General features: G+C 70.6%; 53 protein-coding genes (2 of these 53 running past the window's edge). 30 read left to right on the top strand and 23 right to left on the bottom strand.

The features are described 5' to 3' along the window. The 7 genes from CQ044_RS10980 to CQ044_RS10950 all read left to right on the top strand — a co-directional run. A protein-coding gene (locus CQ044_RS10980) for an ABC transporter permease (protein ID WP_105688507.1) crosses the window boundary here: on the top strand, window positions 1–313 show its 3' end. 509 nt of this gene lie to the left of the window's left edge; 313 of the gene's 822 nt are visible here — the last part of the coding sequence; its start codon lies off the left edge, out of view; its stop codon occupies window positions 311–313. Between the two features lie 243 nt (window positions 314–556). Continuing rightward, window positions 557–4,234 carry an efflux RND transporter permease subunit gene (locus CQ044_RS10975; RefSeq protein WP_181158281.1) on the top strand — a complete coding sequence of 1,226 codons (3,678 nt, stop codon included), beginning with the start codon at window positions 557–559 and terminating at the stop codon, window positions 4,232–4,234. Beyond that, window positions 4,231–5,598, top strand: coding sequence for a sensor histidine kinase (locus tag CQ044_RS10970; protein WP_105688505.1), 1,368 nt, complete (start codon window positions 4,231–4,233; stop codon window positions 5,596–5,598). The genes CQ044_RS10975 and CQ044_RS10970 overlap by 4 nt, the downstream gene beginning before the upstream one ends. Further along, complete coding sequence (locus CQ044_RS10965) at window positions 5,595–6,290, top strand: response regulator transcription factor (protein WP_105688504.1); 696 nt, start codon at window positions 5,595–5,597, stop codon at window positions 6,288–6,290. Before CQ044_RS10970 ends, CQ044_RS10965 begins: the two co-directional genes overlap by 4 nt. 22 nt (window positions 6,291–6,312) lie before the next feature. Further along, window positions 6,313–6,918, top strand: a complete 606-nt coding sequence (gene dcd, locus CQ044_RS10960; protein WP_045270915.1) for a dCTP deaminase — start codon at window positions 6,313–6,315, stop codon at window positions 6,916–6,918. Between the two features lies 1 nt (window position 6,919). Beyond that, entirely contained in the window at window positions 6,920–7,534 is a 615-nt protein-coding gene (locus CQ044_RS10955; protein ID WP_105688503.1) for a hypothetical protein, read from the top strand. A 100-nt stretch (window positions 7,535–7,634) separates the two neighbouring features. Beyond that, on the top strand, window positions 7,635–8,849 hold the full coding sequence (locus CQ044_RS10950; RefSeq protein WP_105688502.1) for an MFS transporter: 1,215 nt from the start codon (window positions 7,635–7,637) through the stop codon (window positions 8,847–8,849). A gap of 128 nt (window positions 8,850–8,977) precedes the next feature. Here CQ044_RS10950 and CQ044_RS10945 read toward each other — a convergent pair whose 3' ends face one another. Beyond that, window positions 8,978–9,895 (bottom strand): helix-turn-helix transcriptional regulator, encoded by a 918-nt coding sequence (locus tag CQ044_RS10945; protein WP_258133262.1) that lies wholly within the window; start codon window positions 9,893–9,895, stop codon window positions 8,978–8,980. Window positions 9,896–10,026: 131 nt separating this feature from the next. Continuing rightward, window positions 10,027–10,887: a MarR family winged helix-turn-helix transcriptional regulator gene (locus tag CQ044_RS10940; protein ID WP_105688501.1), complete on the bottom strand. Its 861-nt coding sequence runs from the start codon at window positions 10,885–10,887 to the stop codon at window positions 10,027–10,029. A 148-nt stretch (window positions 10,888–11,035) separates the two neighbouring features. Between CQ044_RS10940 and CQ044_RS10935 the strand changes: the two genes are divergently transcribed. Further along, a complete protein-coding gene (locus CQ044_RS10935) occupies window positions 11,036–11,611 on the top strand; it encodes a MarR family winged helix-turn-helix transcriptional regulator (RefSeq protein ID WP_105688500.1) in 576 nt (191 codons plus the stop codon). 16 nt (window positions 11,612–11,627) lie between these two features. Here CQ044_RS10935 and CQ044_RS10930 read toward each other — a convergent pair whose 3' ends face one another. Continuing rightward, window positions 11,628–12,521 (bottom strand): alpha/beta fold hydrolase, encoded by an 894-nt coding sequence (locus CQ044_RS10930; protein WP_105688499.1) that lies wholly within the window; start codon window positions 12,519–12,521, stop codon window positions 11,628–11,630. 73 nt (window positions 12,522–12,594) lie between these two features. Between CQ044_RS10930 and CQ044_RS10925 the strand changes: the two genes are divergently transcribed. Next, window positions 12,595–13,284: a TetR/AcrR family transcriptional regulator gene (locus CQ044_RS10925; RefSeq protein WP_105688498.1), complete on the top strand. Its 690-nt coding sequence runs from the start codon at window positions 12,595–12,597 to the stop codon at window positions 13,282–13,284. Window positions 13,285–13,332: 48 nt separating this feature from the next. Here CQ044_RS10925 and CQ044_RS10920 read toward each other — a convergent pair whose 3' ends face one another. Next, window positions 13,333–14,748, bottom strand: coding sequence for an MFS transporter (locus CQ044_RS10920; RefSeq protein WP_105688497.1), 1,416 nt, complete (start codon window positions 14,746–14,748; stop codon window positions 13,333–13,335). Window positions 14,749–14,851: 103 nt separating this feature from the next. On the opposite strand from CQ044_RS10920, the gene CQ044_RS10915 reads away from it, so the two are divergent. Continuing rightward, window positions 14,852–15,406, top strand: a complete 555-nt coding sequence (locus CQ044_RS10915) for a hypothetical protein (RefSeq protein WP_105688496.1) — start codon at window positions 14,852–14,854, stop codon at window positions 15,404–15,406. Window positions 15,407–15,422: 16 nt separating this feature from the next. On the opposite strand, the gene CQ044_RS10910 is transcribed toward CQ044_RS10915, so the two are convergent. Both CQ044_RS10910 and CQ044_RS10905 read right to left on the bottom strand, forming a co-directional pair. Beyond that, the gene (locus CQ044_RS10910; protein ID WP_105688495.1) at window positions 15,423–16,304 is read right to left on the bottom strand and encodes a hypothetical protein; all 882 of its coding nucleotides are present in this window, start codon (window positions 16,302–16,304) and stop codon (window positions 15,423–15,425) included. A 234-nt stretch (window positions 16,305–16,538) separates the two neighbouring features. After that, window positions 16,539–17,186, bottom strand: coding sequence for a hypothetical protein (locus tag CQ044_RS10905; protein ID WP_105688494.1), 648 nt, complete (start codon window positions 17,184–17,186; stop codon window positions 16,539–16,541). 347 nt (window positions 17,187–17,533) lie between these two features. Between CQ044_RS10905 and CQ044_RS10900 the strand changes: the two genes are divergently transcribed. After that, entirely contained in the window at window positions 17,534–18,418 is an 885-nt protein-coding gene (locus CQ044_RS10900) for an AraC family transcriptional regulator (protein ID WP_258133270.1), read from the top strand. Window positions 18,419–18,429: 11 nt separating this feature from the next. Here CQ044_RS10900 and CQ044_RS10895 read toward each other — a convergent pair whose 3' ends face one another. Further along, entirely contained in the window at window positions 18,430–19,215 is a 786-nt protein-coding gene (locus CQ044_RS10895; RefSeq protein WP_146116780.1) for a helix-turn-helix transcriptional regulator, read from the bottom strand. A gap of 465 nt (window positions 19,216–19,680) precedes the next feature. On the opposite strand from CQ044_RS10895, the gene CQ044_RS10890 reads away from it, so the two are divergent. After that, complete coding sequence (locus tag CQ044_RS10890) at window positions 19,681–19,944, top strand: type II toxin-antitoxin system Phd/YefM family antitoxin (protein ID WP_105688491.1); 264 nt, start codon at window positions 19,681–19,683, stop codon at window positions 19,942–19,944. Beyond that, window positions 19,941–20,324 (top strand): type II toxin-antitoxin system VapC family toxin, encoded by a 384-nt coding sequence (locus CQ044_RS10885; protein ID WP_105688490.1) that lies wholly within the window; start codon window positions 19,941–19,943, stop codon window positions 20,322–20,324. Before CQ044_RS10890 ends, CQ044_RS10885 begins: the two co-directional genes overlap by 4 nt. A 148-nt stretch (window positions 20,325–20,472) precedes the next feature. Here the strand turns inward: CQ044_RS10885 and CQ044_RS10880 are convergent, their stop codons facing one another. The 13 genes from CQ044_RS10880 to CQ044_RS10820 form a co-directional block, all read right to left on the bottom strand. Beyond that, complete coding sequence (locus CQ044_RS10880; protein ID WP_105688489.1) at window positions 20,473–21,399, bottom strand: NAD(P)/FAD-dependent oxidoreductase; 927 nt, start codon at window positions 21,397–21,399, stop codon at window positions 20,473–20,475. Beyond that, window positions 21,392–21,721, bottom strand: coding sequence for a ferredoxin (fdxA, locus tag CQ044_RS10875; RefSeq protein ID WP_105688488.1), 330 nt, complete (start codon window positions 21,719–21,721; stop codon window positions 21,392–21,394). The genes CQ044_RS10880 and fdxA overlap by 8 nt, the downstream gene beginning before the upstream one ends. Continuing rightward, the gene (locus CQ044_RS10870; RefSeq protein WP_105688487.1) at window positions 21,718–23,217 is read right to left on the bottom strand and encodes an FAD-dependent oxidoreductase; all 1,500 of its coding nucleotides are present in this window, start codon (window positions 23,215–23,217) and stop codon (window positions 21,718–21,720) included. The genes fdxA and CQ044_RS10870 overlap by 4 nt, the downstream gene beginning before the upstream one ends. Continuing rightward, window positions 23,214–24,065 (bottom strand): uroporphyrinogen-III C-methyltransferase, encoded by an 852-nt coding sequence (gene cobA / locus CQ044_RS10865; RefSeq protein ID WP_308736926.1) that lies wholly within the window; start codon window positions 24,063–24,065, stop codon window positions 23,214–23,216. The genes CQ044_RS10870 and cobA overlap by 4 nt, the downstream gene beginning before the upstream one ends. Continuing rightward, complete coding sequence (locus CQ044_RS10860) at window positions 24,065–25,048, bottom strand: ABC transporter permease (protein WP_105688485.1); 984 nt, start codon at window positions 25,046–25,048, stop codon at window positions 24,065–24,067. Before CQ044_RS10860 ends, cobA begins: the two co-directional genes overlap by 1 nt. Continuing rightward, on the bottom strand, window positions 25,038–25,838 hold the full coding sequence (locus CQ044_RS10855; protein WP_105688484.1) for an ABC transporter ATP-binding protein: 801 nt from the start codon (window positions 25,836–25,838) through the stop codon (window positions 25,038–25,040). The genes CQ044_RS10860 and CQ044_RS10855 overlap by 11 nt, the downstream gene beginning before the upstream one ends. Continuing rightward, entirely contained in the window at window positions 25,835–26,905 is a 1,071-nt protein-coding gene (locus CQ044_RS10850) for an ABC transporter substrate-binding protein (protein ID WP_258133259.1), read from the bottom strand. Before CQ044_RS10850 ends, CQ044_RS10855 begins: the two co-directional genes overlap by 4 nt. Window positions 26,906–27,072: 167 nt before the next feature. Next, window positions 27,073–28,530 (bottom strand): sulfate adenylyltransferase subunit 1, encoded by a 1,458-nt coding sequence (locus CQ044_RS10845; RefSeq protein ID WP_105688483.1) that lies wholly within the window; start codon window positions 28,528–28,530, stop codon window positions 27,073–27,075. Further along, entirely contained in the window at window positions 28,530–29,543 is a 1,014-nt protein-coding gene (cysD, locus tag CQ044_RS10840) for a sulfate adenylyltransferase subunit CysD (protein WP_105688482.1), read from the bottom strand. Before cysD ends, CQ044_RS10845 begins: the two co-directional genes overlap by 1 nt. Then, window positions 29,540–30,241: a phosphoadenylyl-sulfate reductase gene (locus tag CQ044_RS10835; protein WP_258133269.1), complete on the bottom strand. Its 702-nt coding sequence runs from the start codon at window positions 30,239–30,241 to the stop codon at window positions 29,540–29,542. Before CQ044_RS10835 ends, cysD begins: the two co-directional genes overlap by 4 nt. A 92-nt stretch (window positions 30,242–30,333) precedes the next feature. Then, window positions 30,334–32,061, bottom strand: a complete 1,728-nt coding sequence (locus tag CQ044_RS10830; protein WP_105688480.1) for a nitrite/sulfite reductase — start codon at window positions 32,059–32,061, stop codon at window positions 30,334–30,336. A 197-nt stretch (window positions 32,062–32,258) separates the two neighbouring features. After that, the gene (locus tag CQ044_RS10825; protein WP_105688479.1) at window positions 32,259–32,981 is read right to left on the bottom strand and encodes a sirohydrochlorin chelatase; all 723 of its coding nucleotides are present in this window, start codon (window positions 32,979–32,981) and stop codon (window positions 32,259–32,261) included. 180 nt (window positions 32,982–33,161) lie between these two features. After that, the gene (locus CQ044_RS10820) at window positions 33,162–34,040 is read right to left on the bottom strand and encodes a serine protein kinase RIO (RefSeq protein WP_258133258.1); all 879 of its coding nucleotides are present in this window, start codon (window positions 34,038–34,040) and stop codon (window positions 33,162–33,164) included. A 273-nt stretch (window positions 34,041–34,313) separates the two neighbouring features. Here CQ044_RS10820 and CQ044_RS10815 point away from each other — a divergent pair, with 273 nt between their 5' ends. The 12 genes from CQ044_RS10815 (at window position 34,314) to CQ044_RS10760 (ending at window position 47,786) form a co-directional block, all read left to right on the top strand. Continuing rightward, window positions 34,314–34,778 carry a DUF3817 domain-containing protein gene (locus CQ044_RS10815; protein WP_045270934.1) on the top strand — a complete coding sequence of 155 codons (465 nt, stop codon included), beginning with the start codon at window positions 34,314–34,316 and terminating at the stop codon, window positions 34,776–34,778. A gap of 93 nt (window positions 34,779–34,871) precedes the next feature. Then, entirely contained in the window at window positions 34,872–35,198 is a 327-nt protein-coding gene (locus CQ044_RS10810) for an NIPSNAP family protein (protein WP_045270935.1), read from the top strand. Between the two features lie 183 nt (window positions 35,199–35,381). Continuing rightward, a complete protein-coding gene (dnaK, locus tag CQ044_RS10805) occupies window positions 35,382–37,244 on the top strand; it encodes a molecular chaperone DnaK (RefSeq protein WP_045270936.1) in 1,863 nt (620 codons plus the stop codon). After that, a complete protein-coding gene (locus CQ044_RS10800; RefSeq protein ID WP_105688478.1) occupies window positions 37,244–37,885 on the top strand; it encodes a nucleotide exchange factor GrpE in 642 nt (213 codons plus the stop codon). Before dnaK ends, CQ044_RS10800 begins: the two co-directional genes overlap by 1 nt. A gap of 3 nt (window positions 37,886–37,888) precedes the next feature. Then, entirely contained in the window at window positions 37,889–38,875 is a 987-nt protein-coding gene (locus CQ044_RS10795; protein WP_045270938.1) for a DnaJ C-terminal domain-containing protein, read from the top strand. A 120-nt stretch (window positions 38,876–38,995) separates the two neighbouring features. Continuing rightward, window positions 38,996–39,460: a heat shock protein transcriptional repressor HspR gene (locus tag CQ044_RS10790; RefSeq protein ID WP_181158278.1), complete on the top strand. Its 465-nt coding sequence runs from the start codon at window positions 38,996–38,998 to the stop codon at window positions 39,458–39,460. Window positions 39,461–39,715: 255 nt separating this feature from the next. Continuing rightward, on the top strand, window positions 39,716–41,086 hold the full coding sequence (locus CQ044_RS10785) for an ABC transporter substrate-binding protein (protein WP_105688476.1): 1,371 nt from the start codon (window positions 39,716–39,718) through the stop codon (window positions 41,084–41,086). An 83-nt stretch (window positions 41,087–41,169) separates the two neighbouring features. Then, complete coding sequence (locus tag CQ044_RS10780) at window positions 41,170–42,096, top strand: carbohydrate ABC transporter permease (protein ID WP_105688475.1); 927 nt, start codon at window positions 41,170–41,172, stop codon at window positions 42,094–42,096. Then, window positions 42,096–43,007, top strand: a complete 912-nt coding sequence (locus CQ044_RS10775; protein WP_219844957.1) for a carbohydrate ABC transporter permease — start codon at window positions 42,096–42,098, stop codon at window positions 43,005–43,007. The genes CQ044_RS10780 and CQ044_RS10775 overlap by 1 nt, the downstream gene beginning before the upstream one ends. Before the next feature lie 29 nt (window positions 43,008–43,036). Further along, window positions 43,037–44,140 (top strand): DUF4185 domain-containing protein, encoded by a 1,104-nt coding sequence (locus CQ044_RS10770; protein ID WP_105688474.1) that lies wholly within the window; start codon window positions 43,037–43,039, stop codon window positions 44,138–44,140. A gap of 149 nt (window positions 44,141–44,289) precedes the next feature. Continuing rightward, window positions 44,290–46,029, top strand: coding sequence for an ABC transporter ATP-binding protein (locus CQ044_RS10765; RefSeq protein ID WP_105688473.1), 1,740 nt, complete (start codon window positions 44,290–44,292; stop codon window positions 46,027–46,029). Further along, window positions 46,026–47,786, top strand: coding sequence for an ABC transporter ATP-binding protein (locus CQ044_RS10760; protein WP_105688472.1), 1,761 nt, complete (start codon window positions 46,026–46,028; stop codon window positions 47,784–47,786). The genes CQ044_RS10765 and CQ044_RS10760 overlap by 4 nt, the downstream gene beginning before the upstream one ends. 52 nt (window positions 47,787–47,838) lie before the next feature. Here the strand turns inward: CQ044_RS10760 and CQ044_RS10755 are convergent, their stop codons facing one another. Beyond that, window positions 47,839–48,498, bottom strand: coding sequence for a fasciclin domain-containing protein (locus CQ044_RS10755; RefSeq protein ID WP_045270942.1), 660 nt, complete (start codon window positions 48,496–48,498; stop codon window positions 47,839–47,841). Window positions 48,499–48,661: 163 nt separating this feature from the next. On the opposite strand from CQ044_RS10755, the gene CQ044_RS10750 reads away from it, so the two are divergent. The 4 genes from CQ044_RS10750 to CQ044_RS10735 all read left to right on the top strand — a co-directional run bounded on the left by CQ044_RS10750 (window position 48,662) and on the right by CQ044_RS10735 (window position 52,400). Continuing rightward, the gene (locus tag CQ044_RS10750; protein WP_105688471.1) at window positions 48,662–50,380 is read left to right on the top strand and encodes a cytochrome c biogenesis protein DipZ; all 1,719 of its coding nucleotides are present in this window, start codon (window positions 48,662–48,664) and stop codon (window positions 50,378–50,380) included. A gap of 57 nt (window positions 50,381–50,437) precedes the next feature. Next, window positions 50,438–51,037, top strand: coding sequence for an ECF RNA polymerase sigma factor SigK (gene sigK, locus CQ044_RS10745; RefSeq protein ID WP_105688470.1), 600 nt, complete (start codon window positions 50,438–50,440; stop codon window positions 51,035–51,037). After that, window positions 51,034–51,822, top strand: coding sequence for an anti-sigma factor domain-containing protein (locus CQ044_RS10740; protein ID WP_105688469.1), 789 nt, complete (start codon window positions 51,034–51,036; stop codon window positions 51,820–51,822). The genes sigK and CQ044_RS10740 overlap by 4 nt, the downstream gene beginning before the upstream one ends. 146 nt (window positions 51,823–51,968) lie before the next feature. After that, window positions 51,969–52,400 carry a DoxX family protein gene (locus tag CQ044_RS10735; protein ID WP_045270945.1) on the top strand — a complete coding sequence of 144 codons (432 nt, stop codon included), beginning with the start codon at window positions 51,969–51,971 and terminating at the stop codon, window positions 52,398–52,400. Window positions 52,401–52,516: 116 nt separating this feature from the next. Here CQ044_RS10735 and CQ044_RS10730 read toward each other — a convergent pair whose 3' ends face one another. Together CQ044_RS10730 and CQ044_RS10725 are read right to left on the bottom strand one after the other, a co-directional pair. Then, window positions 52,517–54,052, bottom strand: a complete 1,536-nt coding sequence (locus CQ044_RS10730) for a DUF4185 domain-containing protein (protein WP_105688468.1) — start codon at window positions 54,050–54,052, stop codon at window positions 52,517–52,519. A gap of 49 nt (window positions 54,053–54,101) precedes the next feature. Further along, on the bottom strand, window positions 54,102–55,229 hold the full coding sequence (locus CQ044_RS10725) for a glycoside hydrolase family 172 protein (protein WP_105688467.1): 1,128 nt from the start codon (window positions 55,227–55,229) through the stop codon (window positions 54,102–54,104). Window positions 55,230–55,371: 142 nt separating this feature from the next. Between CQ044_RS10725 and CQ044_RS10720 the strand changes: the two genes are divergently transcribed. Next, window positions 55,372–55,776 carry the 5' portion of a LacI family DNA-binding transcriptional regulator gene (locus CQ044_RS10720; RefSeq protein ID WP_105688466.1) on the top strand. 576 nt of this gene lie beyond the right edge of the window, so 405 of the gene's 981 nt are visible here — the first part of the coding sequence; the start codon lies at window positions 55,372–55,374; its stop codon lies beyond the right edge, outside the window.

The raw sequence follows: 55,776 nt of genomic DNA, 5'->3' as shown, positions 1-55,776 counted from the left end.
GACGATGGCGGTGTGCGCGCTGATCGGCGTCTCGTTCGGCTTCATGCTGCGCTCCGGCGCCGGTGCGATCGCCGCCACGGTCGGGCTGCTGTTCGTGCTGCCGATCATGTCGAACTTCTTTGCCTTCGCGGGCGAGTCCTGGAAGTGGGTGCTGGACGCGGCGAACTACCTGCCGCTGTCGGCCGCGCAGAACGCGATCCTGCCCAGCGACACGGCGCCGATGTCCGCGGGTGTGGCGTTCCTCACGCTCGGCGCCTGGGTGGCCGCGGGGCTGCTCGGATCCTGGGTGGTGCTGCGCTCGCGCGACGCCTGATCGCCGCGCGTCTCCGTCGCCCCGTCGCCCCCTCCGGCCGTCCGTGCCGGAGGGGGCGACGTCGTCTGCTCGCGCGGCCGAAGCACCCGGATGTGGTACTTGAGGACGACCCCCGGACGGGTGGGATCCTCCCCGAAGCGGATGTGCCGACCCGGTCGCGACCGGTTTCCTGAAGATACGGCTCGTCGCAGGTGGCGACAGCCGGGGCGCCCTGCGCCCGCTCGTGATCGCCCTGGAGGATCCGTGACCCTGCTGACCCGACTCAGCCTCGCCAACCGCGCCGTCGTCGCCCTGTTCACCGTCCTCATCGTCGGGGCGGGGCTCTGGGCCACCGGCAGCATGAAGCAGGAGCTGCTGCCGTCGATGTCGCAGCCCGCGGCGGTCGTCCTCGTGACCAAGCCCGGCGCCTCGGCCGAGACCCTCGACCACGACGTGGTGAAGCCGCTGTCCGACGCGCTGGGCTCCGTGACCGGGGTGGACGAGGTGCGCACGAGCACCTCGAGCGGCAGTGGCCAGCTGACCGTGTCCTGGGCGTTCGGCCGCGACGACACCAAGATCCTCGCCGACCTCAAGGCCGCCGCGACGGCCGCCGGATCCGCCGCCGACGGCATCCGCACCGAGGTGTATGCGGGCAGCTCCGCCGACATCCCGGTGCAGAGCCTCGCGATCACCGGAGACGGCGACGTCGAGGCCCTGGCCGACCGGGTGGACAAGACCCTCGTCCCCGCGATCGAGCACGTGCCAGGTGTGCGCGCCGTGCAGGTGTCGGGACGCGTCTCCGAGCGCGTGCTGGTGACCCTGGATCCGGCCAAGCTCTCGGCGAGATCGGTCGATGCGGCCGCGGTGTCGGGGATCCTGCGCACCGCCGGCGTCGTGGTGCCGGCCGGAACCAGCAGCGACGGCACCAGGGCGATGGCGATCGAGGTGGGCCAGGAGGGCACATCGATCGAGCGACTCTCCGCGATGCCGATCCCGACGATGCAGGGGCCCGTGCCGCTGTCCGAGGTCGCGACGGTCGAGCTCGCTCCCGTCCCGCAGAGCTCGATCTCGCGCTCGGACGGCCGTCCCGCGCTGAGCCTGACGATCACCAAGACCCCCGAGGCGAACGCCGTGCAGGTGTCGCATGCGGTGACCGCCGCGGTCGCGAAGACCCTGCCCTCTCTCGGTGCGAACGCCGCGAGCTCCGTGCTGTTCGACCAGTCCACGATGATCGAGAAGTCGACCCACGACCTGGCCGTCGAGGGCGGCCTGGGCCTCGTGTTCGCGGTGCTCATCATCCTGGTCTTCCTGCTCTCTCCGAAGGCGACGGTGATCACGGCCGTCTCGATCCCGTTGTCGCTGCTCATCGCGGTGATCGGGCTGCGCGTCGGCGGCTTCTCCTTCAACGTGTTCACGCTCGCCGCGCTGACGGTCGCGGTGGGTCGGGTGGTCGACGACTCGATCGTGGTCATCGAGAACATCGCGCGACGACGCGGATCCGCACCGCTCACGCCCGCGGACGTGCTCGCCGCGGTGCGCCAGGTGGCCGGAGCCGTGACGGCGTCGACGCTGACGACGGTCGCGGTGTTCCTGCCGGTCGCCCTCGTCGGCGGCATGGCCGGGGAGCTGTTCCGGCCGTTCGCGCTGACGGTGACGATCGCGCTGCTGGCCTCGCTGCTGGTGTCGCTGACGATCGTGCCCGTGCTCGCGTACTGGTTCCTGCGTCGTCCGGCGAAGGCTGCGGTGGCGGACGCCGCCGCGGACGCCGAGCACGGGGCGGCGACCCTGGTGGAGCACGCGGACGCGTCGGGCCCGGCTGTCGCGGACTCGCATCAGACCGGCACGGCAGCAGCGACTGCCTCTGCCTCGGATCCGGCGGCGCAGGATCCCGCCGAGCGCGTCACGCGCATGCAGCGCGCGTATCTGCCCTCGCTGCTGTTCGCGCTGCGGCGCCCCGTCACCGTCGTGCTGATCTCGGTCGTGGTGTTCGCCGGCACGATCGTGTCCGCCGGGTTCCTGAAGACCGACATGCTCGGCAGCTTCGCCGACGAGCGCGCGGTGACCGTCACCCAGACGATGCCGCTGGACACCACGCTCGCCGTCTCGGACAAGGCGGCCACCGCCCTGGAGAAGAAGGTCCGCGATCTCGACGGCGTCGCCTCGTACCGCACCACCGCGGGTGAGCAGGGTGCTCCCGTCACGCTCGACATCGTGATCGCCGCGGATGCGGACCCCAAGGCCGTGCTGCCGCGGATCCGCACCGCGGTGGGCCAGCTCCCTGACGCCGACCGCATCACCGTGTCGACGCAGGCGACGCAGACCACCTCCTCCTCGATCGACGTGATCGTGAAGAGCCCCGACGAGAAGGCGCTCGCAACCGCGTCCGAGAAGCTCACCGCCGCCCTCGGCAAGGTCGACGGTATCGGCACGGTGAAGAGCGATCTCGCCTCGGATCTTCCGGTGCTGAAGGTCTCGGTCGACCCGGCGCGCGCCGCGACGCAGGGCTTCACCACCGCCGAGGTGGGTGCGGCGATCTCCGCCGCCGTGCAGGGCGAGCGGCTCGGCTCCGTCGGCATCGACGGCACCGCCACGGATCTGGTGGTCCGCGCGCAGTCGACGGCGACGGATCCGGAAGCGGTCAAGGCGCTCACCCTGCCGATCTCGGCGCTGCAGGCGCAGAAGACGCAGAAGGACGCCGCGGATGCGCTGCAGCGCGAGCAGGAGGCGATGTCCTCCCAAGCACGCACGGAGGCCGAGAACAAGGCCGACGAGCAGCTCTCCGAGCTGTACGACGCCCGCTCCTCGGGGGCGCAGGATCTGGTCGCGCTGCGCGAGCAGCTCGCACAGCTGCTCGCCTCGCCGCCGCCCGCCGACGCGAACCCCGCGACGCAGGGCCAGCTCAGCGCGCTCGAGTACCAGAAGCTCGTCCAGCAGCTCACCCAGGCCGTGGCCGGGGCGGAGAGCGGGCTCAGCAACCTGGACGAGCAGATCTCCGGGGCGCGCACCGCGATCGCCGACGGCTCGCGCCAGCAGGCCGAGACCGACCGGCTCACCCAGGCGCAGCGCGACCTCGAGCACCTGCGCGCGACGCCGATCCGGGTCGGCGACATCGCCGCGGTGGAGGTCGTCTCGGCCCCCGCCACGATCACCCGGATCGACGGCGCCCGCGCGGTCACGATCTCGGCCACGCCCGCCGAGGGGGCGGACCTCTCCACAGCGTCGTACGGCGTGCAGACGGCCGTGGACGGGGTCTCCCTGCCCGCCGGCGTGAGCCTGGACGAGGGCGGCGCCGCCGCCGAGCAGGCGCAGTCGTTCGGGGAGCTCGGCATCGCCATGCTCGCCGCGATCGCCCTGGTCTACATCGTGCTGGTCGCGACGTTCCGCTCGCTCGTGCAGCCCCTGCTGCTGCTGGTCTCGGTGCCGTTCGCCGCGACGGGGGCGATCGCGGGCCTGCTGATCACCGGAACGCCGCTCGGCATCCCGGCGCTGATCGGCATGCTCATGCTGATCGGGATCGTGGTCACCAACGCGATCGTGCTGATCGACCTCATCAACGAGTACCGCAGGAACGGCTCGGGCCTGGACGACGCCGTGGTGCACGGCGCGCGACTGCGCCTGCGGCCGATCATCATGACCGCGTGCGCGACCATCTTCGCGCTCATCCCGATGGCGCTCGGCATCACCGGTGGCGGGGCGTTCATCTCGCAGTCGCTGGCGATCGTCGTGATCGGCGGGCTGGTGTCGTCGACCGTGCTCACGCTGCTGCTGGTGCCGGCGCTGGTCGTGCTGTACGAGCGCCGCGGAGATCGCCGGCAGGCGCGGCGGGAGCGTCGCGAGGCCCGCCGCCAGGGCCGCACCGCCGGAGTCGAGGTGTTCGAGAGCGAGCAGGACCCGGCATCGTCCGAGGGCGAGACGGAGGACCGTGGGAGACTGGCGACGTGACCGACGGCTCCGCGCGCGCCCTGGATCGCGCCGCGTCGCGCTGGCAGCGTCATCCGCACGTGGCCGACGCGCTCACGACGCTCAGCTGGGTCGTGCTGACGGCCGTGCCGATGTTCGTGGCGGAATCCGCGGATCCCGCGATCGGGGCGCGACCCGTCGGGCCGTGGGGCTTCGGCCTCGGGCTCGTCGTCGTCGCGATCGTCGCGACGACCATGGTGCTTCTCCGCCGGCGCAACCCGGTGCTGCTCTTCCTCGTCTCGGTCACGCTGCCGCTCGTGCTGCTGCCGTTCTCGCTCGATGTGGGCGCGTTCGCGGTCGCCTACGCGGTGTTCGCGATCGCCGTGTACGACAGGGTGTCCCGGGCGTGGATCGCCGGAGCGGTCGCCTACGCGGTGACCCTGGTGCTGAGCGCCGTGCACCTGCTCACGGGGTTCGGCTTCACACCCGTGAACCGCTCCGGGTCGCGACTGGAAACCGCCCTGACCTGGGCCGCCTTCGGTCTGCTCCTGCTCCTGGTCGCGCTGCTGTGGGGGCAGAACGCGGGCAACCGCCGCCGCTACGTGGCGGCCCTCGTGGAGCGGGCGCGCATCCTGGAGCATGAGCGCGATCAGGAGGCGCAGCTCGCCGCCCTCGCCGAGCGCTCGCGCATCGCCCGCGACGTGCACGACATCGTGTCGCACTCGCTGAGCGTGATCGTGCGGCTGGCCGACGGCACGAGGGCCGTGTTCGACGCGGATCCGGACCGCGCGCGGGAGGCGGTGGGTCAGATCGGCGGCGTCGCGCGCTCCTCCCTCGACGAGATGCGGAGGGCGCTCGGGGTGCTCGAACGACCGAACGGTCAGGAGTCCGCGCGCAGCGGCACGGGACTCGAGGACCTGCCTCGCCTCGCCGAGGTCTACCGAGGGATCGGGCTGCCGGTGCGACTGGACCTGGACCTGGGACGGGCGGGGCGGGAAGACGCCCCGGGAGTCGCGGCCGTCGATGCGCAGGGGATCCCGGCAGGGCTGCAGATGACCGTGTTCCGGGTGGTGCAGGAGTCCCTCACCAATGCGCTCCGGCACGCCGAGGCGCCCACCCAGGTGCGGGTCGAGGTGCGGGTGGCCGAGGAGGCGATCCATGCCGAGATCCGCGACGACGGTGCGGTGGCGACGGTCGCGGCGGAGGGCGCGCGCTCGGGGCACGGCGGCACGCCGGAGCGCGGCCGCGCGAGCGGATCCGAGGCCGCGCCGGCCCCTGCCCGCGTCGGGCGCGGGCTGCTGGGGATGCGTGAGCGCGCCGCCCTCTACGGCGGAACGCTCGACGCCGGCCCCGCGGGCGCCCGCGGCTGGACCGTGCGCCTCGCGCTGCCGAGGAGCGGGTCATGACGGCGGTGCGGGTGCTCATCGCCGACGACCAGGCCCTGATCCGCGCGGGCCTTGCGATGGTGCTGGGCGCCCAGCCGGACATCGAGGTGGTCGGAGAGGCGCAGGACGGCATCGAGGCCGTGGCGCTCGCGAACGTGCACCAGCCGGACGTCGTGCTGATGGACGTGCAGATGCCCCGCATGGACGGCTTGGAGGCGACGAGGGAGCTCGTCTCGTCCGGCAGCGGCATCAGGGTGCTCGTGCTCACGACCTTCGACCTGGACGCCTACGCATTCGGCGCGATCGACGCCGGAGCCAGCGGCTTCCTGCTCAAGGACTCGGATGCCGAGGACATCATCGCCGCGATCCGTGCGGTGGCCGCCGGCGACGCCGTGCTCGCCCCGCGGGTCACGTCGGAGCTGCTGCGGCGCTTCGGCGCGCTCACTCGCGCTGCGGAGGATCCCGCCCGCCGCGCGAGGGAGGACGACCGGCGCGCGGCCGCGGCCCGGCTGCAGGTGCTTACCGATCGGGAGCGCGAGGTTTTCGACGCGCTCGTGCAGGGGCTGTCCAACGCCGAGATCGCGGAGAAGCTCTGGCTGAGCGAATCGACCGTCAAGACCCACGTCGGCCGCGTGCTGCAGAAGCTCGGCATGCGGGATCGCGTGCTGGCCGTCGTGTTCGCGTTCCGCAACGGCCTGACCGATCCGCAGTGACGGCACCGACTACGCTGAAACCGTGCTGCTGAGCGACAGGGATATCAGGGCGGGGCTCGACACGGGACGGATCGGACTGGATCCGCTCGAACCGTCGATGATCCAGCCGTCGAGCATCGATGTGCGGCTGGACCGCTACTTCCGCCTCTTCGACAACCACAAGTACCCGTTCATCGACCCGGGAGAGGACCAGCCCGAACTGACGCGGCTGATCGAGGTCGAGCCGGATGAGCCGTTCGTGCTGCACCCGGGGGAGTTCGCGCTCGGTGCGACGTTCGAGCAGGTGTCGCTCTCGGAGGATGTCGCCGCCCGTCTCGAGGGCAAGTCCTCGCTGGGGCGTCTCGGGCTCATCACGCACTCCACGGCCGGCTTCATCGACCCGGGCTTCACGGGGCACGTCACGCTCGAGCTCGCGAACGTCGCGACCCTGCCGATCAAGCTCTGGCCCGGCATGAAGATCGGCCAGCTGTGCTTCTTCCAGCTGTCGTCTCCGGCGGAGAACCCCTACGGATCCGGTCCGTACGGCAACCGCTACCAGGGGCAGCGCGGCCCGACGGCGTCACGCTCCTTCCAGAACTTCCATCGCACCGACGTCGGCGTCACCGACGCGGGATCCACCGGAGGCTGACATGAGCGCGGACGAGACGGATCCGAACCCGGACGCGCAGTCCGCACCGAAGCCGTCCGTCGCGCCGGAGCCCGCAGCGGCGCCGCCCGCCGGCGACACCGAGCTGGCCCCTGCCCCTGTGGAGAGCGAGGGGCTGGCCGACCTCCTGGCCGATCCCGAGATCGCTCCGGCCGAGGAGAGCACGGCGCTCGCCGACCTGCTCGCCCCGCCCGCGGAGGCCGCCCCGGCGGAGGAGACTCCGGGGCTTGCGGAGCTCCTGGCCTCGCCGGACCCCGCGGCGTTCGGCGAGGCGGTGCCCGCGCCCGGGAGGCCGGCCGTCGCCGATGCCGAGGGCTCGCGCACTCCGGTTCCCGTGGAGGATCCGGCTCCTTTGGAGGATCCGGGTCCCGCCTCGGGGCTGCCGCCGCTCCCGGCGCTTCCGCCGGAGCGACCAGCGCCGCCGCTCGCCCCGGAGGGCGTGGGCGGCAACTACCCGCTGCTCGTCGGGCTGGTGTTCCTGTTCCTCGTCGTGCTGCTGGTCGGCGCCATCGTGCTGATCGCCGTGCTCATCGGGAACGCCGCATGGCCGTTCCCGATCGCGGCCGCCGCGCTTCCGGCCGTGCTGCCGCTCGTCTGACGAACACGGGGCTCGCGCGCGTCGGCCGATCCGGACGATCGGTCGGATCCGCCGGACGCACGGTCGGGCGCCCGCGCGAAGAACACGGAAGGCTGGAAGCATGACCACGACCGCCCCTGTGCCCACGATCGCAGCCGCCGCCCCGCGCCGGCTGAACTACGGCGCCCTGCTCGCCATGATGGCGACGGCGTTGCTGCTCGTCACTGCGGAGTTCCTCCCCGGTGGTCTGCTCACCGACATCGCGGCGGAGATCGGGGTCACACCCGGCCAGGCCGGCCAGATGGTCACGGTGACGGCGCTCGCAGGGCTCATCGTGGCGCCGACCATCGGCCTCATGCTGCCCCGTCTGGACCGGCGCTCGCTGCTGGTGTGGATGGCGATCGGCGCGGCCGTCTCGAATCTGATCGTCGCGGTCGCGCCGAACCTGCCGCTCCTGCTCGTCGCACGCGTGCTGCTGGGCGCCGCACTGAGCGGCTTCTGGGCGATGTCGGTGACGGTGGCGGCGCGGATCGCCGGGCCGGAGCGCCTGGGCCGGGCGATGATGTTCAACTCGGCCGGCGTATCGCTCGCGACGGTGGCGGGTGTGCCGGCGGGCGTGCTGCTCAGCCAGGTGCTCGACTGGCGCGGGGTGTTCGGGATCGCCGCAGCGGCCAGCGTCGTCCTCGCGGTCCTTCTGCGGATCCTGCTCCCGAGCGTGCCCGCGGAAGGGACCGCCCGGTTGTCGACCCTGGTCGAGACGTTCCGTCGTCGAGGCATCGGTCTGGGCGTGGTCGGCCATGTGCTCGTCGTGCTCGGGCACTTCATCGCCTACACGTACATCCGGGTCGCCCTCGAGCGGGTCCACGAGGGCGGCGGCGCGATCACCGAGGGAACGATCATCCTGCTGCTCGCCCTGTTCGGCATCGGCGGCTTCATCGGGAACATCGCGATCGGCGTCATCGTCGACCGCCGCTACCGGACGCTCGCCGTGATCACCCCGCTCGTGATCGCCGGAATGGTGCTGCTGATGAACGCGCTGGTCGGATCGCTGTGGGCGATCGGCGTGGTCGCGTTCGTCTGGGGCTTCTTCTTCGCCTCGTGGCTGCTCATCGTGAACACCTGGATCGGGCATCGCATGCCGGACCGGCTCGAGGCGGGCGGGAGCCTGGTGGTCATGGGGTTCCAGGCCGCGATCATGATCGCCGCGGGCATCGGCGGCCTGCTGGTGGACGGCATCGGGATCGGTCAGGTCTACGTGATCGGCGCGGCCGTGCTCGTCGTCGGTGCAGTGCTGTTCGGGTTCTCGAGCCGGATCAGCGCCCGCGCGGAGCGCTGATCCGGGCGTCGGCCCCGCAACTCCGAAGGACGATGGCGACTCTGCAGGAGGATCCGAGCGGATCCATCCTCAGAAGTGGCCATCGTCCTTCGACGTCGAGGCGGGGATCCGACCGGATCCGGCCGCTGTCAGGCGGTGCGGGCCTCGCGCCAGGCGGACGGGGTCTGCCCAGTGCGGCGGCGGAACGCGCGGCTGAAGCCCTCGTCGGAGCTGTAGCCGAGGTCGCGGGAGATCTCGCTGACCAGGCAGCCGAGCGCGAGACGGTCCTGCGCGGCGCGGATGCGCACCTCGGTCACGTAGCTCGCGGGCGAGGTGCCGAACGCGGCGCGGAACCGCTCGGCGAACACCGTCCGCGACATGGCGCCGACACTGGCCATGCCCTCGACGCTCCAGTCGCGTCCCGGCGCGGCGTGGATCGCCTCGATCACGCGCTCCAGGAACGGGTCGCTCGTGCGCGCGGGCCAGCCCGCGGGGGCGCAGCCGTGCGCGGCCCATGCGCGGATCACCGACGCCAGCACGGTGTTCGCCATCATGCGGCAGATCACGGCGTCGCCGTCGCGACTCGCCTCCTCGAGCGCGGCGGTCTCCAGCGGGAGCGCGGTGAGGTCGAGCCCCACCTGCGCGGCCAGGGCGGCAGCGGCCGGCTCGTGGTGGGCGAAGTCGCGCACCAGGGCGATGTCGGGCAGTGCGTCCGCGACGTGCGCGGCCGCGGGCGCGAGGATGAGCGTGGAGACCAGGATCCGCGTGCCGGGGTCGGTCTTGAGCGACATCGGCGTCCGGCCGGGGGTCAGCATGGCGTCGCCGTGCGCGAGCGACATCGGCTTGTCGCCGCAGCGGGTGTGCACGGCGCCCTCGATGACATAGACGACCGAGAGCGCGTTGCGATCCAGGGCGATGGTCTCGGCGGGATCCGGTGCGATGCGCACCTGCCGCCGCAGCCGGACATCGACGGTCGCGAGGAGGGCGTCGACCGCGCCGCGGGCCTGCATCGCCACGTCCGGCACGGCGTGCAGCGGCGGCATCCGGTCGGGAGCGATAAGGGTCATGTGAAAGGGAAACCGTGCACCCGCGGGCTCTATTCCGCCCCGCGGACGAGGGCGTCGTCGACCGAGAGCTGGACAGAAGGATCCGGCCCCCGCCGCGGAGTGCGGGCAGGGGCCGGATCGGACGCGCGAGGTCAGCCGTTGCGGTGGCGGCCGTCGTGCAGGTGGATGTGGAGGTGGGCAGGGGAGTGACCGGGTGCACCGTGCCCGCGGAACGGGTGCTCGCCGCGTCCGTGCTCACGGGGGAGGCGCTCGCCGTCCGCGTGCCCGCCGCAGCGGTGCTCGTGACGGAGGTGCTCGTGACGGAGCTGTTCGCGGTTCGACCGCTCGCGACCGGCGCCGGAACGCCCGCCGAAGCGGTCGTGTGCGAAGCCGCCGGGGTAGCCGCCGCGGAAGCCGTCCTCATGACAGGGGCGCTCGCCGTGGCGCGCGAAGCGCTCGCCGAACTCTCCCTCGTGGTGGTCGCCGTGGTGACGATCGTGCCCGCGGTGACCGCGACCGCGGTGCCCGTGCTCACGACGGTCGCGGCCCTCGCCCCGGCGCTCGCCGGCGCGACGACGGGGAAGGCGCGTGCCCTCCTCGTAGCCGAGGCCGCGGGCGAGCTTCTCGAGGGCGGCCGCCATCGTGGCGAACTCCTCGGGGTCGAGGGCGCCGGCGACCTGCGCGCGGATCTCCTCGACGGCGGTGCTCAGGCGCGCCTTGGCGGCGGCGCCTTCTGCAGTGAGCGTCCAGCCGTCCGGGCCGGGCTCGACCCAGCCGAGGGCGGCCAGGTGGCGCACCTTGCCGTCGGGGAGGTCCCGCCCGAGCGGGACGGTGCGGTCGACGGCGTTGAGGATCCGCCAGTCGCGGCGGGTGATCCCCTCGTCCTCGAAGGCGGTGGCGAACTCGGCCGCCAGCAGGCGGTCGACGGCGGTGATCCAGAAGCCGAACGGGCGGCTCCGGTCTGCGGGCGTGTTCTCTGGGGTGTTCTCTGGGGTGTTGTCTGTGCTGTTCATGCGAAGTCCTTCAGGTATCGGGGCGATGACGGCGGCTCGTCGCTGTGGCGGCCGTCTCTCCGGGTTCTCCGGATCCATGTCATCTGCCATGTACATGCAGTGTGACATGCAATTGGGATCCATGTCAAGTCGCATGTAAAATCGGAGGATGCCTCACGATGCCGAGAACCCGGATCCGCTCGACGCGATCGTCGCCGCGCTCGGCCTGCTGCGTGGACGCGGACCACGACCGCCCCGCGAGCACCGCCACGGGATGCATGACGGGGACCCGCGGTACGGCGAGGGGTTCCGCGGGCGCGGCGGGCCGCACGGCGCCCGGGGCGATCACGGCGATCACGGCGGTCCGCACGCCGATCCGCACGGGCGAGGCGCCGGCTCCTGGGGTGGCGGGCGCGGCGAGGCGCCCGCGCGGCTGCGCATGCTCGAAGCGCTGGCCTCGGGGCCGCTCAGCGTCAGCGCGCTGGGCGAGGCGATCGGCGTGGATCAGCCGCGCGCCTCGCGTCTCGTGCAGCAGGGCGTGGAGCGGGGCTGGCTGCGCCGCGACGCGGATCCGGACGACGCCCGCCGCACGCGGATCGTGCTCACCGACGAGGGGCGGCGGATGGGGCGCGGCGTCCGCGGCGACCGGCGCGAGGCGCTGCGCGGCGCGATGTCGGCGCTGACGGCCGAGGAGCAGGCCGAGTTCGCGCGCCTGCTCGCCAAGGTCGCCGCGAACTGGCGCTGACCGGGCGGGGTGCCGCTCAGGGGGCGGTGGCGACCTGCGGCTCCGATGCCGTGACGCCCGCGATCCCTGCGCCGGCGAAGGCGACGACCGTGTCGAGCACCGGATCCGCCCGCAGTACGCGGTTGTGCCCGAATCCGTCCGTACGAAGCAGATGCGAGCGGCCGGCGTGCGCGGCGTGCAGGCGCAGGGCATCGGCGTCGGGCATGCGGCGGTCGGCGCGGTCGTGGACCACGAGGAGCTCGGTGCCGGAGGGCAGCGGGTCCTGCACCGCGTCGTAGGCCGCGGCGATCCCCTCCCGGTCGAGGCCGAATCGCGCCCCGAACCGCTGCTCGAAGCGCGCGGCGACCGCGGGCTCGAGGCGGAGCATGCGGGAGAACTCCGCGAGGAACGCGGTCGGCGCGGAGGCGCCGGCGATGACCGCGACGCGGGAGGCGGGCACGGTCGTCCGTGCGGCGGTGAGGGCGGCGAGCCCGCCGAAGGAGTGGCCGACGATCGTATGGAACGGGCCGTCGCTGCGCTGCAGCTGCTCCGCGGCGGTGACCCAGTCTCGAAGGTCGGTGCTCCGTCCCGGCGAGTCTCCGTGCGCGGGAGCGTCGAAGGAGACCACCCGGAAGCCCTCGGCGACGAGCTCGCGCACGAGCGGGGCGAACTGCGATGCGCGCCCCTGCCAGCCGTGCATCAGCAGCACGGCGCGCTCGCCGCGCCCCCAGCGGTACGCGGCGATCTCGGATCCGCGGAGCGGGATCCGCTCCCGCTGGGCGTCCCGATGCGTTGCGAGGTCGGAGTCGCGCACGGCCATGCGCGGGGTCGTCGTGAAGAACAGGCGCAGGGCGAGGCGGCCGGCGAGGCGCGGTGACACGGCGCCGGCGGCGCGGATGCCGCCGAGGATCAGGCGGGCGGAAGCGGGCATGGGTTCCCCCTCGGACAAAGAATACGAACGGTCATACGTAGAATAAGCGAACGATCGTTCGTACACTAGGGGTATGTCGAAAGTCGCCCTCAACGCAACGGCCGGCACCGGGATCGCACCGGGTCCGGCGTCCGACGGACGTCGCCTGCGCGGCGATGCCTCGCGGCGCACCGTGCTCGAGAGCGCGACCGACATCGCGTCGGTGGATGGCCTGGACGGCCTCACGATCGGGCGGCTGGCGACGGCGTCCGGGCGGGGCAAGAGCAGCATCGCGACGCTGTTCCAGAGCAAAGAGGGGCTGCAGCTCGCGACGATCGCCGCCGCGCGGGAGATCTTCACCGCGCTCATCGTTGAGCGCTCACGCGTCGAGCCCCGCGGGGTGCGGCGGCTGTCGGCCCTGCTCCGCAACGCCCTGGACTACTCCCGCGACCGGGTCTTCACGGGCGGCTGCTTCTTCGCGGCGACCGCCGCAGACGTGGATTCCAAACCCGGTCCGGTGCGGGACGCCGTGCGCTCCGCCCTCGTGGACTGGTACGGCTACGTCGAGGCGCAGGTGCGGCACGGGATCGCGGCGGGGGAGCTCGACGCCGGAGCGGATGCCGAGCAGCTGGCGTTCGAGCTCGTCGCGCTGAACGAGGAGGCCAACTCGCGTTCGCTTCTCCTTCAGGACGAGCGCCCCTACGCTCTCGCTGCGCGGGCGATGCGCGATCGGCTGCGCGCCGCGGGTGCGGCACCGGGCCAGGTGGTCGCGCTCGACGCGTAGGGATCCGCCGGGCGGACGGACGCGGTCCGTTCTCCGCCGAGATCGGGCCTAGTGCGAGAGCCGCACGCTCCGCCGCGTCTCCTTGACCGGCAGGAGCAGCAGCAGGCCCACCAGCAGCACCGCGACGATGCCGAGGATGCCGAACTTGGTGTTCCCGGTCAGGACGATCAGCACCGTCCAGGCGCCCTGGGCGATCCAGCTCGCGGCGCGGCCGGTCGTGGCGTAGAGGCCGAAGACCTCGCCCTCGCGGCCGGCCGGTGTGACCCGGGCCAGGAACGAGCGCCCCGCGGACTGCGCCGGTCCGACGAACGCGCACAGGATCAGACCGCCGATCCAGTAGGCGACCTGGCCGGTGTCGACCAGCGCGAACACCGCGATGCCGGACACGATCATGCAGGCGAGCGAGATGATGATCAGCCGCTTCGGGCCCCAGCGGTCGTCGAGGCGGCCTGCCAGGATCGTGGAGACACCGGCGATCAGGTTCGCGGCGACGCCGAAGATCACCAGATGGATGAAGTCGAAGCCGAAGACGGTGCTCGCGATCACGGCGCCGAAGGTGAAGACCGCGCTCAGGCCGTCGCGGAAGACCGCGCTCGCGACGAGGAACCAGAACGTCGTGCGCGTGCCGGGGTTGCGGTAGAGGCCGATCACGTCCTTCACGAGCAGTACGTACGAGGCGAAGAAGCCGACCTTCCGATCCGGACGGCCGAGCGACGGCTCCGGCACGTTCAGGAAGATCGGGATCGAGAACGCGATCGCCCAGACCGCGCAGCCGACCGCGATGATGCGGAACGGGAGCCCGCCGTCCGCGGAGAGCCCGAACCAGTCCGACATGTAGAACACGATCACCAGGACGAGAGCGACGATGCCGCCCAGATAGCCGAAGCCCCAGCCGAGGCCCGAGATCCGCCCGACCGTCTTGGGGCTCGCGATCGAGATGAGCATCGCGTTCGAATTGACCGAGGCGATCTCGCTGAACACGACGCCGGCGGAGATCAGGGCGACCCCCAGCCAGAACAGCGACGGCGTCGGTGTGACGAACCAGAGTCCGAGCATGCACAGGATCAGGGCGCCGGTGCCGATCCCGAGCCACAGTTTCTGCCGGCCTGCTGCGTCGGCGCGCTGCCCGAGCACGGGCGCGAGCAGCAGGATCGCAAGACCGGCGATCGTGCCGCCGAGCCCGAGGCCGCTCGTGAGCTCCGCGATCCCGGCGACCCTGGCCGGATCCGTCTTGTCGAGTTGCGCGAGCTCGGGCGGCAGGAACGCGTTCGTCGTCAGATACAGAGCGGTGAAGATGAAGGTCAGGATCACCGAGTGGAACGGCTGCGTCGCCCAGTCCCAGAGCGCCCAGGAGTAGATCTGCTTCTTCGGCGCCGGCTCGTCGCCGCGGAGGTCCAAGCCCACGACCGCGACGGCGCCGCTGTTCGCAGTCGCCTGGGGTTCGGGATGATCGCCGTTGCTCATGCAGGAAGTCTCGTGCGTGCCGGTGAACGAGAGGTAGCGGCGCGCCGGTGCGGGATCCGCGATCCGCGGCGCCGCAGCACGCGGTGCCGGGTACCGTCGGGGGATGGTGCTGCCCGTCGTGCTCGTCGAGGGGGAGAGCGATCGGCTCGCCCTCCTCACCGCCGCGCGCGTTCGCGGGGACGACCTCCGTGCGGACGTGGTCTCGCTCGGCGGCATCACGAACCTGCGCTCCTGGCTGGAGCGGAGGGATCCTGTGGTGCCCGTCCGCGGGCTCTACGACGCCGCCGAACTGCGCTACGTGATCGGCGCGCTGATCGCCGGAGGACTGCTGGCCGAGGGCGAGACGGATCCGGCCGTCATCGCCCGGGCGGGATTCTTCGGCTGCGAGCGCGACCTCGAGGACGAGGTGATCCGCGCCGCCGGTCCGGAGCTGGTGCTGGAGACGCTGGCCGCCCGCGGTGAGCTGGCCCTGTTCCGGGTCTTCCAGGGGCAGCCGGCGCAGCGGGTGCGCTCGGTCGAGGCGCAGCTGCATCGCTTCGCCGGCACCGCGAGCGGCCGCAAGGCGCATTTCGCGGCCGATGTGGTGGCGGTCCTGCCGCCGGACCGGATCCCGGAGCCGCTGGTGGCGGTGCTCGACGCTGCCGTGTCGCGGTCCTGAGGGGGATCTGAGGCGGTCACCACTCCCAGCGGATGCCCAAGCCGCCGGGACCGAAGTCCCGCTGCCGGTAGTGCACGGAGAACGTCCCGTCCAGATCGACGGGCCACTCGTGCTTCAGGCCGGCCTCCGAGAAGTACACCCAGCAGCGGGGCGGGACGGCGTCCGGGTCGAAGGTCACCCAGATCAGCGCTTCCTCGAGTCTCTGCTCCGCCAGGATCTCGTAGTCGTCCGTCAGATCGAGTCCTCCCTCGTGCACCTGGACGGTCTCGACCTCGGTGAGCGCCGACTCTCCGAGCATCAGAGGGCGCGGAAAACGCAGATTCACTCGTCTCACGTTGTGGGCCGCCTGGTGGTCCTCATGAACCGTGCAGCCTGCGAGCGCCTCGAAGCGTATGGGTTCCGCTCCCGTGTCCGCATCGGTCGCCATGAAGATCGTGAAGCCCTCGACCCCGTCCCGATTGGCGACGACCAGTCTCCTCATGCGGGCCCAGAGGATCTCGCGCTGCGGGCCGACGCGGACGCTGACGTGCGTCATGACCCGGGAGATGTCACTCTCGCCCAGCAGGTTGCTGTCGTCCTCGGCATCCCTGACCGGATAGTCCAGCAGCCTGTCGAACCGTTCGACGTGTCCGAGCCGGCGCGCGACCGGTCCCGGAACCAGCTTCGACAGCGACCCCGCGGGGAGGTCGAGGATCGATTCGAGCGCGGGGAGCGCCTCGAGGGAAGGCCGTCGTTCGGGGAGCCGCTGCCCTGACCGCCAGTAAGAGAGCGCGGTGAGGGAGATCGAGTGGCCGCGACTGATGAGCCGGTCGCGCAACTCCGACAGGGGGATCTGCTTGCGCGCGAGCGCCGCGCTCAGAGCCGAGGCGAAGGCTCCCGTGGGTGGATCGTCTGACATGCCCAGATTCTTCCGCCTCACAGGACTTCACCGAACCTCGAGCGACACAATGGCGACCTATTCGTCCCGGTGATGGCGCCGGGGGAGAACAGGGAACGACGTGACATCAGCATCCCCTCAGGGCGAGTGGTGGCGGTGGCGGTGGCGGGGTGCAGGGAGGGAAGGACCCCGCCACCGGAACAGTGGGGTGGAGCGCCTTACCGTCCGCGGAGCGGATGTGAGGCGCGCATCACGTCAGCAGGCCTGGCCACCGTCGTAGTTGCGCGTCTTGTTGCCCGGGTGCGGGTGCTTGCCCTCCGAGCCGTTCGAGATATCGAGGACGATGATCTTCGACGGATCCTCTGTGGGCCACGCCTGCAGCGACAGGTTGGCGTTGCTCGATCCGGAGCCGTAGCGCAGGTAGCCCCAGTTGCTGTAGGCGGGGCTGCCGGACACGGGAATGCCGGGCACGGAGCTGTCGAGCTTGAGCGTGCCGTTCGCGTCGGTCTGCAGAGTGATCGTGGTGAGCTGCGCACCACGGGCATCGCCGGCGAAGGGATCGGTCACGAACCAGAAGGATCCGGAGTTCTGGCGGTCGATCACCAGCGTGATGTTCTTGCCTGCGAGCGGGTTTCCGCTCGCATCGTTGTACTGGAACACGAAGCCATCGGCGATGCTGCCGTCGATGGAGGCGGGCCGGAAGGCCTGACCGTTCGCGCACCACTTCGACGCCTCGTAGTTGAAGTTGAGGAAGGTGTGGGTCTCGGTGAAACCGGGCGTGCCTGTGGTGCTCGCGGCGGCCAGCGGAGCGGAGGCTGCGGCGGCGATCACGGGCACCGACCAGGCGGCACCCTTCACGATGGTCCGCCGGGTCACCTGTCGCGGGCCCTGGAAATCCTGCATGAGTACTCCTGATGTCATCGTCGGGTTCGGAACCCCGCGCGGGCGCGACCGACGACGCGTTCCGCGGATGGGAGTCGCGGTGGGCGGCGGTTCGGCCTGCTCGGGTCATCCACATCGTTGAGGCGACGGGTTCGGCCGACCGAATCGGGCGGCGGAATAGGAACATCGGGTGCACACGTGGGGAAGAAGGTGTCGAATCTGCTCGCGGGCGACGTCAGAATTCCACTTGCCCTGGTCGTGCGATTTCTCTCGCGGTCTGTGCCAATCTGAAACCCTCATCGCGAACATCCGCGTGGTTCGGAGCCGTGCGGTGCAGGAGAAGGGGGAGCCGTTCCGGCGTGATCGACATGCAGGCACTTTTCGACCTCGATGAGGATGGCGCGGCCGCCGTGGCGCTCTTCTCCCGGGTCGGATGGGAGCTCGATGATGTCCCCGCGAACCTGCGCGCAGGAGGCGATCTGCTGCTCGCCGACGACTTCTCGGTGGCGCGGATCTGGCACACGCCGTGTCGGTACGCCGTCAGACCGATCGCGGTCGAGGATCCGAGCCGGTTCCGTGCGTCCCTGATCGTGGAGGGCAGCGGCGTCAGCGCGGCCGACGGCGGATCCGAGCCGTTCGAGCCGGGGACCCTCCTCATCCATGACGCGTCGAGGGGCGCCGAGATCCTCGCGTCGACGCCCGTGGCGGCGATCCACGTGTCGCATCGGTGGAGCCGGATCCTGCCTCCCGGCGCATCGCCCGACGAGGTCCCCCGGCACCTGCGGCCGCCGGAGCACTATGCCGCGGTGCTCACTGCCATGGTCAACGCGACGTTCGAGCAGCGGGATGTGGAGGACGCTCTCGGGCTCGACGCCTGGCTCGCCGCCATCGATTCCGCGACATCCGCTCTGTTGAGCACGGTGGTGCCCTCACGGCAAGGAGACGCTTCGCGAACCCTGATCGAGAAGGCCGCCGCGCTGATCTCCGAGCGCTACGCCGATCCCGCCTTCACCTCGGCGCAGATCGCGGTGCACCTCGGCGTCTCGACCTCCCAGCTGTATCGGGCGTTCGCCGCTCAGGGCACGACTCCGCGGCGCGTGCTTCAGCAGACGCGGGTCCGTCACGCCGTGATGCTGCTCCCGCCATTGGCGACCCCCGCTGAGGCCGCCGCCGTGGCTGCCGCCTCCGGGTTCGGCACCGGGCGAGCGCTGCGCAAGGCGCTGCGCGAGGAACGGTCGGGTTCGGAGTCGTGACGTGCGGAAGCTCAGCTCGCGAGCGCCGCCCTCATCGACCGTGACGAGCGGAACCCGTTCTCCTGCGAGATGGCGGCGAAGTCCGCGAGGTCGCCGCTCTGTGCGATGTCGTGCCTCGCGGCGGTCGTGCGGAGGTGCCTCAGCACGGCGTGCGGGCTCGTGTTCGCCGCGCGGAACGCTCGGAACAGCGTCGAGACGGAGGTGAAGGCGCCCCCGCTGATCTCGGAGATCGACAGATCGGCACGATGGTAGTTGCGCTCCATGAAGCGCAGGGAACGACGGAAGAGCTCGGCGTTCACCGGGGAGAGGCCCTCGGGGACCCAGCTGCCGCCCGACTGCGCGAGGAACGACACCGAGTGCTCGACGGTTCTCCAGTACCCCGTGAAGCCGGGGTCCGTCACCGCGACCCCTCCCGCGATGCCCTGGTTGATCAAGGCCGCGAACAGCGCAGCTGCGGCCGGTGATGGGCGGAGCGCCGTCGTCGCGTCACGCACGAGGCCGAAAGCCGCCTCGATGACCGGGGTCCATGAGCCCGTGGCCGTCATCATCGCGGTCGTCGTGGCGCTGTGGAGCTCGAGCCCGGGATCGCGGGTGAGCAGCACTTCGCCCTCGTTCAGCGCCAGTCGCCGACCGGCGCTGCGGAACTCGCCGGCTCCGTCGACCATCAGGATCGCGCGCCAGCCCCTCGCCTCCTGCCGAGACCGCCAGCGCACGGCCAGCGGCGTGCTCCAGACGCGGGTCACGCTCGAGCCGCTGTCGCCCAGCTGCTCGACTTGGATCCTGGTGCTGTCCGACACCAGGATCGGATCCCATCCCAGCGTCCCCAACTCCGCGGCAAGCCGCTCGTGCGCATCGATCGTCTCGGCGAGTGGTCGCCGAACGTCGCTTGTTGTCGTCCCCAACAACGCGAACCCGTCCCTCTGACTGCCGTCCCCAGAAAGCATCACCGGCTGCGCACCGGGCGGGTGGCCCGGTCCTCACGCGAGAGCCCGCCCGCCGCTTCCCGGTGGGTCCCCATTGGGCGACGTGCTCTCCTCGCACGATAGGAGGAACGCCCTTCACAGAGGGCGCGTGCAGTGTGTAGGTGGGGCGGGTGACGGCCGGGTTCGGGGCCGTCGCTCACCGACCATGTCCCAGTTCTGGCTGCGATATCCACCCCCGTCCGACCAGAAGTGGGACACAGCGCCGCCGAAAGTGGGACACGGTGCGGTGGGCGGCGTGGATATCTAGTACTTCTACTAGTTTCCGCGTACCGTGGTCGCATGGGAACCGTGACGAAGACGGAGTTGAACCAGCAGACGGCGCGCGTCCTGGCGCGCGTCGCGTCCGGTGAGCACATCACCGTGACGGAGCGCGGTCGGCCGATCGCGGAGATCAGCCCGCCGCGCGAGAGCGCCTGGGACCGGCTGGTCGCCGAAGGGAAGATCAGGCCGGCGGTCGCGAGCGGAGGCGTGGCGATCACGCCGATGTGGAGCGGAGCCACGACGGAGGAGATCATGGACGACATCCGTGGGGAGAACGGATGATCTACCTGGACACGTCCGCAGCGGTCAAGGTGCTCATCGTCGAGGAGCTGACTCAGGAGATGCGGGATCTCTTCGCCGGCACGGAGCCCTTGGTGTCATCCCGACTGCTCGAACTGGAGCTCGCCGTCGCACTGCAGCGTCGCGGAGGCGAAGAGGAGCGGATATCGCGGGTCCTCTCGCGGATCTCCCTGTTCACTCTTGACGACGGCGTCCTCGCGACGGCGTTGGAGGCGCGATCCGGGCTGCGAGCGCTGGATGCGCTGCACCTCGCCACGGTCCTGCAGCTCGAGGGCATCGTCGACTCGATGCTCAGCTTCGACCGGGAACTCGTGCAACGCGCGCAGGAAGCGGGGATCCCTCCGCATCCGCTCTGCGCGTGATCGGCCCAGAACGTACGGGGTTGCCGGGCGGCCGTCCGTGTTCAGTTCTGGAGGACGGATTCACCTTCGAAGGACAGGATCCGCGGATCTGTCCTGCAGACCTGCACCCGTCCTGCACGATTGCCGGCGGGAGCATTCCCCCGCCGGGTCAGTGCGCCGTCGCGACGCCGATCGAGTCGTGGATCATCACGGCGGCGACCCTGGCGCCGGCACCCGCGGCGACGATGAGCTGCTGCGGTCCGGGAGAGGCGACGTCGCCCGCGGCGTAGAGACCGGGAACGCTGGTCCGGCCGGAGCGGTCCGCCGCGAGGTGGCCGTGCGCGTCGAGGTCGGGTGCGAGCGCGGGCAGGAAGGAGAGGTCGGTCTCCCACTCCGGGCGCACGAAGCCGCCCTCGACCGCGTGCTCGGATCCGTCGGCGAGGCGGATGCCGGTGAGCGCGCCGCGCTCGCCGTGGAGTTCCGCGATCGGGCTGCGCTCGACTCCGATCCCGGCGGCCGCGAGCTCGGCCTCCTCCGCGGCGTCGACCACGTCGGCGCCGTTCGTGAAGACCGTGAGATCGCGGGTCCACCGCGCGATGAGCCGGGCGCGGGCGGCCAGATCCGGCGTCTCGCCGATGAGTGCGAGCGTGCGGCCCTGCAGCTCCCAGGCGTCGCAGGCCGCGCAGCTGAACAGGCTCACGCCGTAGAAGCCGCGCAGGTTCGGCACGTCGGGCAGGGTCTCGCGCAGGCCGGTGGCGAGCAGCACGCGGTGCGCGGCGACCCTGGCCTCCGGCGCACGTCGGCCGATCTCGGCGACGAATCCGGATCCCTCGGCCTCGATCTGGAACACGCGCTCCCTGGTGCGGATCGTGACCTGGGGGTAGGCGGCGAGCTCCTCGCGGGCGACGCGCCGCAGCTCATGCGGGGGGATCCCATCGCGCGTGAGGAATCCGTGCGAGATGAGGGTCGCCGCGTTGCGAGGCCGGTCCGCGTCGACGACGAGCACGCGCGCGAGCGAGCGGGCGAGGTTCAGCGCGGCGGAGAGCCCGGCAGGCCCTCCGCCGACGATGAGCACGTCGTAGACGTCGTCAGTCATGGCCGTCCGCCTGGGGCGGGAGCGCGGCCACGACGGGGTGGTCGAAGGCGTACACGCCGACCTTGGCGGCGCCGCCAGGGGATCCGATCTCGTCGAAGAACTCGACGTTCGCCTTGTAGTAGTCGGTCCACTCGTCGGGGAGGTCGTCCTCGTAGTAGATCGCCTCGACAGGGCAGACGGGCTCGCAGGCGCCGCAGTCGACGCACTCGTCGGGGTGGATGTAGAGGGAGCGCTCGCCCTCGTAGATGCAGTCGACCGGGCACTCGTCGATGCATGCACGGTCCTTCACATCCACGCAGGGCAGCGCGATCACGTACGTCATCGGGTGAGTGCTCCGCTGCGCGAGATCTCCACCTGCTCCTCGCGCGGCACGACCTTGACCCGCTCGCGGGTGTGCGCGTGCGCGGCGCCGAGCGCGCGCTCGTGCGCGTCGAGCTCGAGCCAGCCGTCCCACGTGGTCACCTCGACCTCGCGCTCGGCGAGGAGCTCCCGCACGTCGGCGGTCTCGGCGGGTGCCACGAGGCGGCCGGCCTCGGCGTCCTCGAGCAGGTTCGCGATGGTCTCGGTCGCGTCGGACTTGGTGTGCCCGATGAGCCCGACGGGGCCGCGCTTGATCCAGCCCGTCGCATAGAGCCCCGGAACGCCGTCGACGCGGCCCGCCTCGTTCGGCACGACCCCGCGCTGCGCGTCGAAAGGCGCATCGACGATCGGCGAACCGAAGTAGCCGACGGCCCGGTACACGCCGGTGATCGGGTACTCGACGAACTCGCCGGTGCCCGAGACGGATCCGTCCTCGGCCGGCGCCGTGCGCTCGAACCGCACCGACTCGACGCGATCGGATCCGGCGATCTCCACGGGAGCATGCCAGAAGTGCAGGTGCAGGCGCCGGGTCGCCCCTGTGCTCTCGCCGCGGTTCTCCGGACGATCGCGCCACGCGTTCAGGGTGCGCAGCATGACCTTCAACTGGTTGTTGGGCGCGGCGGCCGGATCCACGCCCGCGAAGTCCGCGTCGTCGACGATGATGTCGACGCCGGCGACCTCGCCCAGCTCGCGTAGCTCGATCGGGGTGAACTTGATGTCGGCGGGCCCGCGGCGGCCGAACACGTGCACGTCGGTGACGGCGGAGGCCTCGAGCCCCGCGAGCACGTTGTCGGGCACCTCGGTGCTGCGCAGATTCTCCGGCAGTTTGGCGAGGATGCGGGCGACGTCGAGCGCGACGTTGCCGTTGCCGATCACCGCGACCTGCTCGTCCACGAGCGGCCAGGAGCGAGGCACGTCCGGGTGGCCGTCGAACCAGGACACGAAGTCGGCGGCGCCGTAGGATCCGGGCAGGTCGACGCCGGGGATGCGCAGGGCGGCGTCGCGGATCGCGCCGGTCGCGAGCACAACGGCGTGATACCGGGCCTGCAGCTCGTCGAGGGACACGTCGCGGCCGACCTCGATGTTGCCGAGGAAGCGGATCGTGCGGCGGTCCCCATCCGAACGGTCCCTGCCCTTCGACAGGCTCAGGGACCGGTCGAAGGGCGCGTCGAGCATCTCGTGCAGCGAGTTGACGATGCCCTTGATGCGCGGGTGATCGGGCGCGACGCCGTAGCGGATCAGGCCGTAGGGCGCGGGCAGCGACTCGAACAGATCGATCTCGACGGCGCCGCTGTCGGCGCGCGCGGCACCGGTCTCGGCGACGCCGGTGTCGTCGGCGGCGCTGCCGCCGGCGCGCGCGGCCACGGCGTTCGCGAGGATGTTGCCGGCGTAGATGCCGGCCGGGCCGGCGCCGACGATCGCGACGCGGAGCGGGGCGGAGGTGTTCAGAGCGGTCACGGCTGCAGGGTCTTTCGGTCGGTTCGGGCGAAGTATGACCGCGAGACTCCATCTCCGCGACGAGACTGCACGCCAGAAGCGCTGTCTCGTCGCGGAGTTGCAGTCTCGCGGGTAAGGGAGGGGGTGGCGGACGGGCTCAGGCGCACCACGTCGCCGACGACGACGACGGCGGGGTTGCGGACCTGGCGCACGGCGGCGAGGCCCGCGATCGTGCCGAGCGTCCCGATCGTGACGCGCTCGCCGGATCCGTAGCCGTCCTCGACGATCGCGACGGGGCAGTCGGCCCCGCGGTCGCCACGGGCCAGGACCCCCGCCGTGTGCGCGAGCGTGCCGATGCCCATGAGCAGCACGACCGTGTGGTCGGATCCGCCTGGCAGCTGCGCGATCGGATCGTGTGCGCTCGCGACTGTGAAGGCCGTGGCGACGCCCCGGTGCGTGAGCGGGATGCCCGCGACGGCAGGCACCGAGATCGCGCTCGTGATGCCGGGCACCACGCTGACGGCGACGCCCTCGGCCTCGCAGTACAGCGCCTCCTCGCGGCCGCGCCCGAGCACGAACGGATCCCCGCCCTTGAGGCGCACGACCTCGCGCCCCGCACGGGCGTGCCGCACGAGAAGGGCGTTGATCTCGTTCTGCGGCACGGGGTGGTGCCCCGGGGTCTTGCCCACGTCGATCACCTCGGCCGCGAGGATCACGCCCTCGGCCGCGAGCTGGTCGAGCACGGCGCGCGCGCCGAGACGGTCGGCGACGATCACGTCGGCGCGCTCGAGGGCGCGCAGGCCGCGGATCGTGAGCAGGCCGGCATCGCCGGGTCCTGCACCCACGAGGGTGACGGTTCCGTTGGTCATCATGCGCCTCCGAGCAGAAGTCCGCGGCGGCGCAGCACGGCCCGCTCGAGCGGCGCGAACAGCGCCAGCTCGATCAGGATGCCGATCGCCAGGATCAGGATGATGGTCGCGAGCACCCCCGGGAGATCCGCCAGCTCGCGGGACTGATTGAGCATGGTCCCGAGGCCGAACCCGATGGATCCGCCGGTGGTGATGATCTCCGCGGCCATGAGCGAGCGCCAGGAGAACGCCCAGCCCTGCTTGAGTCCGGCGAGATAGCCGGGCAGCGCCGCAGGGAGCACGATCGCCGTGGCGGCCTGCCAGCGGCTCGCGCCGAGCACGGTGCCCACCCGGCGCAGCTGCGGCGGCACCTGGTCGATGCCGGCCAGCAGCCCGTTCACGATCGAGGGGATCGCGCCCATCAGGATCACGAAGTACGCCGTCGCGTCGGAGAGCCCGAACCAGATGATCGCCGCGGGCACCCACGCCACGCTCGGCAGCACCTGCAGTCCGGAGATCAGCGGCCCTGCGGCACGGCGCAGCAGCTTCCACTCGGCCAGCAGCAGCCCGAGCGGCGTGCCGACGGCGATCGCGACGACGAAACCGATGCCGCCGCGCTCGAGACTCGTGAGCACGGCCTCCTGCAGTCGGCCCGACTGCCAAGCGTCGCCCAGCGCGCCCAGCACCTGGAGCGGGCTCGGCGCCTTGTCCGGACGGGGATTCGCGATCACGATGTACAGCTGCCAGGCGGCGAGCAGCACGACCAGCAGGCCGACCGGCGGCAGCACCGCACGCAGTCGTTCGCGCGTGCGGGATCCGGATCCGCTCTCGACGGTCTGCAGGCGGTCGAGACCCGCTTCGAGGCGGGAGAGGTCGTCGTCCCGCTCCGTGGCGCGCGATCCCGCGAGCGCACCGCGTTTCGTCTCGGTCGGCGCCGGCGCGCCGTCCTCGCTCAACGACCCCGGGGGGACGGCGCTCGCGGAGGGGAAGGTGTCAAGAGGCATTGCGGCGGATCTCCTTCCGCAGCTCGATGGTGATCTCGGCGGCCAGCGCCGACACCTCGGGCGATTCGATGCGGCGGCCGCGGGTGCGGGCGACGCGCCATTCGCGCGAGATCCGGCCGGGGCGGCTGCCGAGCAGCACCACGCGCTCGCCGAGGCGGGCGGCTTCGCGCACGTTGTGCGTGACGAAGACGATCGTGCGACCGGTCTCGCGCCACACGTTCTCCAGCACCTCGTGCAGCAGGTCGCGGGTGATCGCGTCGAGCGCGGCGAAGGGCTCGTCCATGAGCAGCACGGGCCGGTCCTGGGCGAGGGCGCGGGCCAGCGCCACGCGCTGCCGCATGCCGCCGGAGAGCTCGTGCGGGCGCTTGTCCGCGGCGTCGGCGAGGTTCACGATCCCGAGCAGGCGCAGGGCTTCGGTCCGGCGCTCGGAACGGGCCACGCCGCGCAGGCGCAGGGCGAGCTCGACGTTGCGCCGGGCGCTCAACCAGGGCATGAGCGCCGCGTCCTGGAACATCACGGCCGCGCCCTCGTCGGGTGCGCTGAGCGAGCCCGAGGTCAGGGGCTCGAGGCCTGCGATGAGGTTGAGCAGGGTGGACTTGCCGCAGCCGCTCGCGCCGAGCAGGCAGACGAACTCTCCCGGCGCGATGTCGAGCGAGACGTCGTCGAGCACGACAGGGCCGGATCCATACCGCTTGGTGACGTGCGCGAGGCGCACCGCCGGATCCACCGGATCCGGCGGTGGCAGGACCGGGGTGACCCCGTCGAAACTCGGCGCGAGCGGGGCGGTCATTTCTTCGTTCCCAGCCCGCCGTCGTCGACCGCGGGCTCGTTCCGTGCCTTGAGGGCGGCGTTCAGCGCGGTGAGGTCGAAGAGGCCCTCGATCGAGCCCTTCGTCTGCGTGCCCGCGGTGACGCCGTTCTTCACGAGCGTCGCGAACGCGGCCGCATTCGGATCCGCGGAGAACGACACTGCCGAAAGGGACTTCGTGAGCACCTCGTCGGCCAGGGGCTTGCCCGTGGCCTTGTTCAGGGCGGCGTTCACGACGCCGGGAAGCTCGGTCGGGTGGGCCTTGATCCAGTCGAGGGAGTCGAGGTGCCCGGCGAGGAGCTCCTCGACCGCCTCGGGGTGCTTGTCGGCGAAGTCCTTGCTGACGAGGAGCACCGTGGTCGGGAACTTCCCGTCGGGCCACAGGTCGCGCTCGTCCTGAAGCACGTGCGCGCCCGCTTCGACGACCAGGCGCGAGGCCCACGGCTCGGGAAGCCAGGCGCCGTCGAGCTGCCCGTTCTTGAAGAGAGTGAGGGTCTGCGCGTTCTCGGTCGGGGTGATCGCGACGTCGCCGCCACCGGAGACGTTCGTCTTCAGGCCCTTCGACGAGAGCCAGGTGCGCAGCGCGACGTCCTGCGTGTTGCCCAGCTGCGGCGAGGCGAGCGTCTTGCCCTTGAGATCCTCCGCGCTGTTGATCCCGTCGCGCACGACGAGCGAGGCGCCGCCGCTGGTGGCGCCCGCGATCACGCGCGCCGAGGCGCCGCCCGACTTGATGAAGGTGTTGATCGCCGGGTTCGGGCCGATGTAGGCCGCGTCGATCGCACCCGCGGAGAGCGCCTCGACGGCCGCGGGGCCGGCGTTGAAGACCTCGGTCTGCAGCTTCGTGGAGCCGAGCTCCTTCTGGATCAGGCCCTCGCTCACGCCGACCAGGGCCGGGGCGTGCGTGACCGTGGCGAAGTAGCCGAGGCGCAGCGTGTCGAGCTTCTCGCCCTTGTCGGCGGCGGAGGCCTGTCCGGAGGCGCAGCCGGCGAGCATCGCCATCGCGAGTCCGAGGGTCGTGATGGCCGTGCTGATGCGGGTCTTGCGATTCACTGTCGCCTCCTTAGGCGTTCTTGGGTGGGATCTTTTCTGTTGGTCGTTGAGCGAGTTTCGTCTTGTCGCTTCGCTCCTCGCTCAGGTACCGGCCCCTGAGCGAGCGAGGCGCCCTTCGTCTCGCTCCGCTCGCTCAGGATCCGACGAAGGGCGCTCGACGACCCCGACTACACCGCCGTGACGACGGTCGCGGCGGCGAGGGTGGCGCCGTCGACCGGGTGGATGAGCAGCAGCGCGCCGCCCTCCCGGTCCTCGGCGTACGGCTCCAGGGGCAGGGCGGATGCGAAGCGGATCCGCACGCGGCCGATCTCGTTCACGGCCAGCTCGGCGGCGTCCTCGAGGGCGAGCGTGTCCAGGTCGCGGCGCGAGAGCACCTCGGTCACGATCGCCTGCACGGTCGACGTGCCGTGCTTGGCGAGCACGCGCGCACCCGGGGCGATCGGCCGCACGTCGAGCTGGAAGATCTCGACCTCGGCCTCCGCATGCCCGCTCGGCACCGTGCCGGCGGTCGCGATGAGGGCGCCGCGGGCGGCGTCGACCTCGTCGGCGAGCGTGACGGCGATCGACTGCGCGGTGTGCGCGGACTCCGCGACCCGGCCGGCGACGCGGATCCCGGTGACGGTCGTCTCGTGCCCGCCGGGGAAGACCTGCACGCGGTCGCCGACCCGGACGGATCCGCTCGACACCCGACCGGCGAAGCCGCGGTAGTCGCGCAGGTCCTCGGCCTCCGCATCGTCGATGAGCGCAGAGACGCCGCCCTGCGGACGGATAACGGTCTGCACCGGGAGGCGGAAGGCGGCATCCTCCTCGGCCTGGCGGGCGGGGAGGGTCTCGAGCAGCTCGCGCAGCGTCGGACCGTCGTACCAGGGGGTGCGCGCGGACCGATCGACGATGTTGTCGCCCTCGAGCGCCGAGACCGGGATCACGTGCGTGTCGATGAGGCCGAGCTCGGCGGCGACCGTGAGCGCCTGGTCCTCGACCGCGCGGAAGCGGTCCTCGTCGAAGCCGGTGAGGTCGATCTTGTTGACCGCGACGATCACGTGCGGCACCCGCAGCAGCGACACCACGGCGAGGTGCCGGCGGGTCTGCTCGACGACGCCCTTGCGCGCGTCGATGAGCACGACCACGGCGTCGGCCGTCGCGGATCCGGTGACCATGTTGCGGGTGTACTGCACGTGTCCGGGGCAGTCGGCGAGGATGAAGCTGCGGGCGTCGGTCGCGAAGTAGCGGTACGCGACGTCGATCGTGATGCCCTGCTCGCGCTCGGCGCGCAGGCCGTCGGTGAGCAGCGCGAAGTCGAACTCGCCGTGCGCGAAGCCGCGGTCGGCCGAGGTGCGGGCGACCTGCTCGAGCTGGTCGGCGAGGATCGCCTTCGCATCGTGCAGCAGCCGCCCGACCAGGGTCGACTTGCCGTCGTCGACGGATCCCGCCGTCGCGAACCGGAACAGGGTGGTGTCGCCCAGCCCCCCGGCTTCCCGCGCCCCTGACCGCGAGACTTCATCTCCGCGACGAGACTGCACGTCTGCGGCGCTGTCTCGTCGCCCAGTTGGAGTTTCGCGGGAGTCGCGAGTCTCGCGGGAGTCGCGGGAGAGCAGGGGGCGCGAGGAGGTGGTGTCGGTGCTCATCAGAAGTATCCGTTCTTCTTGCGGTCCTCCATGGCGGCCTCGCTGATCCGGTCGTCGGCGCGGGTGGCACCGCGCTCGGTGAGCGTGGAGCGGGCGACCTCGGCGACCACCTGGTCGACGGTCGCCGCATCGGACTCGACGGCGCCGGTGCAGCTCGCGTCTCCCACCGTGCGGTAGCGGACCACGCGGCGCTCGACCTGCTCGCCCTCGCGAGGCTGGGCGTGCTCGTTCACGGCCCACCACATGCCGTCGCGGCGGAACACCTCGCGCTCGTGCGCCAGATACAGCGGCGGCAGGGCGATCCGCTCGCGGGCGATGTAGCGCCACACGTCGAGCTCGGTCCAGTTCGAGATCGGGAACGCGCGCACGTGCTTGCCGGGCGTGTGCCGGCCGTTGTACAGGCTCCAGAGCTCCGGACGCTGGTTGCGCGGATCCCACTGCCCGAACTCGTCGCGCAGCGAGATGATGCGCTCCTTGGCGCGCGCCTTGTCCTCGTCGCGGCGGGCGCCGCCGAACACGGCGTCGTGCTTGCCCGCGGCGATCGCGTCGAGCAGCGGCTGCGTCTGCAGCACGTTGCGGGTGCCGTCCGGACGCTCCGCCAGGCGGCCGTCGTCGATGTAGTCCTGCACGCGGGCGACCTCGAGCGTGAGGCCCAGGCGCTCGACGGTCTCGTCGCGGAACCGGATGACCTCGTCGAAGTTGTGCCCCGTGTCCACGTGCAGCACGGGGAAGGGGATCCGGCCCGGCGCGAAGGCGCGCGCTGCGAGATGCAGCACGAGCACGGAGTCCTTGCCGCCGGAGAACAGCAGCACGGGGCGCTCGAACTCGGCCACGACCTCGCGGATGATGTGGATCGCCTCGGCCTCGAGCAGGTCGAGTCCGGTGAGTCCTTCATCTTGTCGCTCGGTTCCCGAGCGAGCGTCCTTCGTCTCGCCTGCGGCTCGCTCAGGAACCGACGAGGGACGCTCAGGGACCGATTCGGTGGTGGGGTCGAGGGTGTCGATGGTGCTCATACGTGGAGTCCGCATTCGGTCTTGGCGAGTCCGGCCCAGCGGCCGGAGCGGGGATCTTCGCCCGCGGCGACGGGCTTGGTGCACGGCGCGCAGCCGATCGAGGGGTAGCCGTTCGCGACGAGCGGGTTGACCACCACGTCGTGCGCGGTGGCGTAGGCGATGAGGTCGTCGAAGGACCACGCCGCGACGGGGTTCACCTTGATGAGTCCGTTGCGCTCGTCGAACGTGATCAGGGGCGTGTTCGCCCTCGTGGGGGCCTCCTCGCGGCGCACTCCGGTGAACCACACCTCGTAGCCGCCGAGGGCCTGGTGCAGGGGAGCGACCTTGCGCATCTCGCAGCACAGCGCCGGATCCCGGGAGAACAGGTCCTTGCCGAACTCGGCGTCCTGCTCGCGGACGGTCTGCGCGGGCTTCACGTCGACGATGCGCACGTCGAGCGTGCGGGCGACCTCGTCGCGCGTGAACGTCGTCTCGAGGAAGTGGTAGCCGGTGTCGAGGAACAGCACGTCGACGCCGCCGATCGCCTCGGCGACGAGGTGCGGGAGCGTCGCGTCCGCCATCGAGCAGGCGACGGCGGCGAGGCGGGGGGAGACGTTCGCGGCGACCCAGGCGACGATCTCGGCGGGCGAGGCCTCGTCGGCGGCTCCGCTGCGCAGCTCCGCTGCGCCGCGTTCGGCGAGAGCGCGCAGCTCGTCGATCGAGCGGCGGGCCGGACGTCCTTCGTCGGATCCTGAGCGAGCGGAGCGAGACGAAGGGCGCTGCGCTCGCTCAACGACCGGTTCGGACGTGCTCACTGCAGTGCCTCCTCGTCGGCACGGTGCGCCCAGACGGCGAAGGTCTCGTCGGCCTCGCGGTCGGCGAGGAACCGGCGCACGACGCGTTCGGTGTAGTCGGCGATGCCGTCGGCGGTGACCTTCAGCCCGCGCACCGTGCGGCCGAGTCCGGCCTCTTCCCGCAGCGGCGAAGCCAGTCCGCCGCCGAGGTGCACCTGGTAGCCGGGCACCTGCTCGCCGTCGATCGTGACGAGCTGGCCCTTCAGGCCGATGTCGGCGGTCTGGATACGGGCGCACGAGTTGGGGCAGCCGTTGACGTGCAGCGAGATGGGGTGCGGCAGGTCGATGCCGGCCAGGCGCTCTTCGAGCTGCTCGACGGCGGCGGCCGCGTTCACCTTGGTCTCCACGATCGCGAGCTTGCAGAACTCGATGCCGGTGCAGGCGATCGTGCTGCGCCGGAACAGGTCGGGACGCGAGGACAGCCCGAGCGCATCGAGCCCGGCGATGAGCGAGGGGACCCGGTCCTCCGGGATGTCGAGGATCACGAGCTTCTGGTGCGGGGTGGTGCGCAGCCGCGCCGATCCGTGCTCCTCGATGAGGTCGGACAGCTTCGCCAGCGATGGGCCGGAGATCCGTCCGACGAGCGGGGTGACGCCGACGTAGAACCGGCCGTCCTTCTGCCGGTGGATGCCCACGTGGTCACCGGGGCTGGTCGGCTGCGGGGCCGCGGGGCCGTCCGGCAGCGGCGCTTCCAGGTACTCGGTCTCGAGGATCCGGCGGAACTTCTCCGTTCCCCACTCGGCCAGCAGGAACTTCAGCCGGGCCTTGTTCCGCAGCCGGCGGTAGCCGTAGTCGCGGAAGATCCTGGTCACCCCGTGCCACACGTCGGCGACGAGTTCGGGGGCGACGAACACGCCGAGGCGCTCGCCGAGGCGGGGGGTGGTCGACAGGGCGCCGCCGACCCAGAGGTCGTAGCCCACTCCGAGCTCCGGGTGCACGACGCCGACGAATGCGACGTCGTTGATCTCGTGCACGACGTCCTGGCTGGGGTGTCCGGTGATCGCCGTCTTGAACTTGCGGGGCAGGTTCGCGAGCTCCGGGTCGCCGATGAAACGGTCGGTGATCTCATCGATCTGCGGGGTCGGGTCGATGATCTCGTCGGCGGCGATCCCCGCGACGGGCGAGCCGAGCACGACGCGAGGCACGTCGCCGCAGGCTTCGGTGGTCTGCAGTCCGACCGCCTCCAGGCGCCGCCAGATCTCCGGCACGTCCTCGACGCGCACCCAGTGCAGCTGGATGTTCTGGCGATCGGTGACGTCGGCGGTGTCGCGCGCGAAATCGACCGATATCCCTGCGATGACGCGCAGCTGCTCGGTGGTCAGCTGCCCGCCGTCGATGCGCACGCGCAGCATGAAGTACTCGTCCTCGAGCTCCTCCGGCGTGAGCGTGGCGGTGCGCCCGCCGTCGATGCCCGGCTTGCGCTGCGTGTACAGACCCCACACGCGGAAGCGGCCGTGCAGGTCGGTCGGATCGATGCTCGAGAAGCCGCCCTTCGAGTACACCTGCTCGATGCGCTCGCGCACACTAAGGCCGTTGTCGACCTGCTTCCACTCCTCGTTGCCGTTGAGCGGCGCGGTGCCATCGATCTGCCACTGACCGTTGGGCTTGGACGACGGGCGCGGCGGACGGGCGCGGTCGGTCGTCGGTCGTGCGCCGCGCACGGCAGCGGTCGGTTCGGGAGACATGCGGACAAGCTACGTGCGGATCCGCCCGGGCGCCCGTCTGTGTCAGACCCTCCGACACGGAGCGTCATTGTTCGACATGGTGCAGATTCTTCACGGGCGGATGCGGTTGGATGGAGCGCCGCCGCGCGCGTCCGAACCGCTCGCCGCGCGGGATCCTGTCCCAGGATTCCGGCCGCGGGACGCAGGATCTGCGGCGCCTACTCCGGCCCCTCGGCGGGTGCCGCGAGCCGGGCGGCGCCCGCGAGATAACGGTCCACCACGAGGTCCACGAGCGGGGCGGGCGGCTCGCCGTCGTCCAGCAGCGGCTCAGTGAGGGCGGATCCGGCCACGCGCTCCGCGACGTCGAAGAAGTAGCCGTGCGCGAGCAGGTAGGTCGCCACGGGGGCGCCGGGATGCGCGGCGAGGGCATCGGCGAGGCTCGGCTCCCGGGCCGCAAGGTAGGCGGGCACGATCGGGCGGCGCAGACGAGCGCCCAGCTGCGTCGCCATCGCCTCGGCATCGGGCAGGGAGCGCGGATCTCGTGATCCCGCGACGGCGAGCACGACCGGACCATCGGCGTCGGCATCAGCATCAGCGCCGGGCGAGGGGACTTCGGCCAGCCGGAGCGCGAGCACCTCCGCGAGCCGCGGGTCGGGCCCGAGCGGATCCGTCACGACCGCATCGCTGCGTGCCCGGGCGGCGCCGCCCAGGTCCACCCGCACGTGGAAGCCCTGCGACAGCAGCAGCGGCACGACGACCACGGGCCCCTCGACCGCGGCCAGGGCCGTCGGCGCATCCGGCTCCTGCACGTCGACGAAACCGGAGTGCACGGCGACGTCGGGGAGGCGCTCGGCGACGCGGCGCACGAGTAGCGCGATCGCGGCGGCGCCGGCGGCGTCCGAGGTGCCGTGCGACACGGCGAGCAGTGCGGGGCGGGGCATGGTCGGAGTGTATGCGGATGTCCGTGGGCGGTGTTCGGAAGTCCTTCACACACCGACATCGACTCCGATGGACGTCCGCGTCTTGTGACGGTCCGCAAGTCCGGTTTGGGGCGCGTCCCGCCACGTTCGGGCGTCCTGGTGCGCCCCGAACCGGCAGATCACGCCCCGAACGGGGGAGGGTCACCCGAACGACTCCGCGACAAGCTCGCCGAAGAGCTCCTCCGCATCGACGTCGAGGCGCTGGCGGGCGAACCAGTCGCACACGTTGACGCAGTCGCGGTGCAGCAGGTCCAGCCCCTGCGGGTTCGCGACGGTGTCCACGATCTGCGGCAGGTCGATCACGACCACGCGGCCGTCCTGGACGAGCAGGTTGTACGGGGACAGGTCGCCGTGCGCGACCCCGGCCCTGGCGAAGGTCCGCATGAGCGCGGCGACTTGCGCGAACAGATCGGGGAGCGCCTCCGGATCGTGCCGCACCTGCGCGAGCCGGGGCGCTGCGGCGCCGCCGGCGGATCCGATGAACTCCATGAGCACCTCGGTGCCGCTCACCTGCACCGGATAGGGCACGGGAGCGCCGAGCTCCCACATCCGGCGCAGGGCCTCGAACTCGGCCAGCGACCACTGTGCGGCGGCGACCTCGCGGCCGTGCTCCGACTTCTTCGCGAGGGCGCGGGCGTCGCGCGAGTTCCGGGTGCGCCGGCCCTCGGTGTACACGGCGGAGCGGTGGAACGTACGGTGCTCGGTGCCGCGATAGCGCTTGGCGGCGAGGAGCGTGCGCTGGCCGGGATCGCCCGGCACGGCGCGCTCGAGGAGGAAGACGTCGGCCTCCTTGCCGGTCTTGAGGATGCCGAGCTCGGTGTCGACCGCGCCGGCCGAGGTCACCACCCAGTCGGGGCGTGGTTGCGGACCGCGCTCGGTCGGCGTCGCGGCGGGCCAGGTGGTCCAGCGCTGGCCCTCGCCGAGTTCGACATCGGCGAAGGACAGGCCGAGATCGTCGTCATCGGCGGCGGAGAGGAAAAGGGAAGCAGAAGCATCCGAGGATGCGGAGGAAGGGATCACGAGAGGCTCCGGGTCGGGGCCGCTCGCGAAGGGATCGGGCGGGCGGCCTCAGGGAAGAAGGTCGGCGAAGGGCGCGACAACAGAGACGTTCATCGTCAGCTCCTTCCCTCGGATCCCGGGGCGATCCCGGTGCCCGCCGAGTCTACGGGTCCATGGCCCTCGCGCGGAAGCCCCAGGGGAGGATCCGAAGACCCATCGAAAGGTGGAGGCCCGCGGGAGGCGGCCGGAGGATCCCGATCCCTACGCTGGAGGGGACCCGACCCGAGGAGAGACGTGTTCACCACTCCCGCCCGCCTTTTCCGCGTGCTCGCGATCGCGGAGGCCATCACCTGGACCCTCCTGATCGGCGCCCTGATCGGCCGCGCCACGGGTCTGCCTCCGGTGCTCGTGACGATCGCCGGATCCATCCACGGCTTCGTCTTCCTCTCCTACGGCGCCACGGCGGTGCTGCTCGCGTTCCACCAGCGCTGGGGCGTCGGCGTCGCGATCCTCGCGATCGCGAGCGCGATCGTGCCCTACGCCACGATCCCCGCCGAGATCTGGCTGCACCGCAGCGGCCGCCTCGCCGGCGACTGGCGCCTGGAGCAGACGGAGGATCCGCGCGACGCGGCCTGGTACGACCGCACGATGCGGTGGTTCCTGCACCGTCCGTGGGTGCTCGCGCTGCTCATCGTCGCCGCGGTCGCCGCGCTCTTCGCGGTCCTGCTGCTGATCGGCCCTCCCGGCGGGAGCCACTGACCGCAGTCCGACCGCGGAAGAGTCTGGATCGGGCGCGGGGTGCCGTGCGAGGATGGCGGTCATCCGCGCCCGCCGCCCTCTTCCGGAGTCGTCATGACCGTGCTCGAGATCCGCTCCTACGTCCTGCATCCCGGTGCCCGTCAGAGCTTCCACGACCTCTTCCACACGAAGGTCATGCCGATGCTCGCCGATCAGGGGATCCGCGTGGTGCGCTACGGCGCGAGCGAGCACGACGACGTCTCCTACGTCCTCATGCGCGCGTTCGATTCGACCCTCCACCGGGACGAGCAGGAGGACCGCTTCTACGGCAGCGCGCTGTGGCGCGAGGGGTACCGCGAAGAGGTGCTGGCGATGATCGCCTCCTACCAGGAGGTGGTCCTCACGCTGGACGACGCGACGGTCGACGCGCTCGGGGCCTGAGGTTCACGACGAGGCGGACTATCTGCACTCAAACTTGAGCCGACTGGTATCAAGTTTGTTGACAACTCTTGACGTCGGGCGTACCCTTGAGTCATCGCGACTCAGGTTTCGGAGGGATCTTCTCCGGCGGAACAGGGGATCGCGCAGACTTTCCCAGAAACTTCCGACTGAAGGAGAAAACAAATGGCACGTGCTGTCGGTATCGACCTCGGTACGACGAACTCCGTCGTCAGCGTCCTCGAGGGCGGCGAGCCCAAGGTCATCGCCAACGCAGAAGGCTTCCGGACCACCCCCTCGGTGGTCGCCTTCACCAAGGACGGGGAGGTGCTCGTCGGCGAGACCGCGAAGCGCCAGGCCGTCACCAACGTGGACCGCACGATCGCATCGGTCAAGCGCCACATGGGCACCGACTGGTCGTTCGACGTGGACGGCAAGAAGTGGACGCCGCAGGAGATCTCCGCGCGCATCCTGCAGAAGCTCAAGCGCGACGCCGAGGCGTACCTGGGTGACACTGTGACGGACGCGGTCATCACCGTCCCCGCGTACTTCAACGACGCCGAGCGTCAGGCCACCAAGGAGGCCGGCGAGATCTCGGGCCTCAACGTCCTGCGCATCATCAACGAGCCCACCGCCGCGGCCCTGGCCTACGGTCTGGACAAGGGCAAGGAGGACGAGCTCATCCTCGTCTTCGACCTCGGTGGCGGCACGTTCGACGTCTCGCTGCTCGAGGTGGGCAAGGACGACGACTTCTCCACGATCCAGGTGCGCTCCACCGCCGGTGACAACCGCCTCGGCGGCGACGACTGGGACCAGCGCCTCGTCGACTACCTGATCAAGCAGTTCAAGGACTCGACCGGCGTCGACGTCTCGGGCGACAAGATCGCACTGCAGCGCCTCAAGGAGGCCGCGGAGCAGGCGAAGAAGGAGCTCAGCTCCTCGACGTCGACCAGCGTCAACCTGCCGTACCTGTCGCTCACCGAGAACGGCCCCGTGTCGCTGAGCGAGACGATCACCCGCGCGAAGTTCGAGGACCTCACCAAGGACCTGCTCGACCGCACCAAGAAGCCCTTCGAGGACGTGATCCGCGAGGCCGGCATCAAGGTCGGCGACATCGCCCACGTCGTGCTCGTCGGCGGATCCACCCGTATGCCCGCCGTGGCCGAGCTCGTCAAGCGCGAGGCCGGCAAGGAGGCCAACAAGGGTGTGAACCCGGACGAGGTGGTCGCCGTCGGCGCAGCTCTCCAGGCCGGTGTCCTGAAGGGCGAGCGCAAGGACGTCCTCCTCATCGACGTCACCCCGCTGAGCCTCGGCATCGAGACCAAGGGCGGCATGATGACCAAGCTCATCGAGCGCAACACGGCCATCCCGACCAAGCGCAGCGAGACCTTCACGACCGCCGACGACAACCAGCCGTCGGTCGCGATCCAGGTCTTCCAGGGCGAGCGCGAGTTCACCCGCGACAACAAGCCGCTGGGCACGTTCGAGCTGACCGGCATCGCGCCGGCTCCGCGCGGCATCCCGCAGATCGAGGTCACCTTCGACATCGACGCGAACGGCATCGTGCACGTGTCCGCCAAGGACAAGGGCACGGGCAAGGAGCAGTCGATGACCATCACGGGCGGCTCGTCGCTCTCGAAGGACGACATCGACCGCATGGTGCGCGAGGCCGAGGAGCACGCCGCCGAGGACAAGAAGCGCCGTGAGTCGGCCGAGGTCCGCAACCAGGCCGAGACCCTGTCCTACTCGATCGAGAAGCTCATCTCGGAGAACGAGGACAAGCTGCCCGAGGACGTCAAGACCGAGGTCAAGGCCGACGTCGACGCACTGAAGACCGCGCTGGCCGGCGAGGACGACGAGGCCGTGAAGACCGCGTTCGACAAGCTGAACGCGTCGCAGTCGAAGCTGGGCGAGGCCATCTACGCGCAGTCCCAGGCCGACGCGGCCGCCCCCGGTGCCTCCGAGGGCGCCCCGGCCGGCGAGAGCGCGGCGTCCGATGAGGACGTCGTGGACGCCGAGGTCGTGGAAGACGAGGACGAGAAGAAGTGATGACGGATCCCAAGGACTTCGAAGAGCCCGAAGAGGGTCGTGAGGTCGGCGGTCAGGGGTCGGACGCGAACGCGTCCGGCCTCGGGCCCGTCGAAGGATCCGATGACGCCGAAGAGCTCACGGTCGACGACATCCTGAACATCGCTCAGAACGACGACGCGCTCGCCGAGGACGCTGTGGAGGATGCGGCCCTCCATGACGCCGAGCACACTCTGCTCGTCGACCTCAAGCGCCTTCAGGCCGAGTACGCGAACTACCGTCGCCGCACCGAGGAGCAGCGCGGTATCGAGATCCAGCGCGCGAAGGGCGAGGCCGCCAAGGGCCTGCTCCCCGTGCTCGACGACCTCGACCGCGCCGCCGCGCACGGCGATCTGGAGGAAGGAAGCCCCTTCGCCGCGATCGCCGACAAGGTCCGCTCGGTCGTCGAGCGCCTCGGCGTGGTCTCCTACGGCGAGAAGGGCGACGAGTTCGACCCGCAGCAGCACGAGGCGATCTTCCAGCAGCCCACTCCGGGTGTGGAGAAGGCCACCGTGCTCGAGGTCGTCGAGGTGGGCTACCGCCTGGGCGATGTCGAGCTGCGTCCCGCCAAGGTCGTCGTCGCCGTTCCCGCTGACCCTTCGGCAGGCTCAGGGACCGCTTAGCAGATGGCTAGCCAGGACTGGTTCGACAAGGACTTCTACAAGACCCTCGGCGTCTCGAAGGACGTGTCCGAGGCGGATCTGAAGAAGACCTACCGCAAGCTCGCGCGCAAGTACCACCCCGACTCCAATGCCGGCGATGCCGCGGCGGAGGCGAAGTTCAAGGAGATCAGCGAGGCGTACTCGGTGCTCTCCGACAAGGAGCAGCGCGCCGAGTACGACCAGATCCGCGCCATGGGCGCCGGCGGCGCGCGCTTCACGGCTCCGGGGAGCGCCGGCAACGGCGGCTTCGACGACGTGTTCAGCGCGTTCGGCCGTGGCCGTGGCGGGCAGCAGGGCGACTTCGACGACATCTTCGCGATGTTCAACCAGGGCGGCGGATCCTTCGGCTCCGGGCGCTTCGGTCAGCCGTCCGGCGGCTACCGGGGCTTCGGCGGCCCGCAGAAGGGCGCCGACGTCACGGCCCGCACGACGCTGTCGTTCGCGACCGCGGTGCAGGGCGAGACCGTGACGCTGCAGGGCGAGGACGGCCGGCCGCTCAAGGTGAAGATCCCCGCAGGCGTCAAGGACGGGCAGAAGATCCGGCTCCGCGGCCGTGGGCGTCCCTCGCCCGACGGCGGGGAGAACGGCGACATCGTGGTGCAGGTCGCCGTGAAGCCGCATCCGGTGTTCACCCGCGACGGGCTGAACCTGCGCGTCACCGTGCCGATCACCTTCACCGAGGCCGCGCTCGGCGCCACCATCGAGGTACCGACGCTCGGCGGCGATCCGGTCAAGCTCAAGGTCGCGGCGGGCACGCCGTCGGGCCGAGTGCTGCGGGTCAAGGGCCGCGGGGTCACGACGTCCAAGGGCACCGGCGACCTGCTCGCCGAGGTCCAGGTCGCCGTGCCGTCGCACCTCGACGACGCCGCGCGCGAGGCGCTGGAGCGCTTCCGCGCGGCCGAGCCCGCGGAGAACCCGCGCACCGAGCTGCTGGCGAAGGCGCGGGCGTGATGAGCGACCCCCTGATCTGGCTCCCGTCGCAGAAGCTGCCGCTTTCCGAGCGGAATTCCGGCAGTTTTCGCGACGGGAGCGGACAAGGGAGCAAGGGGACGCGTCGTGGGCGATGAGCGCATGAGTGCCGACACCCCGGTCTTCGCGATCGCGGTCGCCGCAGAACTCGCCGGGATGCACCCGCAGACCCTGCGGCAGTACGACCGGATCGGCCTGGTCGTGCCCGGCCGGACGCGAGGCGGATCCCGCCGCTATTCGATGCGCGACATCGAGCAGCTGCGCGAGGTCGCCCAGTTGTCCAGCGAGGGCATGAGCCTGCCCGCGATCGCGCGCCTCCTCGACCTCGAGGACGAGGTGCGCACGCTGCACCGCCGCGTGGTCGAGCTCGAGCTCGCACTGCGCGAGGAGCGCGCCAACCGTCCCGGTCTGCGCGTGTTCGCCGCAGGCACGTCCGGATCCGTCATGGCCGTCCCTTCGGGCCGCCGGATCCGCCGTTCCACCGAGGTCGTGCTGTGGCGGCCGTGGGGGAACACTCCGGAGCACCCCGACGACCTCACCGACGACCCGGACGACAGCGCCCGCTGAGCGCCGCCGCGGGCGCCGTCCGCGCGCCCGGGATCAGTCCGATAGTGCCTGAAATCGATTTCCGTCGCGAAGCGCCTCAGCCCCAGGTCGCGAGTTCGGAAGTGAATCCGCGAAGAGCGTCTTGTGTCTGAAATCGATTTCGCCTACTCTGAGTGCAGCCCGGTCGATGCCGACTCAGCGCGACCGCGGACCCGGCCCCCCGTGCCGGACCCAGCACCGAATCGACGAGGAAGTCGTGTTCCCGAGGAGGAACCCATGAAGACGGACACACAGCGCACGCGCCGGGTGGTGATGGCCGCTCTCGGCGGCATCACGGCGGTAGGACTGCTCGCAGGCTGCGGCTCGAGCACCCCTGGTCAGGCCGCGGGGAGCGGAGGCGACTCCTCCGGCAAGACCACGATCGAGTTCTGGCACCGCACGTTCACCCCGCCGGAGAACGCCTGGTACAAGGACATCGTCAAGAAGTTCAACGCCTCGCAGGACAAGATCGTCGTCAAGGACACGGAGATCCCCGCCGACGCCTGGGACCAGAAGATGAAGGCCGCCCAGGCCGCAGGCAAGGCCCCCGACATCTATACGCACTCCGGCAGCATCCAGGACGCGGTGAACGCGGGGCAGCTGTACGACCTCGGCAAGGTCGTCGACAAGTCCAAGCTCGGCGAGATCATCGACTCCGCGAAGTCGGTGTCCGAGATCGGCGGAACCTACTACGCCTACCCGCTCCTGCAGGAGGCCCAGACGGTGCTGTTCTGGAACAAGGACATGCTCTCGAAGGCCGGCGTCGACACCGACAAGGCCCCGGCCACCTGGGACGACCTGCTCGCCGACTGCGCGAAGATCCAGCCGACGCTCGCCCAGGGGCAGTACTGCATCTCGCCCTCGTCCGACGCCATCACCTTCGCCTGGTCGACCGTCGGCCAGCAGTACAACTTCGCCGGGCACACCGCGCTCACCGACGACTGGAAGTCGCCGAACATCGACAACGCCGGGTATCGCGACCTGATGTCCAAGTACAAGGAGCTGTGGGACAAGGGCTACATGCCCAAGCAGGCGCTCGCCGCGTACGTCGAGGGCAAGGACTTCGGTCAGAAGAAGGTCGCCTTCAAGGTCTCCGGCTCGTGGATGATGTCCGAGATCGGATCCGACTACCCCGATCTCCTCACCAAGACCGGGATCGGCGCCTTCCCGAACGCCTCGAACGCCGATGGCCGCACCGCCACCACGCTCGGCAACTTCAAGTGGGTCATCGACGCGAAGACCAAGAACGCCGAGGCCGCGGGGAAGTTCCTGGAGTGGTCGCTCGCCGGCGACCCGCAGAACCTCGTGCCCTTCTTCGTGAACACCCAGTTCACCAAGGTCCCCGTGCGCAAGTCGGTGCAGGACGCCGTCGCGAAGGACGAGGCCGCGACCAAGGCGCCGTGGTCGACCGTCATCACGAACGACATCGCGCCGGATGCGATCTCCGAGCCCACCTACCCGTGGGACGTCTCGCTCGCGGTCGGCACCGCGATGGAGTCGGTGATGAAGGGCGCAGCCTCGCCGGATGACGCGATCAACACGGCGAACGCCGCGATCCAGAAGGTCATCCAGTCGCAGGACCTGCCCAGCAAGGCTCCCAAGAAGTGAGTGCGGCGCGGTCGGGGACCGCTGCGCGGCCGTCCCCGACCGCGCAGCCCGCGCCCAGCACCTCAGAACGACGGGGAGAGACGATGGCCACCGAAGCGATCGACGACCGGCGCACGGTGAAGCGCCGGCACGCCAAGTACCGGAATCGCGACACGAAGCTCGCCTACCTGATGCTCGCGCCCGTGGTGATCCTGCTCGGCGTCTTCGTCGCGTGGCCGGCGGTGTACGCAGGGTTCCTGTCGTTCCAGGACTGGAGCTTCTACAAGGATCCGCAGTTCGTCGGCGTGAAGAACTACGCCGACGTCCTGACGGACCCGCTGTTCGTCGCCACGATCGGCCGCGGCTTCCTGTTCGTCCTCCTGACGGTGCCCCCGATGCTGGTGCTCGCGTTCCTGTTCGCGAGTCTCGTCGTGACCCTGTCCCGCCGCCTGGCGACGATCCTCAAGGTCAGCATCTACATCCCGACGATCATCTCCGGCGTCATCGCCTCGATCATCTTCGTGGTGATCTACGCCTACGACGGCGGGATCCTGAATGCGGTGCTCGCCGCCTTCCACATCGACCCGGTGTCCTGGATCGGGGATCCGGCGTGGGCGCTCCTCTCCGTGGCCGTGCCGGCGGTCTGGCTCGGCATGGGCCTGACGTCGCTCATCATGGTCGCCGCGATGGTCGACATCCCGACGGAGTACTACGAGGCGGCCGCGATGGAGGGCGCGGGGTGGTGGCAGAAGACCTTCTACATCACGATGCCGCAGATGAAGAACGTGTTCCTGTACCTGCTCATCACGGGCTTCGTCGCCGCGATCCAGCAGTTCGAGCTGCCGCTCGTCATGACGCAGGGCGGCCCGCTGGACTCGACCACCCTGCCGAACCTGTTCATCTTCAACCACTTCCGCAACGACGTGAACGTGGGCTACTCGATCGCCGCGGCGCTGCTGCTGTTCGTGGTGCTGGGATCCGTGTCGGCCCTCGTGTTCAAGTTCATCAACTCCGAGAGGCTGGTCGACTGATGAGCGCGACGCGCCAGAGCACCGTGCCCGAGACCACCAGGATCGTCCTGGACGGCAAGGATCACCGTCGCTTCACGATGCCGCACGGCATCGGAGGCTGGGCCGCGGTCGTCGGCAAGGGCGTGGTGGGCCTGATCTTCCTGCTCGCCGCGCTGTTCCCGCTCGCGTGGATGGTGATCGCCGGCTTCAAGGCGAAGACCGAGGTGCTGAGCACGCCCTTCCAGTTCTTCCCCGAGGTGTGGCACTGGGAGAACTACGGCAAGATCCTGGGCGACGAGACGTTCCTGCGCACGCTCGGCTGGACCTTCCTCGGGGCGATCCTGTTCACGGTGCTCAGCCTCACCGTGAACTCCTTTGCGGCCTACGCGTTCGCGCGGCTCGAGTTCCGGTTCCAGCGCACGCTCTGGGTCGCCGTCATCACGACCATGTTCATCCCGGGGATGACGATCCTGCTCACGAGCTTCATCGTGGTGACGAAGCTCGCGATGCTGGACACGCTCGCCGTGCTGGTGATCCCGGGGGCGGCGAGCGCCGCGTCGGTCTTCTTCATCCGGCAGTTCTACCTGAACATCCCGGCCAGCCTCGAGGAGGCCGCGATGCTCGACGGCTGCGGCCGGTTCGGGATCTTCGTGCGGATCTTCCTTCCGCTGTCGAAGCCGCCGTTCGTCGTGATGGGCATCACCGCGTTCCTCGCGTACTGGAACTCCTACGTGTGGCCGATCATGACGATCACGTCGCCGGAGAAGTTCGTGCTGCAGCAGTACCTCGCCGAGTTCCGCACCGGCCGAGGCTCGAGCGAGCTCGGCCTGCTCATGGCCGGATCCGTGCTCGCCGCGGCGCCGGTCGTGATCCTGTTCCTCATCTTCCAGCGTCAGATCATCGGCAACATCAAGATGGCCGGACTCAAGTAGCCGGTCGCGTTCTCGAAGGGGAGAAGGCCATGTCCGAAGAAGCGATCCGTCCTGCCCACCGGCTGACCCGCCGCGGCCTGCTGCAGGGAGCCCTCGCCGCCGGAGCCGCACTGGGCGTCTCGGCGCTGGGGGCGAGCCCCGCGGCGGCCGCCGGGCTCACCGTCACCCGCATGAAGGTGCTCGCCGGCACGCAGGCCGGTGTCCAGTACGGGATCGGCGCGACCGATCTCGGGATCCCCGCGCGCACGCCCGACGGGCGGCTGCTGTTCATGTTCGGCGACACCTGGGCCGATGCGGTGGGAGGCGCGAACTGGCGCTCCCCGGTCGCGCTGTACTCCTCGACGGCAAACCTCGCCTCCGGGGTCGTGTTCGACGGGGCGGCGGGGGCGGGCGCCAACACCCAGGTCACCGCGCCGCAGCTCTGGTACTACCCGCACGATGCGTACTACGAGACCGTGATCCCCTCCGACGTGATCACGATCGGCTCCCGGATGTACCTGCACGCGATCGTGAACGGGCCGACCTTCGGCGCGGTGCGCTGGACCGAGCTGTGGCAGTCCGATGACTCCGGCGCGACCTGGCAGCACACCGGTCTCACCTTCCCGGCCGACATGGCCGGCGGGCACTTCCAGTGCATCACCTGGGGCCAGGGCAACGACGGATATGTCTACATCTACGGCACCGGGTTCCAGCGCGACAAGGGCATCGTGCTCTACCGCGTGCCGCAGAACAGCATGACCACCCTGTCCGCGTACCAGCCCTGGGGTTTCGCGAACGGCTCCTGGGGCTGGGGGAATCCGGCCACCGAGGTGCTGCCGGGCAAGTTCGGCGAGATGTGCCTGCGGCCCCTCGGCGGCAAGTGGATCCTGACGTGGTTCAACGCCGACGCCTACCGGATCGACGCGATGATCGTGAACACCCCGACGGACAACCTCTACACGGCCGCCAAGACCACGCTGCTGTGGGGCGGGAACTGGGGCGCCGAGGACGCGACCCATGTCGCCCAGCTCTACGGCGGGTACATCCTGCCCGGCTCGACGCTGTCGGATCTGCATCTGAGTGTGAGCCAGTGGAACACGGGGAACAACAGCGTCTATCACGTCGAGCAATTCCGGATCCAGGGTCTCGCCTGAGTCGGTGATATCGATTTCGCGCGAAAGTCGCTAGGGTGGCGGCATGCGCCGTTGAACAGAGACTCCACGGATCCTCGTGATCCTGCCCGACCGCCGCGCCGAGAGCCCGGGGTCGACGACTCTGTCCCCGCTGCGAGAGGAGACGGGCGATGATCGCCCTTCCCGAGAAGTACGTCCCGCCACCCACCGGGGTGACCCCGGTGGGGTTCCTCGCCTGGCTCGTCCGCATGCAGTGGACGACCGTGCTGCAGGGCGTCGTCTGCGACGTGATCTGGCTGCTCGGTCTCGCCCTCACCCCCTGGGCGATCGGCCGTGCCGTCGACGAGGGGCTGGTCGCCGGGGACTACGGCGCCTTCCTGAGGTGGCTGGGCGTCGTGGTGTGGCTGCAGCTGCAGCACTCCCTGATCCAGGGGCTCAGGGACAGGGCCGGATCCATCAACTACGAGCGAGGGGTGTGCCGGGTCGATCAGGTGATCGTGCACACGGCGACCCGGATCACGGTCGCCGCCGACCGTCGCCTCGGATCCGGTTCCGTCGTCACGATGGCGTCGAACGACGCGTGGTGGTTCGGGTTCGTTCCGATCAACGTGGGCACGCTGGTCTCGGCGCTCGCCTCATTCATCACCGTCGCCGTGCTGCTGCTGCGCGACTCCGTGCTGCTCGGGGTGCTCGTGATCGTCGCAGTCCCCGCGTTCTCGATGCTGCAGGTGTTCCTCGTCGGCATCCTGCGGTCGCGGCAGAGCGCGGCCCGCGAGGCGACGCGGGAGATGAACGCGGTCGCGATGGACACCGTGCGGGGGCTGCGGGTGGTCCGCGGGATCGGCGGCGAGGAGTGGTTCTTCGATCGGTTCCGTCGGCGCTCGGATCGTGCGCGGGATGCGCAGAAGACCGTGGCCGGACCTGTTTCGCTCGCCGACGCCCTGAGCGTGCTCATTGCGGGAGTGCTGGTGGTGGGGCTCACCTGGATCGGCGCTTCGATGGTTGCGCAGGGTGAGCTGCGCGTGGGGGAGCTGGTTGCGTTCTACGGGTATGCCGGCTTCATGGTCCTTCCTGTGACGCTCTTCAATCAGGTCATCCGCGTCGTGGTGCGCGGTTTGATCGCGGCCAGGGCGATCGTGGAACTGCTCGAGGTCGAACCGCTCTGGCCGGAGGGTGCTCCGGCCGCATCGGACGACGCGCCGGCACCAGCCGCGGAAGCCCCTGCGGCGGTGCTGCGCGATCCGCAGACAGGCCTGGAGCTTCGGGAAGGAGAGTCCCTGGCCGTCGTCGTGCGCGACCCGATCCGGGCGCGGACCCTCGTCGACCGCCTCGCCCGGATGTCCACCGACGACGGCGACCCCGTGCGGCTGCGCGGGCGTCCGATGCCGGCAACGCCGTTGGTAGAGGTGCGTCGTGCTGTGGTGGTGTCGGACCCGGTGCCCTTCCTCTTCAGCGGCACGCTGCGGGAGCTGCTCGACCCGTGGGGCGCGCATGGCGACGAAGATATCCTGCGTGCCGTCGCGGCGGTCGATGCAGCCGACATCCTCGAGCCTTTGGACCAGGGCCTCGGCGTCCGGGTCGGGGAGCGAGGGGTGGAGTTCTCCGGCGGTCAACGCCAGCGGCTCGGCGCCGCACGAGCTCTGCTCGCGGACGTCCCGATCCTCGTCCTGCACGATCCGACCTCCGCGGTCGACGCCGCGACCGAAGAGCGCATGGCCGCCGGGATCCGCGTCCACCGTGCCGGCGCCACGACGATGATCGTCACCACGAGCCCGCTCGTGCTGAGCGGCGCGGATCGGGTGGTCGTCCTGGACGCGGCGGGCATCGTCGCCGAGGGCACGCATGAGCAGCTCGTCGGGAGCGACCCCGACTACCGCAGAGCCGTGCTGAGGGCGGAGGGGGTGGCATGACGACGGGCCTGCCCCGGGCGAGCAGCGCCCGCGTGCGCCAGGAGCTGCGCGCGATCTGGCGCCGACACCGAGGGCGATTCGTCGGCGTGGTGCTGCTCAACGGTGCGGCGGCTGCGTTCTCGCTCGTACCGCCGCGGCTCGTCGGGCTGCTTATAGATCGGCTGGGGGCCGGCGCCGGGATCGGGGAGGTCGCGCTCTACGGCGCGGGCATGCTCGCGGGTGTCATCGCGCAGAGCCTGTTCGTGCTCACGGCGGCGCGGAGCGCATGGACGCTGGGCGAGGACGTGTTCGCCCAGCTGCGGCTCGCATTCCTCTCCGAGGCATTGCTCGTGCCGATGGGCGTGATCGAGGAGGCAGGCACCGGCGAGCTCGTCACACGGACGACCCAGGACATCAACGCGGTCGGCGAGACCGTGCGCTGGGCCCTGCCCGGGAGCCTCGTCTCGGCGCTCACCGTCGGGTTGACGCTCATCGCGGCCGTCGCAGCGGCTCCCCTCATCGCCCCCGTCTATCTCCTGGCCCTCCCGGTGCTCGTGGTGCTGATGCGGTGGTACATGCGGCGCGCACCGGATGTCTACCGGCACCTCGGAGACAGCTACGGCCCCACGTTCGCATCGCTCGACGAGACTGCCAGCGGGGCGAGAGCCGTCGAAGCGCTGAGCCTGCAGGAAGCCAGGCACCGGTCCCTGACAACGGCCCTCTCTGCGCACTGGAGCGCAGCGGTGGGACGCATCCGGCTGCGCCAGACGATGCTGCCGTGGGCCAACCTCGCTTTCGCGATCCCCGTCTTCTCCTCGCTGGCGTGGGGCGGGTGGCTGGCGGTGCACGGCCAGGTCAGCGTGGGAACGGTCGTGACGGTGACCCTCTACGCGGCCGCCCTCGTCGCGCCGCTCGAATCCCTCATCGACTGGACGGACGAGCTGCAGCGCAGCGCGGTGTCGTTCGCGCGGATCCTGGGCGTCGGCGAAGCCGTCGAGCACGGGACCGCCGCGGCCGCGGAACCGTCATCGACCGCGGTCGAGATGACGGCGGCGAGCTTCGCCTACCGAGCCGGGCGCGAGGTGCTGCATGGCGTCTCGCTGCAGGTCGTGTCGGGGGAGCGTCTGGCCATCGTCGGGCCCTCCGGGGCGGGCAAGTCCACCCTGGCCCGTCTGCTCGCCGGGATCGACCGGCCCTCGGCCGGGCGGGTGACCGTCGGCGGCGTCGACGCCTCCGCGATCCCGCTCGCACGGCGGCGCGGGCATGTTCTTCTGGTCGCCCAGGAGAGCCACGTGTTCGCCGCGACCGTGCGCGAGAACGTGCTCCTCGGACGTCTCGACGCTCTCGACCCGGAGGTGGCCGATGCATTGGGCAGGATCGGTGCGCTCGAATGGATCGACGCGCTCGACGACGGGTGGGACACCGTGGTCGGATCCGGCGGGCATCCGCTCACCGGAGCGCAGGAGCAGCAGCTCGCGCTCGCCCGCGTGCTGCTCGCGGATCCGCACACGATCATCCTGGACGAGGCGACGAGCGCGATGGATCCCACCGCGGCGCGCGACCTCGAGGCGGCGCTGGCGGCGACCATGCAGGGGCGCACGGTGATCGCGATCGCGCACCGCCTGTCCACCGCTTACGACGCCGACCGGATCGCGGTCGTCGACGGCGGCAGGATCGTGGAGCTCGGATCCCACGACGAACTGGTCGAGGCGGGCGGCGCGTACGCCCGGCTCTGGGCGCTCTGGCGCGACGACGGCGCCCGCTCCGACGGTCGCTGAACCTGTCGGGGCGGGCGCACGGTCCGGGATCCGGACCCGGGGTCGAGGCGGGTCAGTTGGCCGGCGGCATCAGCACCGAGTCGATCAGGTAGACGGTCGCGTTGGCGGTGTGCACGCCGCCGCAGATCACCTTGGCATCGCCCACCATCAGGTTGTCACCGCTGCCGGTCACGGTCAGATCCGCGCCCTGCACGGTCTTGTGCGTGCCGGCGATCTTCGACGGATCGATCTGGCCGGCGACGACGTGGTAGGTCAGGATCGACGTCAGTGTCTTCGCATCCGTCTTCAGACCATCGATCGTCGAGGCGGGGATCTTGGCGAACGCGTCGTCCACCGGCGCGAACACCGTGAACTCGCTGCCGTTCAGCGTGTCGACGAGGTTGACGTCGGGGTTGAGCTTGCCGCTGACAGCGGAGACGAGCGTCTTCAGCATCGGGTTGTTCGACGCGGCCACGGCGACCGGGTCCTGCGACATGCCCTGGATCGATCCTGCCCCGTCGGGGACCGCCTTGGCGTAGGCCGCGCATCCGGGTCCGACCAGGTCTGCAGCCGGATCCATGGTCGGCGCCGCGCTCGGCATGGCCGACGACGGAGCCGCCGAGGAGGACGACCCCGCCGCCGAACCGGATCCCATCGAGCATCCCGACAGGACGAGCAGACCCGCGAAGCCGAGAGATGCGGCGGCGGCGAACTTCTTGGTGGTGCTGAACATCGTGTACCTCCGGAGATTCGCGTCGCGGACCTCCCGCGGCGTCGAGCATTCTTCGGAGCGCTCCGGCGATCGGATGGGAGCGGATCCGATCCGTCGTCCGTCCCGGCGGAAACCAATCCGTTCCGGCCTCTCGTCCGAACTACCGGCGACGGAAGGCGGGCACATGGACCTAGTCATCATCGGAGTGCTGGGCGGGCTCATCACGGGCATCTCGCCCTGCATCCTGCCCGTGCTGCCGGTCATCTTCCTCACGGGAGGGACCCCGTCGGCGCGCGACGGAGCGGGCGAGGGCGAAGTCCTCCCTGCACGCCGCAGTCGGCCGTTCCTGGTGATCGCGGGGCTGGTGCTGAGTTTCTCGCTCGTCACCCTGGTCGGATCCCTCCTGCTCGGCCTGCTGCATCTACCGCAGGACGTGATCCGCTGGGCCGGGATCGCGGTGCTCGTCGTCCTCGGCATCGGCCTCATCGTTCCGCGGTTCGAGCAGTTGCTCGAGAAGCCGTTCCAATGGCTGCCGCGCAGGAACGTGGAGAACCGGGGGAGCGGGTTCGGTGTCGGTCTCGCACTCGGAGCCGTCTTCGTGCCGTGCGCCGGTCCCGTGCTCGCCGCGATCATCGTCGCGGGCGCGACGGGGAGGATCGGCTGGGACACCGTGGTCCTCACCGTCTCGTTCGCGGTGGGAGTCGCGCTCCCGCTGCTGGTCTTCGCGCTGGCCGGCCGCGGAGTGATCCAGCGGATCCGCGCGTTCCGCAACCGCGAGCGCGGCCTGCGGATCACGGCCGGCGTCGCGATGATCGCGCTCGCGATCGGCCTGGTCTTCAACGTGCCGCAGATGCTCCAGCGCCTGGTGCCGGACTACACCGCAGGGTTCCAGCAGGGGCTGGCGAACTCGCCGCAGGGCGGCGCGCTCGGGCTCGGGGGCCTCGTGACCGATGAGAACCGGGACCTGGACAAGTGCACGAACGATGCGACCCCGCTGCAGAGCTGCGGGACGGCACCGCAGATCCGAGGGATCCAGCAGTGGCTGAACACCCCCGGAGGGGCGCCGATCGATCTGAAGAGCCTGCGCGGCAAGGTCGTGCTGATCGACTTCTGGGCGTATTCGTGCATCAACTGCCAGCGTTCGATCCCCCACGTCGTCGCCTGGGACAAGGCCTACTCCGCCGCGGGGCTGCAGGTGATCGGCGTGCACTCGCCCGAGTACGCGTTCGAGAAGGATCCGGGCAACGTGGCCGCGGGGGCGCGGGATTTCGGCATCGACTATCCGGTGGCCCTGGACAATTCGCTCGCGACCTGGACCGCCTACCGCAATCGCTACTGGCCGGCGCACTACCTCATCGACGCGAAGGGCGTCGTGCGGCACATCTCCTTCGGCGAGGGCGACTACGCCACCACGGAGCGGCTGATCCGCGAGCTGCTGCAGCAGGCGGATCCCCGGGTCGAGCTGCCGAAGCAGACCGAGGTCGCCGACCGCACGCCGAAGGCCGGATCCACGACGCGGGAGACGTTCCTCGGTGCGACCAAGGCGGTGAACTTCGGGGCAGGGGCGGCGTACCGCGCCGGCACGACGGACTTCGCCCTGCCGTCCGTCCAGCCCGAGGACAGCTTCGCGCTGGACGGCGCCTGGGACGTGCAGACGCAGTACGCGACCCCGGCGGACGTGCCGGCACAGGTCAGGCTGCGCTACCACGCGACCGAGGTGCGGATGGTGCTCGCGGGAAGCGGTGAGATCACGGTCCGGGACGACGAGGGCGCGATGAAGACGATCGCCGTCAGCGGGACGCCGCGGTCCTACGCGCTGCGCACCGGGTCCTCCTCGCATCAGGGCACCCTCACCGTGACCGTTCCCGCCGGCGTGCAGGCGTACTCGTTCACCTTCGGGTGAGGACGGACGCCGGGGCAGCGACGCGCGTTGCGATACAGGAGGACCGGGAGGTGAGGCATGCTGGACACGATGGTGATCGACGACAGAGAGCACGTGGAGCGGGACGGCGGCGACGACCCCGCGTCCGCCCTGCTGACGCGCATCGCCGGCGGGGACCAGGCGGCGTTCGCCGATCTCTACGACCTGCTGTCGTCGCGCGTCTTCGGCCTCATCCTCCGCGTTCTGGTGAACCGGTCCCAGAGCGAGGAGGTGCTGCAGGAGGTGTTCCTGGAGATCTGGCAGACCGCCTCGCACTTCACCGCCGACCGGGGACGGGGAAGGACCTGGATCCTGACGATCGCCCACCGCCGTGCGATCGACCGGGTGCGGTCCTCGCAGGCGAGCGCGGACCGCGATGTCCGTGCCGGTGCCCGGGATCTCGACGTCGCGCACGACAGCGTGGCAGAGCAGGCGGAGCTGTCGATCGATGCGGAGCGGATCGTCGACGCCCTCTCCGCGCTCCCGGAACCGCAGCGCGAGGCACTCGTGCTGGCCTACTACGGCGGATACTCGCAGAGCGAGATCGCCACGATCACGGGCTCGCCGCTGGGAACGGTGAAGACCCGGATGAGAGACGGACTCACGCGCCTGCGGGCGCACTGGGGGGTGAACGCATGAACGAGTCGGAGTTCGCAGAACTGGCGGCCGGCCACAGCCTCGGCGCGCTGTCCGCGGCGGACGAGCAGCGCTTCCGCGCCGCTCTGGCCGAGCACCCGGATTGGACGGCGGTCGCCGACGACGACGCCGGAACGGCTGCGCTGCTCGCCGAGGGCGTCCCTGCCGTCGCGCCGCCGCCCGGAATCCGCGACGCGCTCCTCGCCCGCATCGCGGTGACGTCGCAGGAGCAGGGCGACGACGAGGCGGAGAGCGCGGTGGAAGCGTCCTCCGAGGAGGCGCCGCGTGCGGGTGCGTCCGCGGGCGCCGGAACCGCTGCGCCGTCGATCCGCCGGCCGCGGCGACTGCTCTTCGGACTCGCCGCCGGTCTCGTGCTGCTCGTCGGACTCGGCGTGGGCGCCTCCGTGGTCATCCCGCAGCTGCTCCGCCCCGCCGCCGTGGTCGCGCTCGACCGGATCGAGAGCGCGCCGGACGCGGCGGAGAAGACCGTGTCGCTGCCCGAAGGCGGCAAGGCCACGGCGCACTGGTCCGCGTCGATGGGCACCGCAGTGCTGGTGGCGGACAGACTCGGGCGGCTGGAGGCCACGCAGACCTACGAGCTGTGGTTCGTCCGCGGCAGCACCCCGGTCTCGGCCGGAGTGTTCGAGGCGGCGCAGGGAGTGACCACGGCGCAGCTGAAGGGCGCCATGCACGCGGGCGATGCGATCGCCGTCACGGTCGAGCCGGCGGGCGGATCACCGACGGGGAAGCCCACGAGCGAGCCGATCCTGGTCATCCCGACCTCTTGATCCGGACGGCACGGACATGTGCCGAACGCGCAATATCCGTCTCGTGTTCAGAAACATGACAGGCTCGGCTCCGTAGCGTGGAAGACCGGGGCGGATGCCCCGAGCCGCGCTCGCCGCGGTGTCCTGCCACGAAGGAGCTGTCCGGAATGACGAACACCACGAAGCCCGCCGCCTCTCTCGGACTCCTGGTCCTGCGCCTCGTGATGGGCGGCGTCTTCGCCGCGCACGGTGCGCAGAAGGTCTTCGAGTTCACCCTGCCCGGCACCGTGCAGGCCTTCGCGGGCATGGGCGCCCCGCTGCCGGAGATCGCCGGACCCGTGATCGCGTTCCTCGAGCTCATCGGAGGGATCCTGCTCATCGCCGGCCTGTTCACGCGTCCGGTCGGCGTGCTGCTGGCCGCGGACATGGTCGGCGCCATCGTGCTCGTGCACCTGGGCAACGGCATCTGGGTCGGCGACGGCGGCTGGGAGTTCGCGGCCGTGCTCGGCGCCGGCGCGCTGGCCCTCGCCTTCACCGGCGCCGGCCGGTACGGGCTCGACCGCGCCGTGCTGCGCGGACCCGTGCGCGCTCTGGCCTGAGCCCGGATCCGCCTCTGCGACGGATGCACGATCGCGACACGGATGCACGACGGATCCGCTGATCGCGTCGTGCATCCGTGTCCGCGCCGTGCAGGTGTGCCGCGGCGGCGTCGGAGTCAGGGCGCTCGGACGAGCGCGACATCGTCCATCTGCATCCAGATGTCTCCGCTGTTCGTCCAGACTCCGCCGTAGAGCTGCACCTGATCGCGATCCCCGGAGTCGAACGTCACCGTGAAGCGCGTCCACGCCCCCACCGAGACGAAATGCGCCTCCGCGATCACGGTGCCGTCGACCGTGCGCGCGCCGAAGTAGCCGTTGTCGCTGTTCACCGAGGTGCGGAGGAATCCGGTCAGCTGATATCTCGTGTGCGGCTGCACCGACACGTCCTGCCAGATGTCGCGCCACCCGTCGTCGTAGCGGACGAACACGCGGTGGTCGCCGGTGAAGCCCGCGGCTGGGGCGTCGTCGATGCCCGAGTTGGGCTTCGCTCCCCAGGTGCCGTTCGTGCCGTCGCCCAGCGCCGTCGCCCGCTCGAAGCTCGGATCCGAGACGAGGTTGGGATCGATGATCGTGCCGTTGCGGTCGATGCGCAGGTGCATCAGATACACGTTGTACGGATTCCATTGCGACATCGTGAAGTAGATCTCGCCGTCCTTGCTCCAGGGGTGGAAGTAGCCGCCGTAGAGCGCCGGATAGTCCGTCGAGCTCGCCACGGTCTGCGCCGGCGTCCACGGGCCCTCGGGGCTGGTCGCCGTCCGCAGGATGATGTCCTCGCCGGAGAGCGTCATCATCAGGAACCGCTTGCTGTAGCTGTCCCACCGCACGGACATCTCGCTCATCGGCGCGTCGAGCACGGGCTTCGCGGCGGACTCGTCCTTGCTCCACGACGAGCCGTCCCAGTACCGGTAGGACCCCTTGTCGAGCAGCTTCTGCGCCGGCACCTTCGCGACCGAGGCAGGGCCGTTGCGCCCGTTCTGCGTGCCGAAGACGTAGATCGTGCCGCCCTTCTGCACGTACGCCTGCATCTGGAACGGGTCGTGGCCGTCGGGGTTCTCCCAGCGGGTGTCGGAGACGGTCCAGGTCTCGCCGTCGTCGTCGGAGTACGCGATGCCCGCGTGATTGGTGTCCCACATGCCGGGCGGGCCCCATTGCCGCACCGACATGAAGCCGAGGTACTGGCGGCTGCCGACCGAGATGCCGCTCGTGGGGATCACCGTGATCTCGTCGCCGTTGATCTTCTTCGAGGGGATGATCTGCTTCGCGATCCCCTGCGGATCCTGTGCGGCGTGATCGAAGAGCATGCCGTCGGCGAGATCCGCGTCGCTCGAGCGCAGCAGCACGTTGCTGCGCCAGTTGCCGTTCGGCGGTGCGCCGCCGCCCGGTCCGGTCCAGGAATTGCCGAACGTGTCGCCGAAGGCGGTGAGGACGTGGCCGGATCCGTCGTCCCACATGATCCCGAGGTCGGTGGACTTCACGTCCCACCGGCCCCAGGTGTTGTTCGGCGCATCCGGCCCCGTGAGCTTCTCGACCACGGTCGCCGGCGTGGTCGCGGTCGTGGCGACCGCGGGCGGAGGCGCCGCCGCGGTCGCGAAGGCGACGACGGCGAGGGAGGCGATCGCGGCGCCGGCCGTGATCTTCGTCAGGGGCTTCATCGCCCTCTCCTTTCGGGGCGTCGCCGGGCGGCCCTCGCCCGCGACGGCATCAGCCGCGCGGTGCGCGCGGCGGAGCGGATCCCAGGTCCGGCACCGGGGCCGTTCCTAGGTGCACCTCCATGTCGGAGGCAGCGGGCGCCTTCGGGCGGCGGGCCGTCGGGCGGTCCAGGTAGAACAGCGCGGTGGAGGCGATGTCGTCGCGCAGGGGCAGGTAGCGCCATCCGCTGCGCCACCCGAGCGCCTGGATGTCGACCTTCGGGATCCCGGTGGAGAAGTGGATCGGATCGGCCAGATGCCAGCGGTACATGCCGAAGCGCTGCTGCGAGACGTAGAGCCCGTCGGGGCGGATCACCTGGGGCATGCCCAGATACGGCGTCGAGAAGGCGGTGTAGCCCTGGCCGGGGATGTCGAAGTTCCAGGCGCCGCCGAAGTAGTCCTCCGTGCCGGTGCCGCAGATCGTCGGGTAGTCGGTGTCGTCGTCGAGGTAGAACTTGATCTCGCCCTCGCCCCACCACCCGTTGGAGTTCACGCCCCACGCGATGTAGGTGCCGACGTACTGCCCCTGCCCCTCGATCCCCTCCAGGATCGTGTGCGGCACGAGCTCTTCGAGCGGGTCGGAACGGCGCCACTGGGCGTGGAAGTATCCGTCGCGGGAGTAGTCCCCGCCGACCTCATAGGTCACCTGGTAGTACACCCGCACGTCGACGACCGAGGTGTTCTCGATCGTGAGGCGGGCGCCGTCCCGGAACGGCATGGGCCAGTAGGAGTTGAAACCGCCGTGCGGGTTCGCGGCGATCACCTGCGAGTTCACCTGCGCGAAGACGCCCCAGCCGTTGCAGAAGAAGTCGCCGTAGGGCACCTCGACGGCGGGGTCCGATGCGCCGTCCCAGTAGGCGCGCAGGATGAGCGTGCGCCAGTTGTCGGTGTGCGTCGTGATCCAGATGTGGGTGATCTTGCCCGCGCCCTCGATCGCGGCGAGATCGAACGTCTCGCCGGCTTTGATGTCGACGCTCGGCGAGATCTTCCAGCCCGGGCCGAGGTCGCGCGCGCAGTCCGCGCCCGTGCCCTCCGTGGCACGTCCGCCGCCGCCGACGGCGCCGTCGAAGTTCTCCGGCGAGATGGACCGGGTCTGCACGGTCCGCAGGGCGGACAGGGACGACAGGTCGGGAAGAGTCATGGCGGGGGCACATCCTCGTGTCTGTGGGGCGGATCCGCGCGCAGGTCGTGGCAGCGCGTGCGGCCACCCTACCGATTCCTCCCGACTGTTGCAATCGATTTCATCGCGGTAGTGTGTCCTGACGGACAACGGAGGGGGCGAGATGGCGACCATCTATGACGTGGCGCGGCTCGCGGGGGTGTCCCCGGCGACGGTGTCGCGCGTGTTCAACGGCGTCGGAGTCTCCGAGGAGAAGGTCGCGGCCGTGCGCCAGGCGGCCGCACAGCTGAAGTTCTTCCCGAACCGCACCGCTCGCACCCTGCGCCGGCAGAGCTCCGAGGTGATCGCCCTGGTGATCCCCGACATCGAGAACCCCTACTTCACCGAGATGGCGCGCGGCGTCGAGGACGTCGCCTCCGAGGCCGGCTTCTCGGTGGTGCTGTGCAACTCCGACGCGCAGGTCGAGAAGGAGCAGACCTACCTGCGGATCGCGATCGCCGAACACATGTCGGGCGTGATCCTCGCGGCGGCGTCGGACCGCACCAGTCTCGAGGAGATCATGGCGGCG

Origin of the sequence: Microbacterium sp. MYb64, assembly GCF_002979495.1 — a bacterium.
In the GTDB taxonomy this organism is placed as follows: Bacteria; Actinomycetota; Actinomycetes; order Actinomycetales; family Microbacteriaceae; genus Microbacterium; species Microbacterium azadirachtae_A.
The sequence above is the reverse complement of the archived record's forward strand: the minus strand, read 5'-3'. Positions and strand labels throughout refer to the sequence as shown.

What these genes read in the sequence shown, in the direction of transcription:
- CQ044_RS10965 (WP_105688504.1), top strand. Translation starts at nt 5,595, where the DNA reads ATGACGGCGGTGCGGGTGCTCATCGCCGACGACCAGGCCCTGATCCGC.
- CQ044_RS10955 (WP_105688503.1), top strand. Translation starts at nt 6,920, where the DNA reads ATGAGCGCGGACGAGACGGATCCGAACCCGGACGCGCAGTCCGCACCG.
- CQ044_RS10950 (WP_105688502.1), top strand. Translation starts at nt 7,635, where the DNA reads ATGACCACGACCGCCCCTGTGCCCACGATCGCAGCCGCCGCCCCGCGC.
- CQ044_RS10945 (WP_258133262.1), bottom strand. Translation starts at nt 9,895, where the DNA reads ATGACCCTTATCGCTCCCGACCGGATGCCGCCGCTGCACGCCGTGCCG.
- CQ044_RS10940 (WP_105688501.1), bottom strand. Translation starts at nt 10,887, where the DNA reads ATGAACAGCACAGACAACACCCCAGAGAACACCCCAGAGAACACGCCC.
- CQ044_RS10935 (WP_105688500.1), top strand. Translation starts at nt 11,036, where the DNA reads ATGCCTCACGATGCCGAGAACCCGGATCCGCTCGACGCGATCGTCGCC.
- CQ044_RS10930 (WP_105688499.1), bottom strand. Translation starts at nt 12,521, where the DNA reads ATGCCCGCTTCCGCCCGCCTGATCCTCGGCGGCATCCGCGCCGCCGGC.
- CQ044_RS10925 (WP_105688498.1), top strand. Translation starts at nt 12,595, where the DNA reads ATGTCGAAAGTCGCCCTCAACGCAACGGCCGGCACCGGGATCGCACCG.
- CQ044_RS10920 (WP_105688497.1), bottom strand. Translation starts at nt 14,748, where the DNA reads ATGAGCAACGGCGATCATCCCGAACCCCAGGCGACTGCGAACAGCGGC.
- CQ044_RS10915 (WP_105688496.1), top strand. Translation starts at nt 14,852, where the DNA reads ATGGTGCTGCCCGTCGTGCTCGTCGAGGGGGAGAGCGATCGGCTCGCC.
- CQ044_RS10910 (WP_105688495.1), bottom strand. Translation starts at nt 16,304, where the DNA reads ATGTCAGACGATCCACCCACGGGAGCCTTCGCCTCGGCTCTGAGCGCG.
- CQ044_RS10905 (WP_105688494.1), bottom strand. Translation starts at nt 17,186, where the DNA reads ATGCAGGATTTCCAGGGCCCGCGACAGGTGACCCGGCGGACCATCGTG.
- CQ044_RS10900 (WP_258133270.1), top strand. Translation starts at nt 17,534, where the DNA reads ATGCAGGCACTTTTCGACCTCGATGAGGATGGCGCGGCCGCCGTGGCG.
- CQ044_RS10890 (WP_105688491.1), top strand. Translation starts at nt 19,681, where the DNA reads ATGGGAACCGTGACGAAGACGGAGTTGAACCAGCAGACGGCGCGCGTC.
- CQ044_RS10885 (WP_105688490.1), top strand. Translation starts at nt 19,941, where the DNA reads ATGATCTACCTGGACACGTCCGCAGCGGTCAAGGTGCTCATCGTCGAG.
- CQ044_RS10880 (WP_105688489.1), bottom strand. Translation starts at nt 21,399, where the DNA reads ATGACTGACGACGTCTACGACGTGCTCATCGTCGGCGGAGGGCCTGCC.
- fdxA (WP_105688488.1), bottom strand. Translation starts at nt 21,721, where the DNA reads ATGACGTACGTGATCGCGCTGCCCTGCGTGGATGTGAAGGACCGTGCA.
- cobA (WP_308736926.1), bottom strand. Translation starts at nt 24,065, where the DNA reads ATGACCAACGGAACCGTCACCCTCGTGGGTGCAGGACCCGGCGATGCC.
- CQ044_RS10860 (WP_105688485.1), bottom strand. Translation starts at nt 25,048, where the DNA reads ATGCCTCTTGACACCTTCCCCTCCGCGAGCGCCGTCCCCCCGGGGTCG.
- CQ044_RS10855 (WP_105688484.1), bottom strand. Translation starts at nt 25,838, where the DNA reads ATGACCGCCCCGCTCGCGCCGAGTTTCGACGGGGTCACCCCGGTCCTG.
- CQ044_RS10845 (WP_105688483.1), bottom strand. Translation starts at nt 28,530, where the DNA reads ATGAGCACCGACACCACCTCCTCGCGCCCCCTGCTCTCCCGCGACTCC.
- cysD (WP_105688482.1), bottom strand. Translation starts at nt 29,543, where the DNA reads ATGAGCACCATCGACACCCTCGACCCCACCACCGAATCGGTCCCTGAG.
- CQ044_RS10830 (WP_105688480.1), bottom strand. Translation starts at nt 32,061, where the DNA reads ATGTCTCCCGAACCGACCGCTGCCGTGCGCGGCGCACGACCGACGACC.
- CQ044_RS10825 (WP_105688479.1), bottom strand. Translation starts at nt 32,981, where the DNA reads ATGCCCCGCCCCGCACTGCTCGCCGTGTCGCACGGCACCTCGGACGCC.
- CQ044_RS10810 (WP_045270935.1), top strand. Translation starts at nt 34,872, where the DNA reads ATGACCGTGCTCGAGATCCGCTCCTACGTCCTGCATCCCGGTGCCCGT.
- dnaK (WP_045270936.1), top strand. Translation starts at nt 35,382, where the DNA reads ATGGCACGTGCTGTCGGTATCGACCTCGGTACGACGAACTCCGTCGTC.
- CQ044_RS10800 (WP_105688478.1), top strand. Translation starts at nt 37,244, where the DNA reads ATGACGGATCCCAAGGACTTCGAAGAGCCCGAAGAGGGTCGTGAGGTC.
- CQ044_RS10795 (WP_045270938.1), top strand. Translation starts at nt 37,889, where the DNA reads ATGGCTAGCCAGGACTGGTTCGACAAGGACTTCTACAAGACCCTCGGC.
- CQ044_RS10790 (WP_181158278.1), top strand. Translation starts at nt 38,996, where the DNA reads ATGAGTGCCGACACCCCGGTCTTCGCGATCGCGGTCGCCGCAGAACTC.
- CQ044_RS10785 (WP_105688476.1), top strand. Translation starts at nt 39,716, where the DNA reads ATGAAGACGGACACACAGCGCACGCGCCGGGTGGTGATGGCCGCTCTC.
- CQ044_RS10780 (WP_105688475.1), top strand. Translation starts at nt 41,170, where the DNA reads ATGGCCACCGAAGCGATCGACGACCGGCGCACGGTGAAGCGCCGGCAC.
- CQ044_RS10775 (WP_219844957.1), top strand. Translation starts at nt 42,096, where the DNA reads ATGAGCGCGACGCGCCAGAGCACCGTGCCCGAGACCACCAGGATCGTC.
- CQ044_RS10770 (WP_105688474.1), top strand. Translation starts at nt 43,037, where the DNA reads ATGTCCGAAGAAGCGATCCGTCCTGCCCACCGGCTGACCCGCCGCGGC.
- CQ044_RS10765 (WP_105688473.1), top strand. Translation starts at nt 44,290, where the DNA reads ATGATCGCCCTTCCCGAGAAGTACGTCCCGCCACCCACCGGGGTGACC.
- CQ044_RS10760 (WP_105688472.1), top strand. Translation starts at nt 46,026, where the DNA reads ATGACGACGGGCCTGCCCCGGGCGAGCAGCGCCCGCGTGCGCCAGGAG.
- CQ044_RS10755 (WP_045270942.1), bottom strand. Translation starts at nt 48,498, where the DNA reads ATGTTCAGCACCACCAAGAAGTTCGCCGCCGCCGCATCTCTCGGCTTC.
- CQ044_RS10750 (WP_105688471.1), top strand. Translation starts at nt 48,662, where the DNA reads ATGGACCTAGTCATCATCGGAGTGCTGGGCGGGCTCATCACGGGCATC.
- sigK (WP_105688470.1), top strand. Translation starts at nt 50,438, where the DNA reads ATGCTGGACACGATGGTGATCGACGACAGAGAGCACGTGGAGCGGGAC.
- CQ044_RS10740 (WP_105688469.1), top strand. Translation starts at nt 51,034, where the DNA reads ATGAACGAGTCGGAGTTCGCAGAACTGGCGGCCGGCCACAGCCTCGGC.
- CQ044_RS10735 (WP_045270945.1), top strand. Translation starts at nt 51,969, where the DNA reads ATGACGAACACCACGAAGCCCGCCGCCTCTCTCGGACTCCTGGTCCTG.
- CQ044_RS10730 (WP_105688468.1), bottom strand. Translation starts at nt 54,052, where the DNA reads ATGAAGCCCCTGACGAAGATCACGGCCGGCGCCGCGATCGCCTCCCTC.
- CQ044_RS10725 (WP_105688467.1), bottom strand. Translation starts at nt 55,229, where the DNA reads ATGACTCTTCCCGACCTGTCGTCCCTGTCCGCCCTGCGGACCGTGCAG.